At 35.3% G+C, this 57,671-nt stretch carries 58 protein-coding genes (2 of these 58 cut by a window edge); 10 read left to right on the top strand and 48 right to left on the bottom strand.

Annotation, left to right across the window (positions count from 1 at the left end; translation table 11 throughout):
- From aroC to cmk, 10 genes are all read right to left on the bottom strand, one after another.
- On the bottom strand, window positions 1-167 hold the start of the coding sequence (gene aroC / locus G8Y85_RS04895; protein WP_165805510.1) for a chorismate synthase. Its footprint begins 1,000 nt before the window's first position; the window shows 167 of its 1,167 coding nt (coding positions 1-167); it begins with the start codon at window positions 165-167; the stop codon falls past the left edge of the window.
- Window positions 168-418: 251 nt separating this feature from the next.
- Window positions 419-868 (bottom strand): nucleoside-diphosphate kinase, encoded by a 450-nt coding sequence (gene ndk / locus G8Y85_RS04900; RefSeq protein WP_060551078.1) that lies wholly within the window; start codon window positions 866-868, stop codon window positions 419-421.
- A gap of 81 nt (window positions 869-949) precedes the next feature.
- Window positions 950-1,906, bottom strand: a complete 957-nt coding sequence (locus G8Y85_RS04905) for a polyprenyl synthetase family protein (RefSeq protein ID WP_103345979.1) — start codon at window positions 1,904-1,906, stop codon at window positions 950-952.
- Window positions 1,907-1,923: 17 nt separating this feature from the next.
- Window positions 1,924-2,634: a demethylmenaquinone methyltransferase gene (locus tag G8Y85_RS04910; RefSeq protein ID WP_037564286.1), complete on the bottom strand. Its 711-nt coding sequence runs from the start codon at window positions 2,632-2,634 to the stop codon at window positions 1,924-1,926.
- Window positions 2,635-3,213 carry a hypothetical protein gene (locus tag G8Y85_RS04915; RefSeq protein WP_165805511.1) on the bottom strand — a complete coding sequence of 193 codons (579 nt, stop codon included), beginning with the start codon at window positions 3,211-3,213 and terminating at the stop codon, window positions 2,635-2,637.
- A gap of 218 nt (window positions 3,214-3,431) precedes the next feature.
- Window positions 3,432-3,704, bottom strand: coding sequence for an HU family DNA-binding protein (locus tag G8Y85_RS04920; RefSeq protein ID WP_037564282.1), 273 nt, complete (start codon window positions 3,702-3,704; stop codon window positions 3,432-3,434).
- Between the two features lie 286 nt (window positions 3,705-3,990).
- On the bottom strand, window positions 3,991-4,989 hold the full coding sequence (locus G8Y85_RS04925) for an NAD(P)H-dependent glycerol-3-phosphate dehydrogenase (protein ID WP_103345977.1): 999 nt from the start codon (window positions 4,987-4,989) through the stop codon (window positions 3,991-3,993).
- Between the two features lie 16 nt (window positions 4,990-5,005).
- A complete protein-coding gene (gene der, locus G8Y85_RS04930) occupies window positions 5,006-6,316 on the bottom strand; it encodes a ribosome biogenesis GTPase Der (RefSeq protein ID WP_060551082.1) in 1,311 nt (436 codons plus the stop codon).
- 234 nt (window positions 6,317-6,550) lie between these two features.
- On the bottom strand, window positions 6,551-7,735 hold the full coding sequence (gene rpsA, locus G8Y85_RS04935) for a 30S ribosomal protein S1 (RefSeq protein WP_103345976.1): 1,185 nt from the start codon (window positions 7,733-7,735) through the stop codon (window positions 6,551-6,553).
- 231 nt (window positions 7,736-7,966) lie between these two features.
- Window positions 7,967-8,641, bottom strand: coding sequence for a (d)CMP kinase (gene cmk / locus G8Y85_RS04940; RefSeq protein WP_060551084.1), 675 nt, complete (start codon window positions 8,639-8,641; stop codon window positions 7,967-7,969).
- Window positions 8,642-8,713: 72 nt separating this feature from the next.
- Between cmk and G8Y85_RS04945 the strand changes: the two genes are divergently transcribed.
- The gene (locus G8Y85_RS04945; RefSeq protein ID WP_107370911.1) at window positions 8,714-9,676 is read left to right on the top strand and encodes an asparaginase; all 963 of its coding nucleotides are present in this window, start codon (window positions 8,714-8,716) and stop codon (window positions 9,674-9,676) included.
- 42 nt (window positions 9,677-9,718) lie between these two features.
- On the opposite strand, the gene ypdA is transcribed toward G8Y85_RS04945, so the two are convergent.
- The 4 genes from ypdA to G8Y85_RS04965 all read right to left on the bottom strand — a co-directional run bounded on the left by ypdA (window position 9,719) and on the right by G8Y85_RS04965 (window position 15,392).
- Window positions 9,719-10,705, bottom strand: a complete 987-nt coding sequence (gene ypdA, locus G8Y85_RS04950; protein WP_060551086.1) for a bacillithiol disulfide reductase YpdA — start codon at window positions 10,703-10,705, stop codon at window positions 9,719-9,721.
- A 246-nt stretch (window positions 10,706-10,951) separates the two neighbouring features.
- Window positions 10,952-12,892 carry a LysM peptidoglycan-binding domain-containing protein gene (locus G8Y85_RS04955; RefSeq protein ID WP_165805512.1) on the bottom strand — a complete coding sequence of 647 codons (1,941 nt, stop codon included), beginning with the start codon at window positions 12,890-12,892 and terminating at the stop codon, window positions 10,952-10,954.
- Between the two features lie 180 nt (window positions 12,893-13,072).
- A complete protein-coding gene (locus tag G8Y85_RS04960; protein ID WP_165805513.1) occupies window positions 13,073-14,449 on the bottom strand; it encodes a RecQ family ATP-dependent DNA helicase in 1,377 nt (458 codons plus the stop codon).
- Window positions 14,439-15,392 (bottom strand): helix-turn-helix domain-containing protein, encoded by a 954-nt coding sequence (locus G8Y85_RS04965; protein WP_165805514.1) that lies wholly within the window; start codon window positions 15,390-15,392, stop codon window positions 14,439-14,441. The genes G8Y85_RS04960 and G8Y85_RS04965 overlap by 11 nt, the downstream gene beginning before the upstream one ends.
- 105 nt (window positions 15,393-15,497) lie before the next feature.
- Between G8Y85_RS04965 and G8Y85_RS04970 the strand changes: the two genes are divergently transcribed.
- Entirely contained in the window at window positions 15,498-15,746 is a 249-nt protein-coding gene (locus G8Y85_RS04970) for a ferredoxin (RefSeq protein WP_037564263.1), read from the top strand.
- A gap of 118 nt (window positions 15,747-15,864) precedes the next feature.
- Here the strand turns inward: G8Y85_RS04970 and G8Y85_RS04975 are convergent, their stop codons facing one another.
- The 6 genes from G8Y85_RS04975 to G8Y85_RS05000 form a co-directional block, all read right to left on the bottom strand.
- Window positions 15,865-16,413: an ECF transporter S component gene (locus G8Y85_RS04975; RefSeq protein WP_060551090.1), complete on the bottom strand. Its 549-nt coding sequence runs from the start codon at window positions 16,411-16,413 to the stop codon at window positions 15,865-15,867.
- A gap of 118 nt (window positions 16,414-16,531) precedes the next feature.
- A complete protein-coding gene (locus tag G8Y85_RS04980; protein ID WP_060552477.1) occupies window positions 16,532-18,274 on the bottom strand; it encodes an ATP-binding protein in 1,743 nt (580 codons plus the stop codon).
- Window positions 18,258-18,983, bottom strand: coding sequence for a response regulator (locus tag G8Y85_RS04985; protein WP_060551091.1), 726 nt, complete (start codon window positions 18,981-18,983; stop codon window positions 18,258-18,260). The genes G8Y85_RS04980 and G8Y85_RS04985 overlap by 17 nt, the downstream gene beginning before the upstream one ends.
- Before the next feature lie 127 nt (window positions 18,984-19,110).
- Entirely contained in the window at window positions 19,111-19,851 is a 741-nt protein-coding gene (locus tag G8Y85_RS04990) for a pseudouridine synthase (protein WP_037564259.1), read from the bottom strand.
- Window positions 19,848-20,393 carry an SMC-Scp complex subunit ScpB gene (gene scpB, locus G8Y85_RS04995; RefSeq protein ID WP_165805515.1) on the bottom strand — a complete coding sequence of 182 codons (546 nt, stop codon included), beginning with the start codon at window positions 20,391-20,393 and terminating at the stop codon, window positions 19,848-19,850. Before scpB ends, G8Y85_RS04990 begins: the two co-directional genes overlap by 4 nt.
- The gene (locus G8Y85_RS05000; protein ID WP_060551093.1) at window positions 20,377-21,111 is read right to left on the bottom strand and encodes a segregation and condensation protein A; all 735 of its coding nucleotides are present in this window, start codon (window positions 21,109-21,111) and stop codon (window positions 20,377-20,379) included. Before G8Y85_RS05000 ends, scpB begins: the two co-directional genes overlap by 17 nt.
- 87 nt (window positions 21,112-21,198) lie before the next feature.
- On the opposite strand from G8Y85_RS05000, the gene G8Y85_RS05005 reads away from it, so the two are divergent.
- The gene (locus G8Y85_RS05005) at window positions 21,199-21,711 is read left to right on the top strand and encodes a DUF309 domain-containing protein (protein WP_420915837.1); all 513 of its coding nucleotides are present in this window, start codon (window positions 21,199-21,201) and stop codon (window positions 21,709-21,711) included.
- Window positions 21,712-21,731: 20 nt separating this feature from the next.
- Here the strand turns inward: G8Y85_RS05005 and xerD are convergent, their stop codons facing one another.
- The 3 genes from xerD to G8Y85_RS05020 all read right to left on the bottom strand — a co-directional run bounded on the left by xerD (window position 21,732) and on the right by G8Y85_RS05020 (window position 23,754).
- On the bottom strand, window positions 21,732-22,619 hold the full coding sequence (gene xerD, locus G8Y85_RS05010; RefSeq protein ID WP_103346427.1) for a site-specific tyrosine recombinase XerD: 888 nt from the start codon (window positions 22,617-22,619) through the stop codon (window positions 21,732-21,734).
- A 36-nt stretch (window positions 22,620-22,655) separates the two neighbouring features.
- Window positions 22,656-23,108, bottom strand: coding sequence for a ferric iron uptake transcriptional regulator (fur, locus tag G8Y85_RS05015; protein ID WP_060551094.1), 453 nt, complete (start codon window positions 23,106-23,108; stop codon window positions 22,656-22,658).
- A gap of 103 nt (window positions 23,109-23,211) precedes the next feature.
- The gene (locus tag G8Y85_RS05020) at window positions 23,212-23,754 is read right to left on the bottom strand and encodes an NUDIX hydrolase (RefSeq protein WP_103346426.1); all 543 of its coding nucleotides are present in this window, start codon (window positions 23,752-23,754) and stop codon (window positions 23,212-23,214) included.
- Window positions 23,755-23,832: 78 nt separating this feature from the next.
- On the opposite strand from G8Y85_RS05020, the gene G8Y85_RS05025 reads away from it, so the two are divergent.
- Window positions 23,833-24,741: an aldo/keto reductase gene (locus G8Y85_RS05025; RefSeq protein WP_165805516.1), complete on the top strand. Its 909-nt coding sequence runs from the start codon at window positions 23,833-23,835 to the stop codon at window positions 24,739-24,741.
- 71 nt (window positions 24,742-24,812) lie between these two features.
- Here the strand turns inward: G8Y85_RS05025 and G8Y85_RS05030 are convergent, their stop codons facing one another.
- The gene (locus G8Y85_RS05030) at window positions 24,813-28,844 is read right to left on the bottom strand and encodes a Cna B-type domain-containing protein (RefSeq protein WP_282593883.1); all 4,032 of its coding nucleotides are present in this window, start codon (window positions 28,842-28,844) and stop codon (window positions 24,813-24,815) included.
- A gap of 366 nt (window positions 28,845-29,210) precedes the next feature.
- Between G8Y85_RS05030 and proC the strand changes: the two genes are divergently transcribed.
- On the top strand, window positions 29,211-30,029 hold the full coding sequence (gene proC, locus G8Y85_RS05035; protein ID WP_060551098.1) for a pyrroline-5-carboxylate reductase: 819 nt from the start codon (window positions 29,211-29,213) through the stop codon (window positions 30,027-30,029).
- A gap of 107 nt (window positions 30,030-30,136) precedes the next feature.
- On the opposite strand, the gene rnz is transcribed toward proC, so the two are convergent.
- Entirely contained in the window at window positions 30,137-31,054 is a 918-nt protein-coding gene (rnz, locus tag G8Y85_RS05040; RefSeq protein ID WP_165805518.1) for a ribonuclease Z, read from the bottom strand.
- A 160-nt stretch (window positions 31,055-31,214) separates the two neighbouring features.
- Here rnz and zwf point away from each other — a divergent pair, with 160 nt between their 5' ends.
- Both zwf and G8Y85_RS05050 read left to right on the top strand, forming a co-directional pair.
- A complete protein-coding gene (gene zwf / locus G8Y85_RS05045) occupies window positions 31,215-32,699 on the top strand; it encodes a glucose-6-phosphate dehydrogenase (RefSeq protein WP_103346069.1) in 1,485 nt (494 codons plus the stop codon).
- Window positions 32,700-32,801: 102 nt separating this feature from the next.
- Window positions 32,802-33,659, top strand: coding sequence for an AraC family transcriptional regulator (locus G8Y85_RS05050; RefSeq protein ID WP_103346070.1), 858 nt, complete (start codon window positions 32,802-32,804; stop codon window positions 33,657-33,659).
- Window positions 33,660-33,706: 47 nt separating this feature from the next.
- On the opposite strand, the gene gndA is transcribed toward G8Y85_RS05050, so the two are convergent.
- On the bottom strand, window positions 33,707-35,110 hold the full coding sequence (gene gndA, locus G8Y85_RS05055) for an NADP-dependent phosphogluconate dehydrogenase (RefSeq protein WP_060551102.1): 1,404 nt from the start codon (window positions 35,108-35,110) through the stop codon (window positions 33,707-33,709).
- A 76-nt stretch (window positions 35,111-35,186) separates the two neighbouring features.
- Window positions 35,187-36,299 carry a M20/M25/M40 family metallo-hydrolase gene (locus G8Y85_RS05060; protein ID WP_060551103.1) on the bottom strand — a complete coding sequence of 371 codons (1,113 nt, stop codon included), beginning with the start codon at window positions 36,297-36,299 and terminating at the stop codon, window positions 35,187-35,189.
- Window positions 36,300-36,469: 170 nt separating this feature from the next.
- On the opposite strand from G8Y85_RS05060, the gene prli42 reads away from it, so the two are divergent.
- On the top strand, window positions 36,470-36,571 hold the full coding sequence (gene prli42 / locus G8Y85_RS12445; protein ID WP_156407407.1) for a stressosome-associated protein Prli42: 102 nt from the start codon (window positions 36,470-36,472) through the stop codon (window positions 36,569-36,571).
- 49 nt (window positions 36,572-36,620) lie between these two features.
- On the opposite strand, the gene G8Y85_RS05070 is transcribed toward prli42, so the two are convergent.
- The 20 genes from G8Y85_RS05070 to G8Y85_RS05165 all read right to left on the bottom strand — a co-directional run bounded on the left by G8Y85_RS05070 (window position 36,621) and on the right by G8Y85_RS05165 (window position 56,169).
- On the bottom strand, window positions 36,621-37,598 hold the full coding sequence (locus tag G8Y85_RS05070; protein ID WP_037567733.1) for an aromatic acid exporter family protein: 978 nt from the start codon (window positions 37,596-37,598) through the stop codon (window positions 36,621-36,623).
- Window positions 37,599-37,609: 11 nt separating this feature from the next.
- The gene (gene brxB, locus G8Y85_RS05075) at window positions 37,610-38,047 is read right to left on the bottom strand and encodes a bacilliredoxin BrxB (RefSeq protein WP_037567731.1); all 438 of its coding nucleotides are present in this window, start codon (window positions 38,045-38,047) and stop codon (window positions 37,610-37,612) included.
- 76 nt (window positions 38,048-38,123) lie between these two features.
- Window positions 38,124-39,404: a dihydrolipoamide acetyltransferase family protein gene (locus G8Y85_RS05080; protein WP_165805519.1), complete on the bottom strand. Its 1,281-nt coding sequence runs from the start codon at window positions 39,402-39,404 to the stop codon at window positions 38,124-38,126.
- Window positions 39,405-39,415: 11 nt separating this feature from the next.
- Window positions 39,416-40,399 (bottom strand): alpha-ketoacid dehydrogenase subunit beta, encoded by a 984-nt coding sequence (locus G8Y85_RS05085; RefSeq protein ID WP_165805520.1) that lies wholly within the window; start codon window positions 40,397-40,399, stop codon window positions 39,416-39,418.
- Window positions 40,392-41,390 (bottom strand): thiamine pyrophosphate-dependent dehydrogenase E1 component subunit alpha, encoded by a 999-nt coding sequence (locus tag G8Y85_RS05090; protein ID WP_037567724.1) that lies wholly within the window; start codon window positions 41,388-41,390, stop codon window positions 40,392-40,394. Before G8Y85_RS05090 ends, G8Y85_RS05085 begins: the two co-directional genes overlap by 8 nt.
- 23 nt (window positions 41,391-41,413) lie before the next feature.
- Complete coding sequence (lpdA, locus tag G8Y85_RS05095) at window positions 41,414-42,832, bottom strand: dihydrolipoyl dehydrogenase (protein ID WP_165805521.1); 1,419 nt, start codon at window positions 42,830-42,832, stop codon at window positions 41,414-41,416.
- 12 nt (window positions 42,833-42,844) lie between these two features.
- Complete coding sequence (gene buk / locus G8Y85_RS05100; protein ID WP_037567720.1) at window positions 42,845-43,903, bottom strand: butyrate kinase; 1,059 nt, start codon at window positions 43,901-43,903, stop codon at window positions 42,845-42,847.
- 52 nt (window positions 43,904-43,955) lie between these two features.
- On the bottom strand, window positions 43,956-44,858 hold the full coding sequence (locus tag G8Y85_RS05105; protein WP_082624725.1) for a phosphate acyltransferase: 903 nt from the start codon (window positions 44,856-44,858) through the stop codon (window positions 43,956-43,958).
- Window positions 44,859-44,873: 15 nt separating this feature from the next.
- A complete protein-coding gene (gene recN / locus G8Y85_RS05110) occupies window positions 44,874-46,547 on the bottom strand; it encodes a DNA repair protein RecN (RefSeq protein WP_060551109.1) in 1,674 nt (557 codons plus the stop codon).
- Window positions 46,548-46,559: 12 nt separating this feature from the next.
- The gene (ahrC, locus tag G8Y85_RS05115) at window positions 46,560-47,012 is read right to left on the bottom strand and encodes a transcriptional regulator AhrC/ArgR (protein ID WP_037567715.1); all 453 of its coding nucleotides are present in this window, start codon (window positions 47,010-47,012) and stop codon (window positions 46,560-46,562) included.
- A 261-nt stretch (window positions 47,013-47,273) separates the two neighbouring features.
- Window positions 47,274-49,163 (bottom strand): 1-deoxy-D-xylulose-5-phosphate synthase, encoded by a 1,890-nt coding sequence (gene dxs / locus G8Y85_RS05120; RefSeq protein ID WP_165805522.1) that lies wholly within the window; start codon window positions 49,161-49,163, stop codon window positions 47,274-47,276.
- Between the two features lie 35 nt (window positions 49,164-49,198).
- On the bottom strand, window positions 49,199-50,080 hold the full coding sequence (locus G8Y85_RS05125) for a polyprenyl synthetase family protein (RefSeq protein ID WP_103345372.1): 882 nt from the start codon (window positions 50,078-50,080) through the stop codon (window positions 49,199-49,201).
- Complete coding sequence (locus G8Y85_RS05130; protein ID WP_103345365.1) at window positions 50,061-50,285, bottom strand: exodeoxyribonuclease VII small subunit; 225 nt, start codon at window positions 50,283-50,285, stop codon at window positions 50,061-50,063. The genes G8Y85_RS05125 and G8Y85_RS05130 overlap by 20 nt, the downstream gene beginning before the upstream one ends.
- The gene (gene xseA / locus G8Y85_RS05135; RefSeq protein WP_103345366.1) at window positions 50,269-51,615 is read right to left on the bottom strand and encodes an exodeoxyribonuclease VII large subunit; all 1,347 of its coding nucleotides are present in this window, start codon (window positions 51,613-51,615) and stop codon (window positions 50,269-50,271) included. Before xseA ends, G8Y85_RS05130 begins: the two co-directional genes overlap by 17 nt.
- An 8-nt stretch (window positions 51,616-51,623) precedes the next feature.
- Window positions 51,624-52,016 carry a transcription antitermination factor NusB gene (gene nusB, locus G8Y85_RS05140; RefSeq protein WP_060551115.1) on the bottom strand — a complete coding sequence of 131 codons (393 nt, stop codon included), beginning with the start codon at window positions 52,014-52,016 and terminating at the stop codon, window positions 51,624-51,626.
- 18 nt (window positions 52,017-52,034) lie between these two features.
- Window positions 52,035-52,412 (bottom strand): Asp23/Gls24 family envelope stress response protein, encoded by a 378-nt coding sequence (locus tag G8Y85_RS05145; protein WP_037567708.1) that lies wholly within the window; start codon window positions 52,410-52,412, stop codon window positions 52,035-52,037.
- A gap of 21 nt (window positions 52,413-52,433) precedes the next feature.
- Complete coding sequence (gene accC, locus G8Y85_RS05150; RefSeq protein ID WP_037567707.1) at window positions 52,434-53,789, bottom strand: acetyl-CoA carboxylase biotin carboxylase subunit; 1,356 nt, start codon at window positions 53,787-53,789, stop codon at window positions 52,434-52,436.
- Between the two features lies 1 nt (window position 53,790).
- On the bottom strand, window positions 53,791-54,246 hold the full coding sequence (gene accB, locus G8Y85_RS05155) for an acetyl-CoA carboxylase biotin carboxyl carrier protein (protein ID WP_103345367.1): 456 nt from the start codon (window positions 54,244-54,246) through the stop codon (window positions 53,791-53,793).
- 275 nt (window positions 54,247-54,521) lie between these two features.
- Window positions 54,522-55,079, bottom strand: coding sequence for an elongation factor P (gene efp, locus G8Y85_RS05160; RefSeq protein WP_037567705.1), 558 nt, complete (start codon window positions 55,077-55,079; stop codon window positions 54,522-54,524).
- A 28-nt stretch (window positions 55,080-55,107) separates the two neighbouring features.
- Window positions 55,108-56,169: a M24 family metallopeptidase gene (locus G8Y85_RS05165; RefSeq protein WP_103345368.1), complete on the bottom strand. Its 1,062-nt coding sequence runs from the start codon at window positions 56,167-56,169 to the stop codon at window positions 55,108-55,110.
- Between the two features lie 94 nt (window positions 56,170-56,263).
- Here G8Y85_RS05165 and G8Y85_RS05170 point away from each other — a divergent pair, with 94 nt between their 5' ends.
- On the top strand, window positions 56,264-56,866 hold the full coding sequence (locus G8Y85_RS05170) for a hypothetical protein (protein WP_165805523.1): 603 nt from the start codon (window positions 56,264-56,266) through the stop codon (window positions 56,864-56,866).
- Between the two features lie 12 nt (window positions 56,867-56,878).
- A complete protein-coding gene (locus G8Y85_RS05175) occupies window positions 56,879-57,103 on the top strand; it encodes an SA1362 family protein (RefSeq protein WP_060551119.1) in 225 nt (74 codons plus the stop codon).
- 62 nt (window positions 57,104-57,165) lie between these two features.
- Here G8Y85_RS05175 and G8Y85_RS05180 read toward each other — a convergent pair whose 3' ends face one another.
- A protein-coding gene (locus G8Y85_RS05180) for a lipoate--protein ligase family protein (protein ID WP_060551120.1) crosses the window boundary here: on the bottom strand, window positions 57,166-57,671 show its 3' portion. It continues 325 nt past the right edge of the window; the window shows 506 of its 831 coding nt (coding positions 326-831); its start codon lies beyond the right edge, outside the window; its stop codon occupies window positions 57,166-57,168.

Below are 57,671 nucleotides of genomic sequence, written 5' to 3' on the forward strand. Positions count from 1 at the left end.
ACATTGTCTTTTTCAATTTGCATTCTGCGTCCTCGCCCATAGCCACCTTGACGTTTAAACATTTCTTGATTAATTTGATCTATATCAATTTTCACATTAGCGGGTAGTCCTTCTATAATTACTGTCAGTTGAGGACCATGTGATTCGCCTGCGGTTAAAAATCTCATTTTAGGCATCTCCTTCTATATAGAATAATGATGATGTTTCAAGCTTATCATAGCTCTTAGTTTCATCGCACTGATTAAAATAAATATGTTACCTATCTTAGCATAAAACATGCGATAAATTAACAGAAAAATATGAAAAAGTTTAACGCTTTTAATAGCTAAAGTATAAGGGTGAAAAATTAGAACAGTCAAATCAAAGATTTAACCGTTCTATTGGATATCTATGCACTTATATGTCTTAAATTAATAGGTTATTCGTAAAGCCAAACTTCATCAGGAGATTGATATTGGCTAATTTCTTCGGGTTTGAACCATAAATTTATTTCACGTTCAGCAGATGCTACTGAGTCTGAACCATGAACAACATTTCTACCTACCGTTAAACCTAAGTCTCCTCGAATAGATCCTGGTGTTGCTTCTGATGGATTTGTAGCACCGATAATATGACGCGCTACTGCAACGGCATCTTCACCTTCTACAACCATTGCAAAAACAGGTGCTGACGTAATAAAAGAAATGAGTTTTGAATAAAAAGGTTTATCTTTATGTTCGCTATAATGTGTTTCTGCTAATGATTGAGGCACAGTCATTAACTTAGCACCTACTAATTTTAAACCTTTTTTCTCGAGACGTTGAACGACTTCTCCAATTAATTTTCTTTGTACAGCATCTGGTTTAATCATTACAAATGTTTTTTCCATTTTGAGGATCCCCCTGTATTTATGTATAGATTACAAGATTATCCTACCATGATAATAAAGCGCTTTCAATTGTTTTGTCATTTATTTCATGCGGTTTTGGAGTTTTAATATTAATTTATTAAATAATGGTTTAGCGTCGTTTTCTGGTATCGTATTGAGCAACTGTTTTGCGCGTTGTAAATATTTTTCACTTACACGTTTAGACTGCATAATGGCATCTGAATGACGCACTTGGTTGATGCACACTTCAAATGCTTCTTGAGATGCGTTTGCATGAAGTTGCTCAACACGTTGTTTAAATTCCGGGTCTTTTTTCATTTCAAGTAGTGTTGGTAATGTCAAATGTCCATTACGTAAGTCACTTCCTACAGGTTTACCTAACTTTTTCTCAGTACTTGTAAAGTCTAAAATATCATCAACGATTTGAAAACTCATACCGATGTTATAACCAATATCTCTCATACATTTGACGGTTGCCTGATCCGCATTTGCACTCATTGCTCCGACTTCTGTCGCTAATTGAATCAGTAAAGCGGTTTTTCTTTTAATACGACGTAAGTAATTTGTTAGAGATTGAGGCGTACGAAATTGGTCTTGAAATTGAAATAATTCGCCACGGCACACTTCTATAATCGCATGGGATAACGTACGATGAATCTCATAATTTTCAATTGCTGCTAAATGCGCAATTGCACGTGAAAGTAAAAAATTACCAGTTAAAATAGCTGTAGATTGACTCCATTCAAATTCTACTGTAGTTTTGCCACGTCTTTTGTCACTTAAATCAATCACATCATCATGAACTAAAGTTGCCATATGAATTAATTCTAAGGCTGCTGCAACGCGATATGTTGCATCTGTAGGACGTGCACCAGTTAAGTAACTGCTTAATATAACGAATAGTGGGCGTACACGTTTACCACCGGAAGATAATAAATGTTCAGAAGCCTGTTGTAGTGTTGGATCTTCACAATGCATTAATTGTGCTAATGAAGTTTCAATATGTTTTAATTCACGATTCATGTTAATTTTAGACATGGGTTCCTCACCTTTAATTATTTCGTTTTAGGTTTTTTAGCCAAATGCATTGCAGCTACCCCACCTGTGAAGCGGCGTACTTTCACATTTTCAAATGCTACAGATTCAAAAAGCTTCTTTAAAGTTTCACTGTCAGGAAAATCAAATGCGGACTGTTGCAACCATTCATACTCTTGTTTTGATTTTGCAAATATCTTACCGAATAAAGGCATAATAAACTTAAAATAAAGCTTATATCCCTGCTTAAATATTGGTGCTGTCGGTTGACTGGTTTCTAAACAAACGACCATGCCACCTGGTTTTAAAACACGGTACATTTCAGATAATGCTTTAGTATAGTCAGGAATATTACGTAAACCAAAGCCGATTGTTACATAATCAAAGCTATTATCATCAAAAGGTAATGCCATCGCATCACCTTGGACAAGACGGATATTAGACATATTGGATGTTTTTGCTTCGCCTACTTTTAACATATTTTCACTAAAGTCCAATCCCGTCACTTCTCCTGATGGTCCAACCGCCTTGCTTAAAGCAATTGTCCAATCAGCAGTGCCGCAACATACATCTAATGCAGTTGAGCCTGGTTGTACATTCATTTCCTTCATCACTTTTTTACGCCAAACTTTATGTTGTTCGAAACTGATAATGTTATTAAGTTTATCGTACTTACCTGAAATGTTTTGAAAAACTTCATGTACTTGTTCTTTATTCGCTTTATTCTTCATTTAAACCACTCCATTATAATGATATTTTGAGTGTAACGTTTGGATTACTTTTGAAATTTCCTCTTCAGTAAAGAAATTGAGGTATGTGAGTTGTTCGAGTTTGATTTGATTGATCACAGCTTGACGGATGGTTGCGCGTTCGTCATTTAGCTGGTAAATATCAATGAGTGCTTCAATTAAACATAACTCAACTTGTATGATGGTTTCTAATAATTCAGTTTGGGAAATTTGTTGATAGTTATGTTGTAAATGAGATTTTAACGCATTCATATGAATCAGTGCGTCACTGATTAATTTTTGTAATTGTGTCGATTGAATTTGAGCGATTAAATTGTAATAGTGCGCACTGTATAAGTCGCCTATTAAAATGGCATCGCGTTCATATTTATAATAACTAATGCGATCTAGATGTGTCATAGCCGTGTAAATCGAAAATACGGCATCCTTTGATAATTCTGGAATATCAAGACGATCTAAAATCTCACTTAAATCATGATTGATATAGACATTTTTAGGTTTATGTATTTGAAATAATATTTGATCAATTTGTTTTTCTAAGCGTTCAAATGTTTTGCGCATCAGTCACACCCCAATTTATAATCACTCTCTATATTAACATTAACAATATGAAAATTAAATCTGTATTGTTTCGTAAAATGGTGAAACTTACATGATTATGTTAAAACGGTTTCAAAGCTTATTTATTATGTATCACTTGGGTATGTATGACAAAAAAAGATAAGTATAAAATAAGAAAAAAGCCCTATTAAAAAGGGCTTTCTAAGTAAATAATTGAATTATTTCACTGCATCTTTTAAAGCTTTACCTGCTTTGAAAGCTGGAACTTTGCTTGCAGGAATATCAATTTCTTTACCTGTTTGAGGGTTACGTCCTTTACGTGCTGCACGCTCACGTACCTCAAAGTTACCGAAACCGATTAATTGTACTTTGTCACCTTTTGCTAGTGATTTTTGAATTGATTCGAAAACGGCATCAACAGCTTGACCAGCTTCCTTTTTAGTTAAGTCAGCTTGTTCAGCTACAGCGTTGATTAAGTCAGTTTTGTTCATGTCAATTCACCTCCTAAAGGTTTATGTAATGATAATTCAATTATCATTATGCTATGACTTTAACACAAGCAATAGCGATACTGCAACGATTTATACAAGAAAAACACTGATTTAATGCGTTTTTCTTAAAAATTGATTGTATTTAAGTTACAAGTACCTTAAATTGTGTGGAAAAGTTGTAAAATACACCAAGAATTGGCGTTACGCATATAGATACGCGCTTTTATTGTACCCTTTAGCTTAACGCCATAAACAGTCATTTTACAAAAAAATTATAAATTTGAAGTTATTCAGCTTTTTTATCTCTGCCCATTAAGATTTTCAATTCTTTTTCTACTGGTTGATCTTCAAATAAAACGCGGTACAATGCTTTAGTAATTGGCATTTCTACACCTTCTTGTTGTGCGAGGTTATAAACAGATTGTGTTGTATACACACCTTCAGCCACCATGTTCATATCTTTTAAAATGTCATCAAGCTTTTGACCTTTACCAAGTTTGTACCCCAATGAAAAGTTTCGAGAATGCGTAGATGTACAAGTAACGATGAGGTCGCCGATACCGCCTAGACCTTGAAAAGTCAGAGGGTCAGCACCTAATTTAACGCCTAAACGTGTGATTTCAGCAAGTCCGCGCGTGATTAAGGCAGCTTTTGCGTTATCTCCATAGCCCATGCCTGATACAACACCACTCGCTATGGCGATAATATTTTTGAGCGCGCCTCCAAGTTCCACACCTACTAAATCATCATTCGTATATACGCGTAAGTAATCTGTCATAAATAGGTCTTGAATTAATTGGCGTAACTTAGGATTTTCAGATGCGGCAGCAACTGTAGTCGGTTGTTTAATAACAACTTCTTCTGCATGACTTGGGCCTGATAAAATGCCAATGCCAGCATTAAAGTCAGGTGAGATGGTATCTTCGAGCATTTCGGAAACACGTTTGAATGTACCATTCTCAATACCTTTCGTCACATGGATGAATGATTTCTTAGAGTGAAGCTTTTCGTTCACTTGACCCATCACTTCTCGAATCGCTTTTGTAGGTAATGCAATAATAAAAATATCTGAATGGTCGATTGCTGCGTCCAAATGTGTTGTTGCTTTAATTGTAGTATCCAATTGTGCATCTTTTAAATAATTTACATTTGTGTGTTGTGTATTGATTTCATCGATAGTAGATTGGTTTTTCCCCCACATTAATACATGGTGTTTATTTTCAGCTAGGACGTTGGCAAGTGCACTACCAAAACTTCCTGTACCAAATACTGTTATATTGCTCATTTTGATTCCTCCGAATTTAATTTCGTTTTCTAGCAATGATATGAACCGGCGTACCTTCAAATCCGAACGCTTGTCGTATCTGATTTTCTAAATAGCGTTTATAGGAGAAGTGTAGCAATTCTACATCATTCACAAACACTACAAATGTCGGTGGTTCTATGGCAACTTGCGTAGCGTAAAAAACATTTAATCGACGGCCTTTATCCGTCGGTGTTGGATTCATTGAAATCGCGTCTGTAATCACTTCGTTTAAAGTCGAACTTTGGACACGCTTCTTATGGTTTTCGCTTGCTTCATTGATTAATGGGAATAATGTTTGCAAACGTGCACGTTCTTTAGCAGATACGAATGCAATTTGAGCATAATCTAAGAATTGGAAGTTTTGACGAATATCATCCATAAATTTTTTCATTGTTTTACTATCTTTTTCAACAGTGTCCCATTTATTAACAACGATAACAATCGCTTTTCCTTCTTCATGTGCATACCCTGCGACACGCTTATCTTGTTCGATTATACCCGTTTCAGCATCTATGACTACAAGTACAACATTAGAACGTTCTATCGCTTTTAATGCGCGCAATACGGAATATTTTTCAGTAGATTCGTATACTTTTCCTTTTTTACGCATCCCTGCTGTATCAATCAATACATATTTTTGATCATCATATGTGTATTCTGTATCGATTGCATCACGTGTAGTTCCAGCCACATTTGAAACAATCACTCGCTCCTCACCAAGTATGGCATTGACAAGGCTAGATTTTCCTACATTTGGGCGTCCGATTAATGAGAGACGAATTGTATCTTCATCATATTCATCTTCAATGTCTTCTTTAAAGTGGCGTGCAACAGCATCGAGTAAATCTCCTAAACCTAAGCCGTGAGAACCTGATAATGGATAGGGTTCACCAAAACCTAATGAATAAAAATCATAAATATCATTTCTCATTTCAGGATTATCAACTTTATTTACAGCTAGAACAACTGGTTTTTTTGATTTATAAAGCATTTGTGCAACCATTTCGTCGCTTTGTGTTAGGCCCTCGCGCACGTTAACCATAAAAATGATGACGTCTGCTTCTTCTATTGCGAGTTCTGCTTGCGCTCTAATTTGAGTTTGAAATGGTGCATCTCCGATTTCAATACCGCCTGTATCTATAATATTAAATTCATGTGTAAGCCAATCGCCACTTGAATAAATTCTGTCTCGTGTAACACCTGGTGTATCTTCAACGATTGAAACACGTTCCCCAACGATGCGATTGAAAATTGTTGATTTCCCTACATTTGGTCTTCCAACAATCGCTACAACTGGTTTCGTCATGATTGTTCTTCCTCTCTTTAAATATCCTTATTATTTTAGCATAAAGAATTGTCATTTTAAAAGGACGTATGTAAGACTGTTTTTATTTACATACTCGACACACATACATATGTTCATTCCCTTAAAAGTCTAAATATGAATGGGTTGCATCATTGTTCATTATATCATGGACAGGCCTTTTGATTAAAAATAAAAAAGCAGAGACATACGAGATGCATGTCTCTGCCAAAAAGATTATAAATTTAAGTCTTTTAATTTATCTCCGAACACATCACCGAGTGTTGGATTATTTTCATTTTCATCCTCAGAAGATTGAGTGTAAGATTTTGTTGTTTCTTCAGATGCTTCATTAGTTTCTTCTTGAGGTAATGCAGCTTTAATCGAAAGTGAAATGCGTTCTTCTTCAGGATTAATACCTAAAATTTTAACTTTAACTGCTTGTCCTGGTTCCAATACTTCATTTGGTGTACCAATATGTTTGTGACTAATTTCAGAGATGTGAACTAACCCTTGTAAGCCTTTATCAATTTCTACAAAAGCACCAAAGTTAGCGAGTCTCATCACTTTACCGTCAACAATGTCACCCTCACTGTATGTCTCTTGAATTGTTTCAAAAGGGCTCGGTAACGTATCTTTAATAGATAATGAAATGCGTTCTGAGTCTTGTTCAACAGAGCGAACTTTCACTTTTACAGTATCACCAATTGAAACAACTTCCTCAGGTGATTTAACGTGTTCATGAGATAACTCAGATACGTGTACTAAACCATCTACGCCACCAAGATCAATAAATGCACCAAAGTTTGTTAATCGTGCAACTTTTCCTTCGATTACGTCGCCAGCTTTAATAGATTTTAACAGTTCTTCTTTTTTCTTTGCGTTTTCTTCTGCTTCTACAGCTTTACGGCTTAGGATGACACGATTATTAGATGGGTCAAGTTCTTCTACTTTTAATTCAAGAACTTTACCTTCATAATCTGAGAAATCTTCAATGAAATCAGTTGAAATTAGCGATGCCGGAATGAAACCCCTTTGTCCAACGTCAACAACCAAGCCACCTTTAACAACTTCTGTTACTTTGGCTTCAATTGTTTCATTATTATCTAATTTTTCTTGTAGAAATTCATATGATTTCTCTTCTTCTAATTGTCTTTTTGAAAGAATGTAACTACCTGTGTCGTTGTCTTCATCTACTTCGATTTTAGTTACATATGCTCCAATTTCATCTCCGACTTTTACTACTTCATTTGCATTATCAATATGATGTGTTGATAACTGGCTTATTGGGATGATTCCGTTATATTTTCCGCCATTAACGTGTACAACAACATGTTTATCTTCAATTTGTTGTACCTCGCCTGTTACCTTATCGCCCTCTTTAATGTCTTTAATCATTGATTCATTGAATTCTTCAGTCATCATGAATGCCTCCTTATACTACTACATAATACTAACATCTTATAAAAGTGTAAAATTGTCAAGAAATTTAGATAAGTTAGAATTAAGCGCTTTGAGAATACAAAATGAGTAAAATTTTTATAAAAAAATAAAAATGCATCATAGAATATGACAATATACGATGGTCTCGACCAGTAAAAATTAAATTCTGTATTTTTACTGGTGTTACGCTTAAAACTAAACTAAAAAAATTTAGTTTATTTGATTTTGTGCCGATCGAGCTAATGAAATGATGCGTTCTGTAACTTGCTCAATCGTTAAGCCAGTTGTATCAATTTCAATCGCATCGTCAGCTTTTCTAAGTGGTGAGATTTCACGGTTCATGTCATAGGCATCACGCTCAGCAATGTCTTTCATAAGTTGTTCGTATGTTGCATCAATACCACGTGCTTCGTTGTCTTTTAAACGACGCATCGCACGTTCTTCGACAGATGCAATCATATAAACTTTTAATTCTGCATTTGGAAGTACTGTTGTACCAATATCACGCCCGTCCATGACAATTCCTTTTTCAATCGCAAGCTTTTGTTGCGCTTCAACTAAAAATTCACGAACTTCTTGCATTGAGGAGACATAAGAAACATTTTGTGTGACGTCATTTTCTCTTAAATAATCTGTTATATCTTCGTCTTGAAGAAGTACACGTTGCCCTTTATCAGGGTCATAAATTAATTCAAGTTGAATATTTGAGATAAGGTCTTTAAAATTTGTAAATTGTGATTTGTTTTTTAAATAATGGTAAGTGATTGCACGATACATCGCTCCTGTATCGACATAAATCATTCCTAATTGTGCAGCAACATGTTTTGCAATTGTACTTTTACCTGCTGCAGCGGGGCCATCTAAAGCAATATTTATAGCTGTCATTCTATACCTTCCTTGTTGTTTAGTTAATAATATTTTATCATAATAACGTACGTTTTATCGAGGAGGAAACATATGAAATCATTATTAGTGATTCATACGGGTGGTACAATCAGTATGTCAGAAGATGAATCTAACAGAGTTTCAACAAATGATGAAAATCCAATTGCGCAGCATCAAAATGTCATTGAAAGATATGCTGAGATAGATGAAATGATGCCTTTTAATGTCCCTTCACCCCATATGAATTTAACACATGTAAAAACGCTGAAGTCACTTATCGAACAATATGCGTCTCGCTATGACGGTTTTGTCATTACACATGGGACAGATACGCTTGAAGAAACTGCGTATTTATTAGATTTAACAGTTGCAACTTCAAAACCTGTCATTTTAACAGGTGCGATGCGTTCATCAAATGAAATCGGATCAGATGGATTATATAATTTTATTTCAGCGATTCGTGTAGCAATTCATGATGAATCCCATGATAAAGGGGTCATGGTTGTTTTTAATGATGAGATCCATACCGCACGTAATGTTACAAAAACACATACTTCTAATACAAACACTTTCCAAAGTCCTAATCATGGTCCCTTAGGGGTCATTACAAAATCTGGAATTTTATTTCACCATAAACCATATAGACAAGAAGTATTAACGACGATTGATGAAAGTTTAAATGTTGCTTTAATAAAAGCGCATATGGGGATGGGAAGTGAAATGCTCTCCTATTACGCACACAATAACGTAAATGGGATTGTGATTGAAGCATTGGGTCAAGGGAACCTCCCTCCAACTGCTATGGCTGGATTAAATGAATGTTTAGAGAAAGATATCCCAGTTGTATTAGTGTCGCGTTCTTTTAACGGTATTGTAAGTGCTGTATATGCATATGAGGGAGGCGGACACCAATTACATCAAAAAGGTGTGATATTTTCTAACGGACTCAATGGTCAAAAAGCACGACTCAAATTACTTGTGGCGCTCAGTCAACAATTGGCGAATGATGATTTGCGAATTTACTTTAATAAATAATAAAAACTGTCGATCTTTTAAATGATCGGCAGTTTTTTACTATTATGATTCAAGAGGAGCTTGTTTTTTAGATAAAATATCATTTGCAATATCGTTGGCATGATACTTACCATTTTCAATAAAAATGGTATTCGCATCGTTACCTGCAGCAATAACACCTGCAATATAACAGTTATGCACATTTGTTTCATACGTATCTTTGTTATAAACAGGTGCTGTTCCAAATTCATTTGTACGCGTTTCGATACCAATCGCATTTAAAAATTCATAATCTGGATGATATCCTATCATTGCAAAAACATAGTCATTATGGATTGTCTCAGTTACACCTTGCGTTTCAAAAGTGACGCTATCTTCAGTAATTTGAGTAACATGACTGTTAAAGTGCATTTTAATATTATTACGACGTACAAGTGAATCAAAATTAGGCAAAATCCATGGTTTGATCGAAGGTGAATAATCAGCACCACGATAAATGACAGTTACACGTGCACCAGCTTTTTCTAATTCGATTGCAGCATCTACCGCTGAGTTTTTTCCTCCAATAATTACGACGTCTTGATCAAAATAAGGATGTGCTTCTTTAAAGTAATGCATGACTTTAGGTAGGGTTGCACCATCTACCTCTAAAGTATTATGTTGCCCGTAATAGCCTGTTGCAACAGTTAGAAAACGACATTGATAGACATTTTTAGTTGTAGTAATAGTAAAATGATCGTCTATTTTACGAACCGTTAACACTTCTTCAAACGCGTTAATCGATAATTGATGATGTTTCACGACTTCACGATAATAAACAAGCGCTTGATTTCTACGTGGTTTTAAATCCTCAACGATGAATGGTACATCCCCAATACTTAACTTATCACTTGATGAGAAAAACGTTTGATGCGTTGGATAATGATAAATAGCATTAACGATATTCCCCTTCTCTATAATCAAAGTCTCAATACCCTTTTTCTTTTGTTCAATTGCAGCGCTCAATCCACAAGGTCCGCCGCCTATAATGATACTTTCAATTTTAATCATAATTCGCGATTCCTAATCACGACAGGTGCGTCAATGAAGATAGGAATCTACCTCCTTACCGTACTAAACGATGACATCGTTCTCATTTGTCCATGATATATTATAGCAATATCATGGTTAGAACAAAATGGAAATGTTTGTTGTTTATAAAGTTGACAATCTTTGCGATTTTTACAGAAATCATAAAAAGTGATGCAAAAATATATTGAATTTTTACATCACTTTGAAAATTTATTTTTTATTTGTTTATGGAATAATTAAGTGTTGTCCATTGCTGATGTTGTTTCCAGAAATACCGTTGGCTCTTCTAATTTTTTCAACATTTTCAGGTGACCCATTACCATAGTAGCGTATAGCTATACGGTATAAGTTTTCATTACCCGAAACTGTATGTGATTGTCCACCCGCTTGGTTTTGCTGGTTTTGATTTTGTGTATTTTGATTTTGCTGATTTTGTGGTGTTTGACCTTGCTGATTCATACCGTTTTGTTGATTGTTTTGTTGTGAAGGGTCATTACTTTGAGAAGTAGCGTCTTCATTTGAATTTTTATCTTTAGACTCATTATCTTTTTGAGCTTTGTCTTTATCAGCTTCTTTATCTTTAGTTTCTTTATCTTTAGCTTTATCATTTTTAGCTACTTCTGTTTGTTTGCCCTTATCGTGGTTATCATTATTACCTTGGTTAAATAAATACATTCCTCCAAATATCGCTAAAGCACCTAACAATAGTAATGCAGCAAGAAGCGGTATGATACGTTTTATACAACCGCCACGTTTTTCTTTTCCGTGATTATCATGACCATGTCCATGGTTCGCACCAGTAGCAGCGCCTGTCCCCGCCAACTCTTTATTACGGGAACGGTTATGATTTTCTTTTTTATCATGATGATGTTTAGCAGCGGCGCCGGCTACACCAGCAGCGGCAGCACCCGCAGCAACTTTTTTACCATTGTGCTTTTGACGGTCGTCATGTTTAGGATCACGATGTGCATCTTCTTGAGAACGTGAATTGACATCATTTTGATTATGACGTTGTGCCTCTTTTTTATCATGATGGTGTTTAGCAGCAGCGCCGGCAACTCCAGCAACGGCAGTACCCGTAGCAACTTTTTTACCATTGTGCTTTTGAAGGTCGTCATGTTTAGGATCACGATGTGCATCTTCTTTAGAACGTGAATTGACGTCATTTTGATTGTGACGTTGTGCCTCTTTTTTATCATGATGATGTTTAGCAGCAGCGCCGGCTACACCAGCAGCGGCAGCACCCGCAGCAACTTTTTTACCATTGTGCTTTTGAAGGTCGTCATGTTTAGGATCACGATGTGCATCTTCTTTAGAACGTGAATTGACGTCATTTTGATTGTGACGTTGTGCCTCTTTTTTATCATGATGGTGTTTAGCAGCAGCGCCGGCAACACCGGCAGTGGCAGCACCTGCAGCAACTTTTTTACCTTTAAGGTCACGTTGAGATGTATGTACATCTTCTTGGGTCGTTTCATGTCGTTTAGCATGACGATGATTGGCATCAATTTGTTTGGATTGTTTATCCAATGTTTCATTGCCGAGGTTTGTGCTACGATGTTGGTCTTCCTTAGGCGAAGCACTTATATTGCGTGATCTTTCACGAGTATCGTCATTCGACGGAGATGTTGATGAACTATATTGTGTTCCAACATGTTTTCGATCCGCATGCTCTGTTTCACTCTCAGTCTTCAATGTATCATCATATTGTATTTGTTCACGATGTCGGCCACCGTGATGTTCTGGACGTCCATCGTCACGTGTATGATGACGCGTAACCTGCGCATCGTCTTTAGCGTAATCTCTAATTTTTTCACCTCGTTGAGATGCTTGATCATGTGACTGAGTCTGTACATTACGTTGATCATCATGAGAAGATGACTTTTTGTTGACGAAGCCTCCAAGAATCCCAGGACGTTTACCTTGTCCTTCGTGTGATGTTTGTTCATCATTGTTATCGGAATGTGCCTTGACATCTGATGGTTGGCCTAAATCACGTTTACGGTGACGTCGTGATGCGTTTCTAGGTGGAAAATGCTGATGTTCATCTTTAACATCAAATGAAGTTTCATCTTGATCTGTCTCTTTATGAGTTGGTTCAGATTGATTTGGTTTAATTTCTTGACGATTACGTTCAAAATCATCCTTAAAATTATCTTTTGACAAAGTATTCACCCTTTCTATTACTGTATATATAGCTTATCTTGAAACATTTAAAACATCATTTTGCGATTTAATTACTGTTTTCAAAAAGTAGCTAAAATGAACAGTAAACCATCCCCTGGATCATCATAGTTGTGTATTAATTATAGCGATTTTAAAAATGCAAAGTAAAGTGAATTGAAGCTAATCGAGTAAACTTTTGAGCTTTTCTATATAATTTAATTGCCTTTTTACTTTTTTGCCATTTTTTTCTGTGATCTGAAATATATTGTCACATATATCGCAACAATGTTGTTCTTGTACTTCCGTCGTATTAAAGTAACGTAGTATTACGGCACGACGACATTGTTGAGTCATTATAAAATGCATCATATGTCTATATGCACGATGCTTTAATTGTGATTGATTACTAAAAATTTGTGCTAATGTGTTGATTTGAAAACGTTGCCTCAACGTTTCGATAATCTGTCGCTTTTCTTCATCGATAAGTTGTCCTTGTTCATACAGAGTGATATCTGTTTGATCAATGGCATTTAACGTCATTAAGTTTTCCATCAAATACTGGTCATCTGGTTGATACAATAATATGGCTTGGCTTAACGCCCCGTCACGCCCTGCTCTGCCAATTTCCTGGATATAACTTGATGGACTGTAAGGTGCATGAAAATGAACGACAGATCTAATATTCGGTTTATTAATGCCCATTCCAAACGCACTTGTTGCGACAATGATTTTGATTTCATTGTTTATAAATTGATGTTGAACGGTTTGACGTTCTTGATAAGATAAATCTCCATGATAAAGACCTGTCAAATGTCCTGCTTCATAAATACGCCCTGCTAAATGTAGGCCCACTTTTTTTGAAGAAACGTAAATAATGGTCGGCCCACTGTCTTCAATGAATCCTAAAAGCCAATTTAGTTTCTCTTCATATGAGTCCATAAACTTCACATTTAATGAGATATTCGAACGGTTTACGCTTGAATCATATAGTTCAAATGGTAGTTCTATGACAGTGGTGAGATCATGTAGCAATTGAGGCGTAGCCGTTGCTGTTAATGCGAGTATTGTGGTGTCTTTAAAATAACGAATGACATGACCTATGAGGGCATAATGTGGTCTGAAATCAAATCCCCATTCTGATAAGCAATGTGCCTCATCTAGAACAATTAATCCAAAGTTTAAATGTTTAAAACGGTTAAAATGATGTGGTTGCATGAGTAACTCAGGGCTTACAAAAATAAAGCGTGCAGTTGTAAGTTGTTTAAAAGCAAGCTGTCTTTCACGCTCTTCCATACCTGAATGGATCGCAACAACACGACGTTCACCATTCATTTTCATCTGCATGACCTGATCATCCATTAAAGATATAAGTGGTGAAATAATAAGCGTTGGTTCTCCTTTGATATATGTAGGGAGTTGATAACATAAACTTTTACCACTCCCTGTTGGTAATACACCTAACGTATGGTGACCGTCCATAACTTTTTTAATAATATCTTTTTGTCCAGGTTTGAATGAATCGAATCCAAAATAATGTTTTAGCGCTTTATTCAGCATGGTAGACTCCTTTGGAAATATAAATAATAATTAATTTGATTTCAAAGTAGCTAAACATATCAAATGTATTTTTATAGAATTTTAAACGTTGTTTTGGGTGTTTATGATAATAATGAATAAAATCATTAAGAGCTGCTGTATCTGATATGAAATGTGAAATGTCAGTAAGATAGCCATTTATAAATAAGTCGACGATATGATCATATACGGTATTAATAGAGATTTGATGCATTTTCGATATTTGATCAATCGAATGGCCATTATTTAAATCACAATATGTTCGATATACTGCTTTAGAGACGTTTAAGGATGCGCAACATTGTGATAAGATTGGAAAGCGATTTGAATCTTTTAAAATATCAGTAAGATAAAATAAATCTAAATAAATAGCGCGCGTGCATGTGTCGTTATCCATGCCCTCAATCAATGAAACCTGATGTGGCGTATACATAGATTCATCATAACCTGTTAAAAAATAATGAAGAATAGACGTTGTGTGACATGAATTTAATGCTTTAAATACATCGTAAATTTCAGATTTAACATCCGTTTCAAGATGATTTTTTTTAATATGAAAGAACATATGTCTAACGTGTTCGTGAATATGTACGTGAGATGTGGTTGGCATGAATTGTGGCTGTTGATGCTGCATGTTTGAAAGTGTTTGAATCAGTAATTGTACACATTCAAACGTATGTGTTAACGTTTCATACGTTACTTCATTTGATGTCGGTATATTTTGGGGCGTATACGTTTCTTCAAGAATAGTTTGATACGTATCCCATGTTAAATTTTTATTTAAACCATATAAAGAAAAAAGCTTTAGGGAAACAGCATCAAAAAAAGTTTGATGTGATTTTTTACCTATGATAATATTATATATGCTTTTTTCAGTTTTATATGGTGAGGCTTGAGTATAAGCATATTGAATTAAAGTTTTCATAGTTTGGCCCTCATTCTATAAACGGAAATATTGAAAATTAATTTACACCCATCTACAATAAAATTATAATGTGAGTGTGATACTTTGAAAAGGGAGGCGAAAAATTTGGCTAAATACACAATCGTGGATATGGATACTTGTATCGCATGTGGAGCATGTGGTGCTGCTGCGCCTGACATATATGACTATGATGACGAAGGTATCGCATATGTTATCCTAGACGATAACCAAGGGACTAAAGCTGTGCCAGAAGAATTATATGAGGATCTTGAAGATGCATTTGAGGGTTGTCCAACTGATTCTATAAAAGTGGAGGAAGAACCTTTTGACGGTGATGCACTTAAGTTTGAATAGTAATGTCATTTCAATGATATGATATAGATGAATAAAGAACACTCGAGCGCTAAGGTAAGGATGCGCTTGAGTGTTCTTTAATTTACAATTTAAGTAAAGAAAGGCTTTATCAATGATATTAACCTTTTAAAACTTTAGAAATACGAGGATATAGAAGTAAAAATATAATTGAAATTAATAAACCTTTGATTAAATTAAATGGGATAATTCCAGCGGTAATGATCACCTTCAAATTATGAACAATATCCGTTAGATTCATAATTAAGCCATACAATGGTAAAAGTACAAAATAATTCATTACGCTTAAAACCATTGTCATCACAATTGTTGCAACGACTAACCCTAGAATTAAAGCACGTTGAGTACGGGATTTTTTGTAAATCACGTAACTCGTTAATAAGAAACTACATCCTGCTAAAAAGTTAGCTACTGGTCCCACTGGGTCACTCATATTAAAGAAAAAGTTGAGTAGATTTTTAATTAATTCTACTAGAATACCTGCGACAGGACCAAATAAAAATGTTGCTATGAGTGCAGGGATATCACTAAAGTCAATCGTTAAATACGGTGGTAAAAATGGTAATGGGAATTTTAAAAACATTAATACAAATGCTATGGCGCTTAACATTCCCACGATAATCATACGTCTCGTTTGACGTTGTTTCATAATGGTCCCCCCTTTACTGATTAGAATTTCGAAGTGTTTGAAATTGATTATAAACCATTTTGAAAGCATGTGTAATGATGATACTTGGTTTAAGTCCCTGAATGACAAATGGAAAATATTATACTTGTCTTTTTGGTAACTTTATTTTAAATTGTGTTCCGATATTCACTTTACTCATAACGGAAATATGCCCGCCATGCGCTTCTACAATCATGCGTGTAATAAACAATCCTAATCCTGTCCCTTGTTTGCCACGCTTTCTTGACGCATCAACTTTATAAAAGCGTTCGAACACTTTCTCAAGGTGTTCTGGAGAAATTCCGACACCCGTATCTGACACAGTTAAAATATAATCAGTTTCAGTTTCTGATGCTGAAATAGAAATGCGGTCACCTGGCTTCGTATGTCTTGCGGCATTGTCGACTAAATTTGTTAAAACTTGTTCCATACGATCAAAATCGTAATGCCAGTTGTGTGTCATAATGCCATCCATTTGAAAGTTTAAAGTTAAACCTAAATCTAATGCTTCTTGTTTATATTTAATTGCCATCTTTTGAATTAAATCATTCATCGGTTGTTCTGTTTTGCTCACTGTTACGCCTTCTGCATCAATTCTCGCGACATCTAGTAATTCATTAACAAGTCGAGATAGACGTCTTGATTCATCTAAGACAATAAGTAGAAACTCTTTGATTTCGTCAGGCTCAGTAACGACACCATCCACAATAGACTCCGTATAACCTTGTAATAACGAGATAGGTGTACGTAACTCATGTGAAACACTTGCAATGAAATCTTTTTTAACTTGATCCATATGGTGTTCATTGGTCATATCACGCATCACGACAACTAAACCACTTTCTCCTGTTGGTTGAATGCGTTCGATATAACTCATAATGATGACAAAATAACGTTTATTAATCTCATATTCTTCGTATTCTGTACGTCTCGTTTTGAAAGTTTGATTCGCTTGAGCGTCATATTTTGCTTTGAGTTCTTTTGGCATTTCTTGTAATAAGTTTGTAGCCAGTTGATTTGATAAAATGATTTCTCGACGGTGGTTCATCCCGAGAACCCCTTCGACCATCGCATCAATTAAAGTGTCACGAATATTTTTAGACGTTGTGATCGCATCGATATGCGTTTGAATATTACGACTCATTTTATTAAACGTCATTGCTAATGCACCAATTTCATCTTTTGTTTGAACGGGTACACGTTTCGCATAATTACCTCTCGCTACTTCTCTAGCTTGGTTTTTCAATTCTCTTAATGGATTTGTAATTCTTGTAGATAAAAAGAATGCGAATACCGTTGAAATGCCCAAGAAAATGAGTGCTGTAATTAATATAATAATTGTGATGACATTGTTCGTGTCTTCAATACTTTTTAAATCTTGATAAATAAATACTGCCGATGCTTGACCTTTATAATCTTTCGATGGATATCCAAGTAATACGTAAGTACGATCGATGCCTTTAACGTTAACCGTGACATGTTGAAGCACCGATTTTTTCTCAGAGAGTACTTTGTCAAACGCTTTATTCTCTTTGATTTCCTCAAGCATTTTTTCTTTGATTGAGTTCGAATCTTTTAAATTAACAAAGTCAGGTATGATGATTAATCCTTTATTTTTTTCCAACATAATATCACTTTGTCGAATGGCACTTTGTCTATCTTTACTTTCATCTAACACTTGATTAATACTTTTCGCATTTTCAAATAGTGTATTTTCAGTTTGTTGCGTGAAATAATACTGCATAAAGGTAATGAGTGCTGCACTCAATAAAATTAAAACTGTCGTTACTATTAATAAAATAGTTAACCACAGTTTTATGACCACATTATTCAGGCGCTTCATTATTTTCATTGACTTCAAATTTATAGCCAACGCCCCAAACTGTTTGAATCATTTGCGCAGCATCACTTGATACACGATTGAGCTTTTCACGCAAACGCTTCACATGTGTATCTACAGTTCTTAAGTCACCATAAAATTCATAATGCCAAACTTCTTTTAATAATTGTTCACGATCAAACACTTTATTCGGTGTTTTGGCTAAGTATATTAACAATTCATATTCTTTCGGAGTTAAATTAACAGGTGTTTCATCCGCTAAAACTTTATGCGCATCGTTATCGATTGTCAAGTGTTTAAATGAAATCACGTCACGCGCATGTGGCTCATTATGATCAGTGAGTTGAGATTGCGTGCGACGTAATAATGCCTTAACACGTAATACCACTTCTCTAGGTGAAAATGGCTTGACGATATAATCGTCTGCACCAGATTCAAAGCCTTCAACACGGTTATTTTCTTCACCTTTAGCTGTCAACATGATAATAGGTGTTTCTTTCGTTTCGCGTAACATTGTAGCGACTTCTATACCATCTCGCTTAGGTAACATTAAATCTAGTAAGATACACGCGTAATCATGCGCTTGCGCGAGCTGGAGTGCTTCTTCACCATCTGTAGCTTCAACGACTTGATAGCCTTCTCTTTCAAGATATATTTTTAATAATTTTCTGATACGTTCTTCATCATCCACGACTAAAATTTCGTTAGTCATTATGACATACCTCCCACGCCTACTTACAATTCATTCCTATGCCTAGTATAGCATATGGAATGTTTAAATAGATAATCAAACAATAATACTAAGATTATAATAAGCTAGATTTCAAATTTTGTGCAATTTATTTGGTGGAGCCTTGATTAGCGAGTTGGCGCAACGTTTTAACCTCATGAGGGGATAATACGCGCCCTTCACCAGCACCTAAGCCTTTTAAATCAAGAGGACCAAATGAAACGCGAGAAAGTTTGGTCACTTTAAAACCAAAGTGTTCAAACATACGGCGCACTTGTCGATTGCGTCCCTCAGTAATTGTAATTTCAATGAGTGACGTGTTTTTTGTTTTGTCCTGTTTTTTCACTTTAACTTTAGCGGGTTGTGTCATACCATCTTCGAGTTGAATACCACTTTCTAAAGCTTTTACTTGTTCACGTAAAATATAACCCTCAATTTTAGCAATATACGTTTTAGGAATTTTATATCTCGGATGGGTCATTAAATTCGTAAATTCCCCATCGTTTGTTAATAATAGAACGCCTGACGTATCATAATCTAAACGTCCAACTGGGTAAATCCGCGTATCAAGGTCGTCAAAGTAATCTGTAACAACTTTTCTTCCTCTGTCATCTGATACACTCGTAATCACTTGAGTCGGTTTGTAAAACAAAATGTATAACTTATCCTCAAGTTCTAATGGAATACCTTCGACACTTACGCGGTCTGAAGGGCTTACTTTCGTCCCAAGTTCTGTGACGACTTTGCCATTGACCTCTACTTTGCCTTCAAGAATTAATGTTTCAGCTTTACGTCTAGATGTATAACCGCTGTTCGCGATACGTTTTTGTAATCGTTCAAATTGTGTCATTCTGTTGCTCCTTTCTGATTTACGAGCTCACTAAAAAAGTTTTCTATTTCTTCTTCATCTTCATCTGTTGTAGGTAGCGCATCTAAAGATTTCAAACCAAAGACATTTAAAAATAAATCTGTTGTATATAAATGTTGACCACGTGTTTCCGGGTGCTGTTTGGGTTCAATTAATCCTTTAGCTATTAATGCTTTCACAGGCCCATCTGAATTAATACCACGAATCATTTCAATATCGCTTCGAGTCATAGGTTGATTGTAAGCGATAATTGCGAGGACCTCCATAGCAGCTTGTGAGAGCTTAGCTTTTCCTTTATTGACAATCAGCGCTTCTATGTATGGTTCCGCTTCTTCAACAGTCGTTAAAACCAATGTTTCTCCGAATTGTTGTAAAGTTAACCCATCAATATGAAAGTGATCTATATATGTCGTTAATTGCGTATCATTAACTTCTAAAATATCAGCCAATTGTTTACGTTCAATGCCATCTTCCCCTACAGTATACAAGATGGCTGTCATGATTTCGTTATGATTTAAAGTCATAATTGACTCCTTTAGTAATATTAAAATTGTGGAAAGCTTCTGTTTGTTGGATTTGTATCATGCCTGTTTTAGCCATTTCGAGTAATGCTAAAAAATGTGTCACAACATGTTCTATCGTTTCATTAAATGTAAATAAGTCAAAAAATGTAATGGATTGCTGTTGTTGTAATTTTGAATGAATATGTGCTGTAGATTGTTGAATGGTATACGTTTCTTTTCTAATTTGAACTTGAGTTGGTTTTTTTAACGCAACACGTGTTTTCATTTTCTGATAGGCCACAATTAATTCGGTTAAGTCGATGGTTGTGTCCTCTGACAAACGTTCTGATTTTTCATAATGAGATAAATCAGACGGCGTTTTCGTATATAAATGCGCACGTGCTTCTTTCTTTGAATCTAATAACGATGCATATGCTTTAAAATTTTGATACTCAATCAATTTCTCTACAAGTTCTTCTCGTGGATCCTCTTCATCTGCATCACTTTGTTCTATGTCAGGCAATAACATGCGACTTTTAATCATTAAAAGTTCGCTCGCTACAACTAAATACTCACTTGCAACGTTAATTTCAAGCTGATTCATCGCATGAATATATTGCATATATTGTTCTGTTAATGCTTTCATCGGAATATCATAAATATCGATTTCAAATTCTTTAATTAAATGGAGTAATAAATCTAAAGGACCATTAAAGGCGTCTAATTTCACCTCATACATGCGCGTTTGCCTCATTTCTTATTGCAAGTTGGATGCATTGTATCCGAAAGTATTATAGCATGTTTATGAGTAACAATAAATTTTGGAGTGATACATTTGCATCAACAACTTATGGAATTTTATGTACAATTTCATCAAAAACAACATTATTTCTTATGTCACGATATATTAGAAGAAGCATGGAAAGCACAACCCACATTTTCAAAAGATGATCCTGTAGTGGCGCTGATTCTTTTAGCAACCGCATGTTATCATCATCGTAGAGGCAATTTTAAAGGTGCGCATCGTTCATATAAAAAAGCGTTAACTGTTTGTCGTCATCATGATAAATTAACGTATCAAGCTTTAGGTGTAGATTATCATCAATTTGAAAATGAATTGCGGCAATTGATTGAAAGCACTGAACAAAAAGAACGCTACACCCCTATTGTTATCCCATTAACAGCAGAGATGACGCAAAATATTTTACATCACTATCCTAATTATTATCTGTTAAAGACAGTCATATCGTCACCTTATATTTTACATCATCATAAATTACGTAATCGCGATGATGTGATCGAAGCGCGCGCGCGTGCATTGCAAAATAAAAAACGTTAGCTTAAAAAATAAGTTAACGTTTAAGCACGTGGATGAAATGCTTGATACATTTTTCTAATTTGGGTTTTCGAGACATGCGTATATAATTGTGTCGTAGAAATATCAGAATGACCGAGCATTTCTTGCACAGCTCGTAAATCTGCCCCATTTTCAAGTAAATGTGTTGCAAATGAATGTCTTAACGTATGAGGAGTGAGCCGTTTTTGAATGCCAGCTTTTTGGCCTGTTTGTTTAATCATTTTCCATATCCCTTGACGTGTTAATGGCTTGCCATGCATATTTAGAAACAATGTATGCGTAACATGTTTTTTTAACAATTGAGGGCGTACGGTTTCTATATATTTTTGAAGAAAATCAATTACCGTTTCACCTAACGGGACAATGCGCTCTTTATTCCCTTTACCAAAAACTCTAACAAAGCCCATCATCAAATTAATATCCTCAACTTCAATACTTATCAATTCCGACACACGCATACCCGTCGCATATAAAAGTTCTAACATTGTACGGTCTCGATAGCCATTGTTTTTAGAAATGTCGGGCGTACAAAGCAATAAATCAATTTCTTCTATAGATAATACATCAGGTAATTTACGTTCGTATTTCGGTGTTTCAATTAGAACGGTTGGATCATTCGATGCGTATTTTTCACGTAAGGCAAATTGATGAAAGCTTCTAATTGTAGAGGTGAATCGTGCAATTGATTTAGTAGATCGCCCTTCATCATGTAAGACGCCGAACCATTGTTGTAACGTCTGACGGTCTACGAAATCTAAATGCGTGATTTTACGCTCTTGTAAATAATTTAAATAATGATTTAAATCTCGTCGATATGCTGCGATTGTATTTTCAGACAATCCTTTTTCAAGTTGTATAAATTTTAAATATTCATCGACAACGTCTTGCATTCAATCACCTTCATTTCATTATCAAAGTTGAGTGATTTATTTCGATTTATTTTTGTTTTGACATGTGTTACAGATGCCATGAAATGTTAGGCGATGGTCTAAAATTTTAAAATTAAATTCTCGTTCCACACGTTCTTCTACTTGTGGTAATAAATCTTCATCGATTTCATCTACACGACCACACTCCATACAAACTAAATGATGATGGAAATGTTCAGACCCTTCTTTACGTAAGTCAAAGCGTGCCACACCGTCACCAAAACTCACTTTATCGACAACTTTTAAGTCAGCTAAAAGTTCTAATGTACGGTAAACGGTAGCCAACCCTATTTCTGGTGCTTTTTCTTTAACTTTTAAGTAAACGTCCTCCGCACTTAAATGGTCTGCCTCGTTTTCAATTAATACTCTTACAGTCGCTTCCCTTTGCGGTGTAAGTTTATATGAAGATTGTTGTAATTGTTGCTTCACGCGATTTAATCGTTCTTCCACGGAAGCTTCACCCCTCTACTGAAATTTAAAATCATTATAATGTGTATGAATTACTTGTATTAAATTAACAGTAATTGAGAAAAAAAGCAACCCTTTAGAACAGTTATTTAGAATGATTATAATTTGATAATAGATATTGAAATGCGATTAATGTTTTGGCATCCTTGATTTGACGATGTTTAACTGCTTTTTCAACCTCGTCTAAGGTATAATAGATTTTCTCAACAAATTCATCTTCATCTAATTGCATTTGACCTTTTTCTAAATGGCTCGCAAAATAAATTGAAATGAGTTCATTGGTAAAACCAGGCGCTCCATACACTTCACCTATGAGTTTAAGTTCGTCTGCAATGTAGCCTGTTTCTTCTTCAAGTTCTCTTTTAGCAGCGTTGATGCGACTTTCATTAGGTTCTAATTTACCAGCGGGAATTTCTAATAACGTATCTTCTAATGCTTTACGATACTGTTTAACCAAAATTACTTTCTGATCAGGCGTTAAAGCGCATATCGCAACTGCACCGTTATGTTTTACAACTTCTCGGTAGGATGTTTCTTGATTAGGAAGTTCTACTAAATGTTTTTCAACTGTAATGATTTTACCTTCATACAGCGTTTCTTTAGAAAGCGTTTTTTCCTCAAATGACATGATAGGTCTCTCCTTTTCATTTATCCCGTAGGTTTGCTATGATGAATATGATTAAATTTTAACGGAAGGTGTGTACCTATGCAAAAGAATACTTTAAAAGGTGGTCTTCAATTGTCAGAATTAGGACTCGGTTGTATGAGTCTTGGAACAGATTTCGAACAAGCGCAAGCGATTATTGAGACAGCTTTGGAATCAGGCATCACCTATTTTGATACAGCGGATATTTATGACAAAGGGGTCAACGAGGATATTGTAGGTAAAGCCTTGAAACCTTATCAACATCGTGATGAGATTGTGATTGGTACTAAAGTAGGCAATCATTTAAAAGAAAATGGAGAAACGTACTGGGACCCTTCTAAACAATATATAAAAGAAAACGTCAAACAATCTTTAAGACGATTACAATTGGATTATCTTGATTTATATATGCTTCATGGAGGAACAATTGATGATCCGTTAGATGAAACCATTAGTGCCTTTGATGAATTGAAACAAGAAGGTCTCATTAAAGCATACGGTATTTCCTCTATTCGTCCTAACGTTATTCATTATTATTTACAACATAGTAATATAGAAACGATTATGTCTCAATTTAGTTTAATTGATAACAGACCAGAAGCCCTCTTAAAAGATATCGAGGCTAAAGGTGTGAAAGTGCTAGCAAGAGGACCTGTATTTAAAGGTTTACTAACAGATAACTATGAAAAAGCTTTAAATGAAAAGTTTGAAGATGGCATTTTTGATTATACGAATGAGGAACTTAAAGAAACAATTGAATCATTACATCACGTTGAACCTCATCTTTCAGCATTGACCTTTAATTACTTAAAATCATTTGATGCTTTAGGCTCTATCATTACCGGTGCAAGCACTCCAGAACAAATTAGAGATAATGTGAAACACTATGAGATGAATATTTCAACAGATAAAATCCAGCGTGCGCGCGAATTAGTAAAAAATTTAGAGTATGAACAACATTTAAATTAAAAAAAGAACCCCCGTTATACCACTTAGTATGTCGGGGGTTCAAATGTGTTAGCTGAGCTCAATTGTTGATATTATTTTCTTCTTTTAAAGATAAAGAAAATACCAAGTCCAATACATGCTATAACAACCCAAGTGATCCAAGATTGCATTAAAGCCTTACCTGTATTAGGTAATTCACTAATAAATTTAGGAATACCAGGCTTCGGTTGCTCGGATGTTTTCGGAGATTCTGACGGTGTATCTGGTTGTTTAGGTTTATTCGGTTTTTCTTCATTCGGTTTGTCAGGATTAACTGGTGTTGAAGGATCTTTGAATTGATTTGTAATCACTAAGTTACCCATGTCATCGTTATTGACACTTACGTTATAATGCTCAAGTTGTGTGCGCTCTTGAACAGTATAAACAATCTCTTTACCTTTAACTTTTTCATCGAGATCTTGCCACGTATATGTCCAATCATTTTTATCATTTAATGTAATAGTTTTACCTGTTGTTTTACCGTTAGCTAATAATTCTACCTCAATAGATGCCGGACGTTGTTTGTTTTTATCTTGTTGGTCGTCCCAGCGTTTAGTCACAGTTGCTGATGTTTTACCTGGCGTATACGTATTCGTAATCGTTGTGCCATCGATAGTTGTCGTATAATCATCTACATGGTCTTCTGTGACGCTGTAATGGATAGCTTTACCATCTTCGTATTTTGGTAAATCATGAAATGCATATGTCCAATTTGAAGTGGCATCTACAGTTTTCGTATCAACTTCTTCGCCATTCTTTAATAAGTTGACTTTAATGTGTTCAGGACGTTTACCGTCTTGATTATGATGATCTTTCCAAACTTTTTCACCTTCAACTTTTGTCGTTTCAGGCGTATAAGCGTTTGTTATGATTAAGTTACCTATATTGTCATTATTAATAGTAGTATCGTAATCTTTAAGCTTTGTTGTTTCTTTTACTGTGTATTGAATGTCTTTGCCTTTTGCTTTTTCATCAAGATCTTGCCACGTGTGTGTCCAATCATTGTCAATATCTAACGTTGCTGTTTTGCCAGTTGGTTCACCGTTAGCTAAAAGTTCTACTTCAATAGACTTCGAACGTTTGCCATCTTGGTTGTTATTGTCTTCCCAATTTTTAGTCACAGTCGCCGAAGTTTTACCTGGTGTATATTTATTTGTGATTGTCGTGCCGTCAATCGTTGTAGAGTAATCTTCCACATGATCTTCAGTGACTGTGTATTGAATTTCCTCACCGTTGTCATATTTTGGTAAATCATTAAATGCGTAAGACCAATCTGAAGATGCGTCTGCTGTTTTAGCATCAATTTTTTCACCATTTTTAAGTAGATTGATTGTGACAGTATCAGGACGTTTATGATCTTGATTGTCTTTATCATCCCAAACCTTTTTACCTTCGACTTTAGTTGTTTCAGGTTTGTGAGTGTTCGTTAAAATCACATTACCAATGTTGGTGTCATCAATAGTTGATGTATAGCCATTGACATTAGAAAGTTCTTTAACAGTGTACGAGATGGCTTTACCTTGGCTTTTCTCATCTAAATCTTGCCACGTATGTGTCCAGTCATTACTTTCTGATAAAGTCGCTTTTTCACCTGTCGCTTTACCATTGGCATATAATTCAACTTGAATTGAACCAGGACGTTGTCCATCTTGGTTATTTTTATCTTCCCAGTTTTTAGTAACGGTAGCTGTTGTTTTACCTGGTGTATATTTATTCGTGATAGTCGTACCATTAATCGTTGTAGAGTAATCTTCAACATGGTCTTCTGTTACCGTATAATCAATAAGTTGTCCATTTTCATACTTAGGTAAATTTGAAAATGCATAACGCCAATTAGAAGCGGCATTTACTGTTTGTGAATCAACTTTTTCACCATTTTTTAATATGTTTACAGTAACTGACTCAGGACGTTTACCGTCTTGATTGTCTTTATCATCCCAAACTTTCGTGCCGCTGACTTCAGTTGTTTCAGGTGTATATTCATTTGTGATGATTAAATTTCCTATGTTGCTGTTATCAATGGATGTTGCATAACCATTTACTTTAGAAAGTTCTTTGACGGTATATGTAATGGCTTTACCTTGAGACTTTTCATCCAAATCTTTCCAAGTGTATGACCATTCATTATCCGCATTTAATGTAGCAGTTTTGTTCGTTGACACACCATCTGCAAGAAGTTCAACTTGAATTGAGCCAGGACGTTTACCATCTTGGTTATTCTTGTCTTCCCAGTTTTTAGTGACAGTAGCAGTTGTTTTGCCAGGTGTGTATTTATTTGTAATCGTTGTGTCATTAATCGTTGTAGAATAATCATTAACATGATCTTCTGTTACAGTATATTCAATCACTTTGCCGTTGTCATATTTTGGTAAATTAGTAAATTCATACTGCCAATTTGTATCTTTAGTGACAGTTTCAGATTTTATCTTTTCACCATTAGCGAGTAAATTGACAGTTACAGAATTCGGACGTTTACCGTCTTGATCATTATTGTCATCCCAAACTTTTTTGCCTGATACAGAAGTTGTTTCGATAGGTTTTTCAGTATTCGTTACCGTTAAGCCCTCTTCTTTTTTAGTATAGCCTTCTGGTGTGGCATCGTTCCCTTGAGCATCAACTTCCTTTACATAATACACTATCGCTTTACCATCTTTATCTAATTCAGGTAGGGCATTCCATGTTACCTCAGTTGTTCCGTTTTCTAATTTTTTAATATCTGCATTAGGTACGGCAACTTCATTATTGTTCGCATCTTTTTGAAATAATTTAAAATATACAGTCGGATGAGAAGTCTTAGTGCCATCCCATACTTTCTTAGCTGTTACATCTTTCGTTCTCTCTTCTGCTTTAGAGTTGTCTATTTTAATGAAGTAACCTTGCGTATCAGTATCTTTAAGTTCGAACGGATATTCCTTGTTTTTATCAAATACATAAGGTGATGGCGCTTCAATCTCTTTAATAATATATTTTCCGCTTGGCAAGTCTTTAATATTAGCAAGACCTTGCGCATCCGTAACTAATTCTCTAGGATTACTTCCATCCTCGTTAGTTAAAGTGAATTTAACATTTTGGATAGGTTGTTGTGTATCTTTATCCAACTTTTGGATTTTCAATTCCCCTTTAACAGTTCCTTGAATCCCAGCATTAGCGCTAATGTTTTTTACTGTGTGATTAGAAGACTCACCATTTACTTCTGGTTGGTTATTTTCTTGATACCAGATTTGAGAATTGTTCACAAATTCAGGTTGTGTTTCATTTGTAATTTTAGTTTTGTAATGAATTGAGTAACTATTTAATGAAGCATAACCTCGAGGTATATTAACCTCAATAGTGTTATTCGATTCGTTGACAGTAATTTTTGCACCAGGTATGGCATTTTGAAATTTTTGAATGGCGTCTGAACCATCATAAATACCTTGTTGAGGGCCTTGTACTTGTATAGAAAAGCTGCTCAAATCAATTTGTTGTCCGCCTTGTATTTGGTCCTTTACAACAATATCTTTGTCAACGTACTTTCTTTCGTTGTTAATGTTTAAAAACCATCGTATATGGTTTGTATCATCTGTTTGCATATCTCCCGTTTTATAATAGAAGACACTGTTAGTACCAGCTTCCCCTTTAGTAACTGAAATATTCGCAGATTTATTTCCTGAAGTGATAGTACCTGTTTTAGTATCTGAATTTGTAGTGTTTGTTAAATTTCTTCCTTGTACTTCAAACTCTGCAAATCCAGAAACATCACTAAGTTTATCAACATTTTGGTTAAAAGTGATAGTAGCGCCCGCTTCGGTAATAACAGCTTGTCCAACAACTTCACCTCTTACAGTTAAATCAATTGTTTTACTATAGCCATCAATTTTTAATTCACCGGCATTTGGCCAATTTACTTTAATCGTATCGCCGTTCTGAATTTTTTGATTAATATCATTAAATTCAACGCGGACTTTAGCATTTCCACCATCATTAATTTGTGATGGAGATACAGTCAAACTAGTAACGTTTGTGGATGAGATGTCACTGGCTGCGGTAACGTTACTAGTATGAAATATTGGTGCTAAAACATTTAATAATAATACAAAGACCATAAAAACCAATATTTTTCTGTTCATCATATTCCCCCATTTTTCAAAATATTTAGTAATACAAATATTACTAACCAAATTATATACTATACTACTAAATAAAGGAATGTAATTTTTGTTAATATTGTGTTTGTTTATGTATACAAAGTTTGAGTTGCACAAAATTTTCGATATTTATAGCAACAAAAATTTCAATGAACTGTAAAAATTTTTTGTTTTAATACGCTAATTATGTTTAATGTCTTTTTATAGGGAATGTATAACTATATGAGTGTTATATCGGTGTAGATTTTCAATATTTCGCCGTGTGCACAACTTATTTTATGTTAAGATAAACGTAGACTAATAATTTAGGATGTGACAATCTTTATGAAAATCGTATTTTATGGTGCTGGTAATATGGCAAATGCGATATTTAAAGGAATTATAAATTCAGAATTGATACCCCCTGAAAATATTTATCTTACAAATCGGTCTAATCAACAGATGTTAGAAGAATATCATCGTGAATTAGGCGTGCATTATAGTTATGATGATGCAGCCTTATTAAAAGATGCGGATTATGTATTTTTAGGAACAAAACCGCATGACTTTGATCAATTGGCTGAGCGTATACGTGACCATATTGATGACAAAAATAAATTTATCTCTATTATGGCTGGTTTACCCATCAGTTATTTACGTGAAAAATTAAATCCGAATAATCCAATTGCACGTATTATGCCGAATACTAATGCCCAAGTTGGTCATTCAGTTACAGGTGTCAGCTTTTCACGTAATTTTGGTCCTCGCTCAAAAGATGAAGTGTTATCATTGATTAATGCTTTTGGCTCTGCGATTGAGGTAAAAGAGGATCATTTACATCAAGTCACTGCAATTACTGGCAGTGGTCCTGCTTTTCTTTATCATGTGTTTGAAAAATACGTGAATGCTGGGACTAAGTTAGGATTAGAAAAATCAGAAGTTGAAGAATCGATTCGTGAATTAATCATTGGAACTGGAAAAATGATTGAACGTTCAGATTTAAGTCTTGAACAATTAAGAAAGAACATCACATCTAAAGGCGGAACAACACAAGCTGGCTTAAATAAATTATCAGATTATGATATTGAAGGTATTTTTGAAGATTGTTTAAATGCAGCAGTAAATCGCAGTGTTGAACTTTCAATGCAAGATGATAATGATTAATCAGTACCATTATACAATTTTGTTAAATATTAAAATCCGACTCATGATTCTAACGCTTGAGTCGGGTTTTTTGTATTCATATAGGTTTCGTAGTGATACCGGTCGTATTAAAAAGAATAAGAGTCATAATCTTTCACAAATTGAAAAGAGACAGAGTGTAGTTCTTGAAGTTGTTTTTCTATGACCATGATATCATCTAATGTGTAACGATTACTTAAATGTGTAAGCAATCCATGTTTGACGTTCGCTTCACTTAAAAGATTTAACACATCTTCAATATGACTGTGATGATAGTTGTTTGCGCGTGTTTTATCGCCTTCGATATATGTAGATTCATGGACAATTACATCCGCATCTTGCGCAATTTTAATCTGATTTGCGCAAGGCTTCGTATCTCCATAAATACCTATCACTGGTCCTTGTTTATCTGGACCTTTAAATGGCGCCGTCTCATAAATGTTGCCTTCATATTCAAATGTGTCTTGTGTTTTAATGTGTTGATATATAGGTCCGGGTTGAATCCCTAATGCTTTAAGTTTATTTACATCTAATTTGCCAGGCGTACTTGGTGCTTCAATACGGAATCCGTAGCATGGTACACCGTGATTTAATGGATATGCTTTAACTTGAAATTGATTGAAAGTGAGATCGATTTCTTGATTGAGTTCAATAATATGTATGGGATAATTTAAATGTGAATGTGTTAATGCCATATTATTTTCGATGAAATCTTTAATACCAGATGGCCCCACTACAGTTAAAGGTTTCGCTTCTCCACCTTGGAAAGAACGACTCGTTAACACTCCAGGAAGACCAAATACGTGATCCCCATGCATGTGTGTAATAAAAATATGGCTCACTTTTCCTAATTTAATTGAATGATGTAAGATTTGATGTTGTGTGGCTTCCCCTACGTCAAATAGCCAAATATCAGTATCATAAGGTTCCAGTGATAAAGCAATGGATTGTGTATGACGCTCTTTCGTGGGCAACCCAGCACTCGTTCCAAAAAACGTAATTTCCATGGCGTGTGCCTCCTTAGCGTTATAGTATCATAAAAATGTGTTGAAGCGGGACATAAAATATTAGAATATGTATATAAATAATGCAGATTGTATGACCTAAATGTGTTGAATGTTTTATAATAACAAATATGATATAAATTAAGAATTGAGGTTTTGAATCTTGAATAAGTCAAAAAAGCAAATTCCAGCATTGATCACTATCTTCGGGGCGACGGGTGATTTAAGTCACCGTAAATTATTCCCATCCCTATTTCATTTATTTCAACAAGACAACTTAGACGACCGTATTGCGGTTATTGGGATTGGTCGACGTCAATTGACTAATGATGATTTTAGAGCACAAGTAAAAGCTTCGATTCAAGCCCATGTCCAAGATACGAAACATTTAGATAAATTTATGCAACATATCTTCTATCAACCTCACGATGTAAATGATGAAGCAAGCTATGCAGATTTATTACAATTAAGTGAGACGCTTGATCAAAAATTTTCTCTTGAAGGCAATCGCCTGTTTTATTTAGCAATGGCACCTCAATTTTTTGGTACAGTTACAGATTATTTAAAATCTTCTGGTCTGACGCGTACAAAAGGCTTTAAACGTTTAGTTATTGAAAAACCGTTTGGCAGTGATTTAACATCAGCAGAAGAATTAAATCAACAAATTCGTCGTTCTTTTAAAGAAGAAGAAATTTTCCGTATTGACCATTATTTAGGTAAAGATATGGTTCAAAATATTGAAGTGTTACGTTTTAGTAATGCGATGTTTGAGCCATTATGGAATAATAAATACATTTCAAATATACAAGTCACGTCTTCTGAAATTTTAGGTGTTGAAGACCGTGGCGGTTATTATGAATCGAGTGGTGCACTTAAAGATATGGTACAAAACCATATGTTACAAATGGTTGCCTTACTTGCGATGGAGCCACCGATTAGCTTACATAGTGATGATATACGCGCCGAGAAAGTAAAGGTATTGAAATCTTTACGTGTACTTCCAACTGAAGACGTGAGACATCACTTTGTTCGTGGTCAATATGACGCTGGTCAAATTAATGGCCAAGAAGTGAAAGCATATCGAGATGAAGATAAAGTTGCTTCAGATTCATCTACACCAACATTCGTCTCAGGTAAAGTGCTTATAGATAATTTTAGATGGGCAGGCGTTCCATTTTATATTCGTACAGGAAAGCGAATGAAGCGTAAATCGATACAAGTCGTCGTTGAATTTAAAGAAGTACCAATGAATTTATATTATCAAAGAGATAAACATTTAGATTCAAATCTTCTTGTTATTAATATTCAACCAAATGAAGGCGTTTCTATTCATTTAAATGGTAAGAAATATGTCCAAGGTATTGAAACTGAGCCTGTACAATTATCTTACGCAATGAGTGCACAAGATAAAATGAATACCGTAGATGCTTATGAAAACCTATTGTATGATGCGTTAAATGGTGATGCGACGAACTTTACACATTGGGAAGAATTGAAATCAACATGGAAGTTTGTCGATTCAATTTCTGATGCATGGTCTAAATTTGAACCTGAATTCCCTAATTATAAAGCAGGTACAAATGGCCCACTTGAAAGTGACCTCCTCTTGAGTAGAGATGGTTTAAAATGGTGGGATGACATTCAATAACTATAAGAGCTAAGTATGTTTTTAATGCTACTTAGCTCTTTTTGATTTATAATATAACATTAAGTAATGCTTTACGTTAAAGTAATTTAGGAGTGACCCCTCTTGGACGTTATCAAACACATTCAACAAGCGATTATTTATATTGAAGATCATCTTTATGAATCGTATGATTTACAACATTTAAGTGATTACGTTGAACTGTCACCTTATCACTTATCGCAATCTTTTCTAATGATTACTGGTCAAACACCAGAAGATTATTATAAAGCTAGACGTTTAACATTAGCGGCAAAGGAATTAAAACAAAGTAATGCACGATTAATTGACATCGCAAAAAAATATCACTATTCAGATGTCAATGCTTTTGCACATGATTTTAGTGATTATCATGGTGTTTCACCGCTTCAAGTTAAAACTAAATCTGATCAGCTCAATATGCAACCTCAAATTTATTTAAAGCTAACAACAACAACGAAACCCGCACCACCTTTTCGTTACGAACATATTGGCGATTTTGGTATGGTTGGCTATTCTCGGTTCATCCCTAGCCAAGACATTGAAAGTCCTTTTAACGTACCTGATTTTTTAGAAGATTTAAAAGCTGATGGGCGTATTGACGATTTAATTAAATATAATGATTGCGGGCCACATGATTTATTTGTTGTGAGATGTCCTTTAGAGCATGGACTCGAATTGTTTGTTGGTGTGCCTAGTGAACGGATGCCATCACATTTAGAATATCGCTATTTGGATCGACGTCAATATGCGATGTTTAATTTGCAAGGTGAAATGGATTATGCAGTGACAGATGCTTGGCATTATATTGAGACGACATTGCAGTTTTCAATGCCTTATGAAAAAGACACGCTTTATTTAGAAGTCTATCCATTTGATTTTTCATTCGACCATGCATTAACTAAAATACAACTGGGTATACCGCTTCTAAATGATGACATATAAAAACACAAGGTCGTATGATTTTGACCTTGTGTTTTTTATTTCTGATATTATTCAGTCCATTGTGTATGGAAAACGCCTGCTTTGTCTTTACGTTCATAAGTGTGCGCACCAAAGTAATCGCGTTGTGCTTGAATTAAGTTAGCAGGTAAATCTGCTGTACGATAACTGTCAAAGTAGTTAATACTAGATGCAAAACCTGGGATGGCAATGCCATTTTTAACGCCAGTAGCAACAACTTCACGTAATGCATCTTGATAATCATTAACGATAGATTTGAAATAATCATCTAACAATAGATTTTGTAATTCACTATCTTTATCATAGGCATCTTTAATTTTTTGAAGGAACTGTGCTCTAATAATACAACCTTCTCTCCAAATCATCGCGAGTTCACCTAATTGTAAATGCCATTCATTTTCTTCACTTGCTGCTTTCATTTGATCAAAACCTTGTGCATAGCAACAAATTTTACTCATATACAGCGCACGACGAATTTGTTCTAAAAACGCATCTTTATCACCATCAAATGAAGCTTTAGGACCATTTAAAAATTGAGCAGCATGGACGCGTTGTGTTTTTAAAGATGAGATAAAACGCGCAAAAACAGATTCAGTAATAATGGTTAACGGCGCACCAAGTTCTAAAGCGTTAATTGATGTCCATTTACCAGTTCCTTTTTGACCTGCTTTATCCATTATTTTTTCAACTAATGGTTCTCCAGCTTCATCAAGTTTTGTGAAGATATCACCCGTAATTTCAATTAAATAACTTTCTAATTCACCCGTATTCCATGATTTGAAAGTTTCAGAAATTTCTTCGTGAGACATGCCTAAAAGCTCTTTCATCATAAAGTAACTTTCAGCAATTAATTGCATATCGGCATATTCAATCCCATTATGAACCATTTTTACATAATGACCAGCACCGTTCGGCCCAATGTATGTGACACATGGCGTACCATCTTGTGCTTTTGCAGCAATGGCTTCAAAAATATCTGCAACTTTATCGTACGCATCGCGTTGACCACCCGGCATCATAGAAGGACCTGTTAATGCACCTACTTCACCGCCAGATACGCCCGTACCGATAAAGTTAACACCACTTTGAGCGAGTGCTTGATTACGACGCATTGTATCTAAATAATTTGTATTACCACCATCAATTAAAATATCGTCGTTATCTAATAAAGGTAAAAGACTTTCAATTGTTTTATCCGTAGCCGCTCCGGCTTTTACCATAAGTAAAATTTTACGTGGTTTTTCTAAAGAGTTCACAAATTCTTCTAATGAATATGTCGGAACAATGTTTTTACCTTCAGATTCTGCGACCATGATGTCTGTTTTTTCAGATGAACGGTTATAAACAGATACTGTATAGCCTCTAGATTCAATATTCCATGCTAGGTTTTTACCCATTACCGCTAATCCTACTACACCTATTTGTTGTGTCATTATTATTACCTCTCTTAATATAAATTACGCACTCATTGTACCATATTATTAACGTATAAACACGCAACCGCTTTTATTAAGCGTTTTCAATAATTTTCATTACGTAACGTGCTAAATCGTATAATGATTGTTTAGAAATTCGCTCTTCAGTCGTATGAATAAATTCATACCCTACGCCTAAAATTACAGTTGGAATCCCAAATTGGTTAATGATACTACCATCTGAGCCACCACCACCGATGGATGTATGTGCTTCAAATCCTAAAGCTAATGATGCTTCTTTAGCAATTTGATACACTTTTTCCGTTTCTTCAATTTTAAATCCTGGATAAGATATTTCAGATTCTACTTGAGCTTGCGCATGATAGTGTTTAGCCACGTTGATAAAAGTTTCTTTCATGTGCGCTGTCTGAGCATTAATTTTTGCTTCATCATGTGAACGTGCTTCAGCCCAAATGTGTACTAAATCCGTGACAACATTCGTTGGACCGCCACCATTAAAAGAGCCAATGTTAGCTGTCGTCTCTTCGTCAATTTGTCCAAGTTTCATTTGACTAATCGCTTTAGCTGCAATGTTGATTGCACTAATTCCTTTTTTTGGCGTACTAGCGTGTGCTTTTTTACCATGAATTTCAGCATGCATTTTCATTTGATATGGTGCACCTATCGTGATATCTCCAACAGGTACGGCGGCGTCTAACGCAAAGCCGTACTCTGAATCTAACAGTGAGGCATCTAAAGCTTTAGCGCCGACTAAACCAGATTCCTCACCTACTGTAATGACAAATTGAATTTGACCATGTGGCAGTTGGTGTGTACGGATGACCTCTAATACTTCTAAAATAACTGCCAATCCAGCTTTATCATCTGCACCTAGAACTGTTGTACCATCAGAATAAATATAGCCGTCTTCTTTGATGATAGGTTTCACATTTTGTCCAGGTTCAACCGTGTCCATATGTGCAGTAAAATAAATTTTATCGCGGTTGTTTTCAGTAGCTTTTAGTGTACAAATTAAATTGTTTGCACCGAAATTTGTCAGAGCTTTGGCATTATCTTCTTTAACTTCAAGTCCTAATGCTTCGAATTTTTTCTTTAAAATTGGTTGGATTCGACCTTCATGGCCCGTTTCAGAATCAATCTGAACAAGTTCTAAAAAAGTTTGTATTAAGCGTTGTTGATTAATCAAAAAATCCCCTCCTTAGTGCACTTTACTTCATTTTATAGTATTTGAAATACATTGCAAATTGATTGTTTGACGATAATTTGTAATAAAAATAATGTTGAGATGTTCAAAATGACAATGGTATAATTTTCAATACGAATATTAAACTACGAATTAATTTGGAGGCGTCAATTGTGTTAAATGAAAAAGTAAGAAAAGTATTGCTTATGGTAATGCTGATCGCAATCGTGATTTCTTTAATTTTGACGGGTGTAGCACCTATTTTAAATATGTAATGAACAAAAGACCTTTACGTAATCAATGTAGCGTAAAGGTCTTTTGAATTTATACTTCGTGATGCATTTTTAAATTGCCAAATTTAGATTTAATTGTTAAATATTCTTCTGTATCATACAACATTTGTATCATACTTGCACGTGTGTGTAATGCTTCATGCGATGTCGGTAGAGGCTCTTGATCAATCTCTAGCCTCACTTGATAAACCATATGCAAGCGTTGGGCTGTATAATTATTTTCATTAACATTTTCAGCCATTTCTTTAAAAACTTCAGCAACGCGTTGAGAAATAGGATCATCCGCATCGATATGATGGATATGATGATACATGCGTTTTAAAATCTCAACTTGATTTTCTCTCATATCAAAATAATGATAGTAACTATTTTCATTACGCACAAAATGATTTTTAACATCTCTAAAGGCAATTGATTTCGCTTTTTGAATAGAAAGATTGAGCGGTTGAAATGTGATTTTAAGCTGGTTATTATGTGTTGCGCAGGCATTGCTAAACTGATAAAAGATATCTCTAATTTGAGTCTCTATATCATGCTTATACTTCTTTAAATCTTTATCCAAGCTTGGCATAATGGCATTCATTAAAAATGCAATAGTCAAGCCAATTATAATCAGCAAGATTTCATTGATGACTAAATCTAGATTTATGTGTTTTGCATTAAAAAAATGTAATAAGATGACGATACTTGTTACGACACCTTCTTGCATGTTAATAACAACTGTGAGTGGTATAAATAATAAGACGATAAGACCTAGTACAAGTGCATGTTGACCAAGTAATGGGAAAATAAGTGCCCCAAACCCAATTGCGATTAAACATGATACAAAACGTGATACGATGGCATGTACGGAGTGTATTTTAGTATCTTTAATACATAACACAACTAAAATAGCACTAGATGCATAATTATCTAAACCTAATAGCTTAGCAATAATAACGCCTAGTGCCATTCCCACCGCTGTTTTAATCGTTCTAAATCCAATTCGATAGGGATTTAAACGTATCATTAAACGGCTCCTTACTTTTCTTCGCAATATTTATCAAATAATCTTTGTAATTGCGTAATAACATCCATAACGTCATGACCTTCAATTTGATGGCGTTCAATCATCTCAGTGATTTTCCCATCTTTCATTAATGCGAAGGATGGACTTGATGGTGCATAGCCTTCAAAATAATCTCTAGCACGTTGTGTCGCTTCTTTGTCTTGACCTGCAAATACAGTAACAAGACGATCGGGTAATGCATCATAATGTAATGCGTGTGATGCGGCTGGACGCGCAATGCCTCCTGCACAACCACAGACTGAGTTAATCATAACTAATGTTGTACCTTCTTTTTTAAATACACTGTCTACTTCTTCTTCAGTAGTCAATTGTTCATACCCTGCATTATCCATATCTTTACGCGCTTGATTCACTACATCGTTCATATATAAATCAAAATTTAAATCCATATGACCATACCTCCTAAGATACCTTCATTGTACTAAAGGCCAAACGTCAATTCAATCAATCCATTTACATTACACATTAATAAATTTGTGTATGTTCAAGTGTATAACGTTCTATACGAGATTTTACTTCATTTAAAAATTGACCAGCTTGCAATCCGTCGAGTATGCGGTGATCAATTGATAAACATAAGTTGACCATATCGCGGATGGCAATCATATCATTGATAACTACTGGACGTTTAACGATTGACTCAACTTGTAAAATGGCAGCTTGAGGATGGTTAATGATTCCCATTGAACTCACTGAACCGAAGCTTCCCGTATTATTAACCGTAAACGTGCCCCCTTGCATATCTTCATTCGTCAATTGATTTTGACGCGCTTTTTTAGCAAGTGTAGCAATTTCTTTCGCGATACCTTTTATCGACTTTTCATCAGCATTTTTGATAACTGGAACAAATAATTTATCTTCCACCGCAACAGCTATGGATAAGTTGATATCTTTATGCACGTGAATCTCATCGTTTTGCCAAGAACTATTTAACATAGGATATTCATGTAAAGCCTCAGCCACAGCTTTGACGAAAAAGGCGAAGAACGTCAAATTATAACCTTCTTTTGCTTTGAATGAAGCTTTGTAATGATTACGTGTTTTTGTTAATTCAGTCGCATCAACTTCCATTTTCATCCAAGCGTGAGGGATTTCTTGAACACTTTGCACCATCTTATTCGCAATTTGTTTGCGCACACCTTTAACAGGAATTACAGATGCGTGAACAACTGATGATGTTTGAGATTTTGCTGAACTTTGACTCACAGATGTTGCTTGAGAGTTTGATTCAGTGATTGTTGCTTTTTGTGATGACGTTGTTTGACTTTCACCTGAAGCTATATATGCTTCAATATCTTTTTTTGTAACGCGCCCTTCAAACCCTGTCCCCGGAACATCTTCTAAATTAACTTGATGCTGGGATGCGATTTTAAATACTACAGGTGAGTAGCGACCATTATTTTTAGGTTGGTTTTCGGATACAGAATGACCTTGGTTAGTTGATGGCGATGGTTCAGTTTGAGTTGGCTGTTGCTCTTTAGAATGAGCTGTATCTTCTTGAGCTGTATCATTACCCTCAACCGCCATTTCACAAATAACAGTTCCTATTGAAATTGTTTCGCCTGCTTCCACATTAATTTTAGTGATTTTACCCGCATATGAAGAAGGCACTTCTGCTGTAACTTTATCAGTGATCACTTCACATAACGGATCATATTCTTCAACCGTATCCCCTACTTGTACTAACCACTGTTCAATCGTTCCTTCATGGACACTTTCACCTAATTTAGGCATTTTAATTTCCATAATGGCCCTCCTTAAAATGTTGCGAGTTCACGCATTTTATTTTTAATTTTTTCAGGATTAATTATAAATTCATCTTCTAATGGTGGTGCAAATGGCATCGCAGGGACATCAGGACCAGCGAGGCGCATAATCGGTGCATCTAAGTCAAATAGGCAATTTTCAGCAATAATGGCTGAAACTTCTGACATGACACTTCCCTCTTTATTGTCTTCTGTAATGAGTAAACATTTGCCTGTCTTTTTCGCACGCTCAATAATCGTCTCTTGATCTAGTGGATATACTGTTCTTAAGTCCACAACTTCTACGTCAATGCCTTCTTCAGCTAAAAGGTCAGCCGCTTGAAGTGAATAATTGACTGCTAAACCATACGTAAATACAGTAATATCACTACCTTCACGTTTCACATCAGCTTTATATAATGGCACTGTATAGTAATCTTCAGGTACTTCTTCTTTTAATAAACGATATGCTTTTTTATGTTCGAAAAATAATACAGGGTCATTAGATTGAATCGCTGATAATAATAAGCCTTTAGCATCATAAGGTGACGATGGAATAACCACCGTTAATCCTGGTGTTGAAGCAAAGACACTTTCAATACTTTGTGAGTGATACAACGCACCGTGAATGCCTCCACCAAATGGTGCACGAATTGTTAGTGGCACATGCCAATCATTGTTGGAACGATAACGCATTTTAGCAGCTTCACTCATAATTTGGTTGGTTGCCGGGAGAATGTATTCTGCAAATTGAATTTCAGCAATTGGTCTTTTACCCACCATTGCGGCCCCAATAGCAGAACCTACGATATTAGATTCAGCTAAAGGTGTATCTAATACACGGTACAAACCATATTTATCTTGAAGACCTGCAGTAACGCCAAAAACGCCACCTTTTTTTCCAACATCTTCACCTAAAATAAATGTTTGATCATCTTTTTCCAACGCTAAATCTAAAGCGTTTTTAATCGCTTCTAAATAAGTTAATTTAGGCATTTTTTTCACCCTCCTGGTCATAAACATGTGTATATGTCTCTGAAGGATCAGGGTAAGGTGATGCTTCAGCTTCTTTCGTTGCTTCGTGTACACGTTGTTTATTCTCTTTTTCTATTTCTTCAAACCAAGTCGCATCTATGTGAACTTCATCGATTAAATATTTTTTAAACTGAACATTACAATCATGTTCTTTATTATAAGATTTTTCATCATCTGTACGGTAACGATCATCATCATCAGATGAATGTGCAGTGAGGCGTGTACACATTGCCTCGATTAATGTACTGCCTTCACCGTTAACACCACGGTCACGCGCTGTTTTAATGGCATGATAGACTGCAATAGGATCGTTACCATCTACAGTTTCACCGAACATGCCATATCCTTTAGCACGATCGGATAACTTTTCAGCACCATATTGTAAATCTTTTGATACGGAAATAGCATACTTATTATTTTCAATCAGACAGATAAAAGGGAGTTTATGCACTCCAGCAAAATTTAAGCCTTCGTGAAAATCGCCCTGATTCGAACTACCTTCACCTAAAGATGTTAATGCAATATTTGGTTTGCCATCCATTTTAAGTGATAACGCGGCACCTACAGCATGTAATACTTGTGTGGCTACAGAAGAACCTTGAGACATGATGCCGACTTCTTTTTTACTAAAGTGTGAAGGCATTTGTTTACCACCGGAACTGATGTCATCACGTTTACCAAAAGCTGAATTCATCGTTTCAAGCGGTGTCATTCCTAGATGCGTTACAAATGCAAGGTCGCGATAATATGGTGCACTAAAATCACCTTTTTGTAAGGCATAGGCAGCACCAATTTGTGTTGCTTCTTGTCCTTGACAGCTAATGACAAAAGGAATTTTACCTGCACGATTCAACAACCACATGCGTTCATCTAATTTTCGTCCTAAATCCATAGCGCTATACATATTTTTTAAATCTTCTATTGTGAGATTGGCTTCTCTATAATCTTTCATTGCCTTCTCCTCCTCAAAGGTTACTAGATGTGAATTGATTGATTTTCAGCTTCTAAACCGAGTTCCATTAATAATTCTGATATCGATGGATGTGCATGTGTCGCACTACCAAGTTCTAACGCGGATCCATCCATAAAACTTAACAGCGAAAGCTCATTAATAAGTTCTGTAACATTAGGTCCTATCAGTGCAGCACCTAGAAATGTTTGTGTTTCTTTCTCAAACACGAGTTCTGCAAAACCATCAGGATCTTGTTGAGATGCGATCAATGCTTTACCATTCGCTTTAAACGGTGCTTTCACAACATGCGTAGTATATCCTTGCTTTTTAGCTACGTCTACGGTCATTCCTAATGAAGCGACCTCTGGGCGTGTGTATACACAACGTGGCATCAAGTTATAATCTATAGCAAGAGGATTTTCATTGAACATGTGTTCAACTGCAATTACCCCTTCTTTAGCACCTACATGTGCAAGTTGAAGTTGACCGATAACATCGCCAGCTGCATAAATATGTTGATCAGCTGTTTGCATAAATGCATCAGTTTGTATTGTCTTTTTGTCAGATAAAGCGACTTTCGTATTATTAAGTCCTAAATCATCAGTTAGTGCTTGACGACCAACAGCTACAAGTACCTTATCTACTGTTAAAGTATCGTCTAGCTCAAACGTTACATCATGTTCAGTAATTGTCACAGCTTCTTCTGTTACAGCGGTATTTTCTAAAATGTGAATGCCTTCTTTAGAGAGATGTTGCTTCAATTGGCGACTGACTGACGCTGGTTCATTGATTAAAATACGTTCACCAGCTTCAATAATTGTTACCTCGACACCAAATGAATTCAACAGGCTTGCAAATTCTAAGCCAATCACACCACCACCGACAATCGCCATACGTTTTGGTAATGTTGATAATTGCATCATATCATCACTACTTAAAATGACACGGTGGTCAAATGGAAGCATTGGTAATTCAATGGGTTTAGAACCTGTTGCAATTAACACGTAGTCATTGGGTAAAAGTTCAGATTCGCCGTCGTCATACTCCACAGATACAGTTCCACTTTGTGGTGTAAATATAGAAGCACCTAATAAACGACCCGTGCCTTGAAATAAATCAATTTTATTTTGTTTTACAAGATGTTGGACACCATTGTACATCGTTTCTACGATTCTTGATTTGCGTTCTAAAACACTTTGAAAGTTGACAGATGCGCCTTCAACAGAGAGCCCATACTGATCAGCATGTTGTATGTATTGGTATACTTCAGCTGACTTTAAAAATGATTTTGTAGGGATACATCCACGATGTAAACATGTCCCTCCAACTTTGTCTTTTTCTACTAAAGCAACGGATTTACCGAGCTGACTCGCACGAATTGCTGCTGAATAACCAGCAATACCTCCACCTAATACAACTAAATCGTATTTTTCTTTTGTCATTGTATGATTCTCCTAACTGTAAGTCTTCACGGGTATGTGTTCACCTAATGCTTGATACGCATTTTCAGCTAAAGCTTGCATTTCGAATTCACCTGGATAGACAGATACTGGTGCTATCCATTCGATATAAGGTTTGAGTAAATCGATGAATAAAGTACTGTGACTCATTCCACCTGTAAACACGATTTGGTCCACATTCCCTTTTAATAGTGCAGCACGTTCGCCAATAGCTTTAGCAATTTGAACGCTAAAGGCATCGACGACGCCATGAATATGTGTATCGTGATGATAACGTTCCATAATCCATTTAAAATCACTTGAACCGACATGAGCTTGTAAGCCAGTTTGAGCTGAGAATAAACGTTTCATTTGTTGAATATCATATTGATGTGCATGCTGATATTCGATGAGTGCATCATTTGGGATGGAACCAGAACGATTTAAAGCCATTGGTCCTTCACCATAAAGTGCTTCATTGACATCTATCACTAACCCTTTTTCATGCGCAGCAACACTGACGCCTCCCCCCATATGTATGACAATCAAATTTAAATCTTCGTAACGTTGTTGAACGTCCTTAGCAAATTGACGCGCAGTAGCTTTATGATTTAACGCATGAAAAATACTTTTTCTTTGAATACCTGGTATACCAGTCATTCGAACTTCATCAATAAATTCATCGACTACGACGGGATCAGAAGTAAATACTGGAATGTTTAAGTGTGTAGCCATCTCATAACCTATAATGCCACTTAAATTTGAGGCATGTATGCCATATTGAAAGGATTTTAAATCATCATATAATGCGCGGTTCACAGTATATGTGCCACCTACAATTGGTTTTAATAAACCACCCCTACAAGCAATGGCATCCAATGTTGACGATGGGACATTGATTTTTGAAAGCCATTGTTTTATAGCCATTTGACGAGGGGCTTTTTGTTTTAATAAATCCAAACGTGTCAGTGCATCATCATGGACAACAGTTGTGCTGTACGACATTTTTGTATCGTCGTAAATGGCTAATTTACTTGATGTACTCCCTAAATTAAGAACTAATATGCGGACCATAGTATCCTTCCTCTCTTGATTGCTAACTTATATGTGACTTGAAAGATCCAGGTCACGCTAATGTTTTTAAAGCAAGTAATACAGATAGTGTTTTATTGGTCACTGAATCCGCTCTAGACGTTAAAACGATAGGATATGGCGTACCAATCATTAAACTTGCAACTTTTGCGTGTCCAAAATAGGTTAAAGATTTATATAATGCATTTCCCACGTCTAGTTGAGGAACTATAATAACATCCGCATCACCTGCAACAGGAGAAGTGATCCCTTTTAGCAAGGCGCTTTGTTTATCAATTGCATTATCTAATGCAAAAGGACCATCAACAACTACACCTTCTATTTCATTCGTATTTGCATAATATTGTTTCAATTGATCAGCGTGTACAGATGAAGGGATTTTCTCTGATGGTTTTTCAACTGATGATAATAATGCCACTTTTAAATCGGTATATCCCAGTTTGTGAGTGAATTGTTTAATATTGTGAATGATTTTTTGATGTTCTTCTAGTGATGGGTGAATATTTAAAGCGACATCTGAAATGAACAACAATTTATGGTATGCCGGTATATCACAGCATGCGATATGATTTAAAAAATAATTTTCACCCTGGGTATGACGCAAATGTTTGAGTACCGCAGATAAAATTTGACTCGTCGGTATGAGCCCTTTCATCAGAATATCAACACGCTGTGCATCTAAGTCAGTTAAACATGCGGAAAGTGCGCTATGTTCATCGTCAAATGTATGAATATGGATGCGTTTTAACATTGGTGCTGGTAGCTCAAATGAACGTATTAATTCCGAAACATCTTGGTCATTATAAAGTGTGAATGTAGCATTGGTTTGTGTGAGCACATCATGAATCACTTGAATGGATGACTCATTCACTGCATTAACAAGTGCTATATTTCCTTCTAGAGCGTGTGTATTTTGAAATAATGTTGAAAATGACAATGTCATACACCCCTTTTAGCGTTGATTTTGTTCAATCATTTCTTTAGCGTTTTTCAATGTGAGTTCAGTCACGGTTGCGCCAGAAATCATTCTTGCCACTTCTTCGATACGTTCATCATCTTGTAGTTCTTTAACGTGTGTAGTAGTTCTGTCATCTTTTTCGTGTTTAGATATGTACAAGTGATGATCACTCATAGAAGCGACTTGGGGTAAATGTGAAATACAAATGACCTGAATCACCGATGCGATTTGTTTCATTTTTTCAGCCATTTTTTGAGCTGCTTGACCCGATACACCGGAATCAACTTCATCAAATAGAATGGCTGTTTGCCCTCTTGCATTTACAAAAATACTTTTAAGTGCGAGCATGATGCGTGAGAGCTCACCACCACTCGCTATCTTGTTTAAGCTTTTTAGGGGTTCCCCTTTATTAGGGCTAATCAGAAATTCTACACGTTCTAGGCCATCTTGTTGTGGTGTCTCATAACGTGTGAAGGCAATTTCCAAATTGGCATCTTTCATTTGTAAGTTTTGTATTTCGTCAACAATATGATCACGGAGTGTACGTGCTACTTTACGTCGTTCTTTTGATAAAACTTGCCCATCAACTTGGAGTTGTTCGGCGAGTTCCGCAATTTCACTTCTTAACTGTGAAGTACTTTCTTCATAATTTTCTATTTTGTTGATTTCATCCTCAATTTTGCTTTGATAAGAAATGAGTTCAGGTATATCTTTACCATATTTGCGTTTCAAATTATTTAAAAGATTCATACGTGACTCTAATTCGTTTAAATAATGCTCATCAAAGTCTGTTTGATTAATTTCATCATATAGTTGGTGTTTAGCGTCTTCTAACGTGTAATAAAATTGATCGACATCTTCTTTCAATTTAAGATACGTATTAGGTAAAATTTGATCGATTGTTTGGAGTTGCGTACTCAGTTCATACAAACGATCCGTAATAGCATATTCATCCGTTAACGTTGTGTATGCAGCATTTAGAGCGTGATTTAAGTTTTCAGAGTTTTGAATGCGCTTAATATCTGCTTCGAGTTGTTCCATCTCATCTTCTTGTAAATTGGCGTCCTTAAGTTCTTCGTATTGGAATTTCATGAGATCCAAACGTTGTAATAAAGCCTGATCTGCTGTTTCCAAAGCTTCAAGCTCTTTTGTTTTCTCCTTATGATGCGTGTAGGTTGTTTCATATTGACGTAAAGCATCGTCATAAGAGCCTTCAGCATAGCGGTCTAAAAGTTCAATATGATATTTTTGTTTTAAAAGTGACTGTGTTTCATGTTGGCCATGAATGTCTAATAATTGCTGCATGACTTTTCTTAAATCTTGTAGCGTTACGGTCGTATTATTAATTCGGCACATACTCTTGCCAGAATTAAATATTTCACGCTTAACAATTAAAAAGTCCTCGGATAAATCAATACCAATCTCTTCTAGGACATGATGTGCCTCTTTCGCGTTGTCAACGTCAAAGATACCTTCGATAATAGCTTTTTTCTCACCATGACGTACAAAATCTGAAGACGCACGCATACCAATTAATTGTCCAATCGCATCAATAATGATTGATTTTCCCGCGCCTGTTTCTCCACTTAAAACCGTTAAACCATCACCAAATTGAATTTCGAGCGCATCGATAATAGCGAATTGTTTAATTGAAAGACTTTGTAACATATCATCTCTTCCTTATAACATATTAAAAATACGTGATTTAATTTCTTCAGCATCTGCATGCGTACGGCAAATAATGAGACAAGTATCATCACCACATATCGTACCTAATACTTCTTCCCAATCGATTTGATCTAAAATAGCGCCTATAGATTGTGCATTGCCTGGTAGCGTTTTAAGTACTAACAAATTGTCAGTACCATCAATTTTTACAAATGAATCCATAAGATAGCGTCCCAATTTTTCGAGCGGATGATATCTTCTGTCATTAGGAAGGCTATATACATATTGACCTGTAGGTGCAGGTACTTTAATCAATTGCAATTCTTTAATATCTCGAGATACAGTTGCTTGAGTCACATTCATCTCATAATCATTTAAACGTTTTACTAACTCATCTTGTGTTTCGATTTGTTCATTTGAAATAATTTCTCTGATTTTAATATGTCTAACAGATTTTTTAGGCATAATGGACACCTCGTAACGAATATTTATACATCGATTTTACCATACAATCATGTATTAACCTAGTTATGACCTATTTCATAAGTGAAGCTTTAACGTCATTAATTGTATATAAAATGGTGATATTTTCTTTTAGTTTCTAAAATTACAATAAAAAAAGCCTTTAAAATTCACAAAAAAGATGAATTTTAAGGCTGTAATAAATTTGGAATTACATTCAAGTATGAAAATGTCAGTATGTCTCCTAGATGCTCGTTAATATATTTATAAGCTTTTAGAATGCTTTACCTCTAGCATGTCCTCAGCAATTTTAGCTATAGATTCTGAAGATAAATGTAAATCTTCTAGGATTCGATCAACATTTCCATGTTCGATATATTCATCATCTATACCAATACGTTTGATTGGATTATGATATCCATGTTCTATAAGAAATGTTGCAATTTGGCTACCTAAGCCGCCGTTTAACATACCTTCTTCTGCGACAATCACCGGCTTTTGCGTTGCGCCAATGTCATGTAGCATGTCTAAATCCATGGGTTTAATAAATCGTGCATTAATAACTCGTGCAGATATTCCTTTGTCTTTAAGCATTTGAGCGGCTTCAATTAAAGTGTGTACCGTTGGGCCGTAACTTATTAGCGTAATCTCATCACCTGGTTGCAAAGACTCCCATGAGCCAATTTTAAGTAATTGTTTGTCATCAGATAAGCTTACGCCATAGCCATTTCCTCTTGGATACCTTATAGCAAACGGGCCAGATTGATGTTGCATAGCGGTATGAACGATATGACGTGCTTCATTCTCATCTTTAGGCATGCTGATCGTCATGTTAGGAAACTGTGATAAAAATCCAACATCAAAAACGCCTTGGTGCGTTTCTCCATCTGCACCCACTAATCCAGAGCGGTCAATACCAAAAATGACATTTAAATTTTGACGATCTACATCGTGCAATACTTGATCGTATGCACGTTGTAAAAACGTTGAATAGATTGCAACATAAGGTTTAAAGCCTTCAATAGCCAGTCCAGCAGCCATTGTAACCGCATGTTGTTCAGCAATACCTACATCGAAAAATTGTTCAGGTAATTCGGATTGAAAGCGCGTGAGCTTTGACCCTACAGGCATAGCTGGTGTGATTGCAACGACGCGCTTATCTTTTTTAGCATATGATAGAATTTCATCGCTTATAAACTGACTCCAAGATGGTCCGAGTGGTTGCCCTTTAATTTGTTCACCAGTTTCAAGTTTGTAAGGCCCCAATCCATGCCACGTACCAATTTTATCATTTTCCGCAGGGTGATAGCCTTTTCCTTTTTTCGTTACAACATGGACAAGAACAGGCTTATTTATAGAGTCTGCTGTTTGTAACGCATTCTCAAGTTCATCAAAGTTGTGACCATCAACAGGACCAATATAACGAATACCTAACTCTTCAAAAAACGCACCATCGACAACAAGATATTTGATGCTATCTTTAATGCGATCAGCAGATTCACGAATTTTACTACCACCAGGTAAACGGCTGAGTACCGCTTCAGCGTCAAGTTTAAGTTTATTGTACCCTTGGTTCATGCGAATGCGTCCAAGCATGTTATGCATCGCACCCACGTTTGGCGCAATACTCATTTCATTATCATTTAAAATGATCGTCATATTGGTGCGATCATGACCTATGTTATTTAAGGCTTCTAACGCCATACCACCCGTCAATGCACCATCGCCGATAATTGGAATTACATGATGATTTTGTTTTAAAATGTCACGTGCTTTCGCCATTCCCATTGCAGCAGATAAAGAAGTAGAGCTATGACCTGCTTCCCATACGTCATGTGCTGATTCTCTTAATTTAGGAAAACCACAAAGTCCTTTGTACTGACGAAGGGTATCAAATTGATGCCCTCTGCCTGTTAATATTTTATGTATATAACTTTGATGTCCAACATCCCATAAGATTTTATCTTCTGGGCTGTTATAATGCTTGTGAAGCGCAATTGTTAACTCAACAACACCTAAATTGGCACCGATATGACCGCCAGTTTTGGCACAAGTTTGAATTAAAAATTGACGAACGTCTTCACTTAGTGCTTCTAATTCTTTAACACTCATATTTTTTAAAAATGAGGGATCTTTAATTTCACGTACTTCCATTTATATCACCCTAGATTAATGTATGACCAACACCTTTAATTTTGACGTTGGTAAAATAGTTTTAATAGTTCGTTTAAATGACTCACATCATATTCAGAGGCTAATGTATTGAGAATGTCTTCGGCTTGTTGAATATGGGAGTTGAGTTGGTGTTCAGCTTCTGTTTTACCTAGAAGCGTTACATAGGTACTTTTATCATTAAGTATATCACTTCCGACAGGTTTACCTAACTTTTCTTGATCGCCATACACATCAAGCAAATCGTCTTTGATTTGAAAGATAACCCCTAATTGCTTAGCAAAATCAGATAATAATTGTGTAATACGAGGTGGTGCTTCAGCGATGATTGCCGCTGCTACGATAGCAAAATGAATGAGCGCTCCTGTTTTATGTTCATGAATAGTTTGAATTTGAGACAACGTCAACTGCTGACTTTCACTTTGCATATCAAGTGTTTGGCCCCCCACCATACCTAAGTGACCACTTGCTTGTGCTAAAGATTGAATGAGTTGAATTTGAATGTTTGGTTTAAGGTCGTTTTGAGTCGCTATTAATTCAAATGCTTTTGTTAATAATGCATCACCTGCCAAGATAGCCATCCATTCACCGTACACTTTATGATTCGTAGGTTTGCCACGTCGATAATCATCGTTGTCCATTGCAGGTAAGTCATCATGGATTAAAGAATACGTATGAATCATTTCTAACGCAAGCGCAGAAGACATGCCTTTTTGATAGCCTTCTTCACTTAACATATCTAATGTAGCAAGCAACAATAATGGCCGAATACGTTTGCCACCCGCTTCTAATGAATAGCGCATACTTTCTTCTAAGGAGGTTTCCATTTTTGATTTTGGAATACTTGTATTTAAATATGTGTTAAACGTTTCTAGAATGTTATTCAGTATCGGATTCATCATTAGAATCTGCCTCATTTTCCATCATTTTTGAAACTTTTGTTTCTGCATCTTTTAATGTTTCTTCACAGGACTTAGACAGAGCCATACCTTTTTGGTATAAATCCATACTTTCTTCTAAAGAAATCTGATCGTTATCCAATTTATTGACAATAGATTCAAGTTCTTTCATCATTTCTTCAAAATTTTTATTTTTTGTCGTCATTTTGACACCTTACCTTTTCTATTATTGCCTCGACGCTACCGTCTTTCATCAAAATTTCAATAGACTCACCTTTACTCAGTTGCCTGTGACTCGTAATAATGTCGTTATCCTTTTTTACGATTGAGTACCCACGTAACATCGTTTGTGTCGGACTTAATGTATTTAGTCTCTCAACACGTTGTATCAATTGTTGTTCTTTATTTTTTAAAGTTGCTGTCATGAGTTTAGAAAGTTGCAATTGTATTTGCTTCGTGGCATTTTGTTGGGCGATAACGTATTGATGAAAATGTTTAAGATGAAACCGTTGTTGCATCATCGTTAAATTTTGGCGTTCAACCATAAAGCGGTGTTTGATAGCATCATGTAAATGACGTTCTAATTCATCTCGCTTTTGAATGTGCTGTTCATATAAAAGTGTCGGTTGTTTGAATTTATAATACGAAGCATATTGTGTTAAATATTGCTTTGCATGTTTCAAGTACTGTTTCATAAATCGCGTCATAAAAATGCGACTTTGTAAAATAGTTTGAAGTAACTCATGTTGATCTGGTGAAGCAATCATAGCTGCTTGTGTTGGTGTTGCTGCTCGGACATCTGCAACAAAATCACTTAATGTGGTATCTGTTTCATGGCCAACAGCCGAAATAATTGGTGTTTGACAATGATAGATGGCTTTAACGACCTCTTCTTCATTAAAGTTCCACAAATCCTCAATAGAGCCACCGCCACGACCGATAATAATGGTGTCGACATTAAGTGAATCTGCATACTTTAGTTTTTCAATAATGTCATCTTTCGCTGCTGAACCTTGAACAAGCGTACTTATTTTAACTTGTTCAGCTAATGGATATCGATTCGTGAGCGTATTTTGAATATCGCGTATTGCAGCACCCGTTTGTGCAGTTAAAATGGCAATACGAGAAGGGTATTTGGGGATTGGTTTTTTGTGTTCTTCATTAAAATACCCTTCTTTTGCCAATTTAATTTTTAATTGCTCGAACTTTTGATAAAGATTGCCGATGCCGTCTAATTGCATTTTGTTGACATATATTTGGTAACTCCCACGTTGTTCATATACAGACACGCGCGCTTCTACAAGAACTTGGTCGCCTTCTTTAGGCGAAAAATCAAGTTTGGCTGCTTGTGCTTTGAACATCATTGCATTAATTAAGCTATTTTCATCTTTAATTGCAAAGTATAAATGACCACTACTATGTCTTTTAAAGTTTGAAACTTCGCCTTTAATCAATACAGACTGTAAATGTGGGTCTTTATCAAATTTATATTTAATATATTTAGTCAATGCAGAGACGGTTAAGTATGTTGTCATAGTATCACTCAATCTTTATTTATATTACTTAAAACACCGTTAATAAAACGGTAGTGATCATCATCACTATATTGTTTAGCAAGTTCAATTGCTTCATTCATGATGACTTTCTTAGGTGTGTCGCTATGGATGATTTCAAAAGTAGCCATTCTTAAAATGATACGGTCTGTTTTTAATAATCTAGGAATCGTCCAACCTTTGAGGTGAGGAGATATTGTTTCGTCTAGAACTGATTCATGATCTTTTACACCTGAAACGAGCCAATGGATAAAGTCGAAATCTAGGTCAGGATCATCTTCTTTAATAAAACGAATGGCCTCATCAATCGTAAGTTCTGAATTTTTTGTTTCTAATTGGAATAATGTTTGAAAAGCTTGACTTCTTGCTAGCTTTCTACTCATTTCATCTTCTCCATTTCATCATTTGTGCGGTCCATTATCGCTCATTTCAAGATGAGTGATATGGACATTGATTTGTTTAGGGGTTAAGGCAGTCATGTTTTTGATTGCACTATGGATAGCTTCTTGAATTTTTAAAGCAGTTTGTGAAATTTTAGTACCATATTTGAGTGAGCAATACACATTAAGATAAATTTCATTATCTATAATTTCTACTTTTACACCTTTACTTAAGTTTTTACGTCCTAATCTTTCCAATGTTTGGTTTCGAACATCAGTAAACATGCCTCGAACGCCATCAACTTCAGATACTGCAATACTGGCAATGACTGAAATAACTTCGGGTACTATTTCTACAGTTCCAAGATTTGGGTTAAAGTTTTCAACTGATTTAGCCATACGCTATCGCCTCCATAATGATTATGCTTCGTCGTTCATAATATCGTAAATCTCTAAAAACTTAGTGCTGAAAAATCCTTCTCTGAATACAGGATGGCTTAGTAGTCGAATATGGAATGGAATGGTTGTATCGATACCCATTACTACAAATTCATTGAGAGCGCGTAACCCTGACATAATTGCTTCGTCGCGTGTCGGTTGATGTACAATTAATTTCGCTACCATTGAATCATAATAAGGTGGAATCATATAATTCGTGTAACATGCAGATTCAATACGTACGCCGTAGCCACCAGGTGTTAAATATTGAGATATTTTACCAGGAGATGGCATGAAATTTTTATAAGGATTTTCTGCATTAATTCGAAATTCAATTGCGTGCCCATTAATGTTTATATCTTCTTGTTTATAAGGTAACGTTTCACCCATGGCAACTTTAATTTGTAATTTTACTAAGTCTACTCCAGTGACCATTTCTGTTACAGGGTGCTCAACTTGAATGCGTGTGTTCATCTCCATAAAATAGAATTTATCTTCATCTAAATCATAAATGAATTCTATTGTCCCTGCATTGTAATACTCTACTGCCTTAGCGGCTCTAACGGCTGCGTCTCCCATTTCTTTACGCATTGCTTCTGACAAGATAGGAGAAGGTGCCTCTTCAACTAATTTTTGCATTCGACGTTGAATCGTACAATCTCGTTCACCTAAATGTATCACATTACCATGTTCATCACCCATGATTTGAATTTCAATATGTCGGAAGTTTTCAATGAATTTTTCTAAGTATAAACCGCCATTACCAAATGCTGTTTCCGCTTCTTGTTGCGTCATTTTATAGCCATTAATAAGTTCTTCCTCATTACGAGCTATACGAATTCCTTTACCGCCACCACCAGCTGTTGCTTTAATGATGACAGGGTAACCAATGGATTTAGCAGTAGCAACTGCACTATCAATACTTTCTACTAATCCATCACTACCAGGTACTACAGGTACATTTGCACGCTTCATTTCTTCCTTAGCGATGTCTTTAATACCCATTTTTTGGATAGACTTATAGCTAGGTCCAATGAATTTTAATTGTACTGCTTCACATAATTCTGCAAAGTCCCCGTTTTCAGCTAGAAATCCATAACCAGGGTGAATGGCATCACATCCTGTAGACGTTGCTATTGATAAGATGTTAGGAATATTTAAATAAGAGTCTTTAGATTGTTTAGGACCAACACAATAGGCTTCATCGGCTAATTGAGTATGTAATGCATCTTTATCGCCTTCTGAATAAATCGCTACTGTTTGAATCCCCAGTTCGTGGCATGCACGAATAATTCGTACAGCAATCTCACCACGGTTCGCAATTAAAATTTTCTTCATATTATTTCACCTTAAATAATGCTTGGCCATACTCAACCATTTGTCCATCTTCAACAAGAATTTCTACGATTTCCCCTGTAACTTCTGCTTGAATTTCATTAAATAATTTCATTGCTTCTAAAATACATACTGTTGTATTTGCTGAAACTTGGTCCCCTACTTGTACATATGGATTTTCTTCTGGAGAAGGTGATTTATAAAATGTACCTACCATCGGTGCTGTAATTGTTTGTAGGTTATCTGTTTGAGGCGCTTCGTTATTTGTTGGTGCAGATGGTGCTGACGCTTCTTGAGCCGGTGCAGCTACTGGTGTTTGAGAAACATGTGCAACCTGTTGTGTTACCACTTCTTTCTCTTTCTTTAAATTAACGATTGTACCTTTATCTTCAATATTAATTTCAGTTAAATTAGAGCCATCTAAGATTTCAATTAACTCTTTAATCTCTTTAAAATTCATAATGTTTCTCCCTTATGATTGAATTATTTCTATCTTACTATTTTACTTGAGGATATTGACCAATTCAAGCAAATACCCAATGTGATCTACAGATAAAAAGGCTGGGACATCTTGTGTCCTAGCCCCTGTATGTCTTATTTGGACAAGAAATAAAATGAAAATTTTTAAATCACATCTTGTCTTATTCATTTTATTATTATTATTGATTCATGTATTTCATACGCGCTTTTAGCCTTGAAAAAGGTGAGTCAACGTATACACATGCACAAGAATAATTACGCTCTAGATACATAACTTCCATCAGTTGTATTAATAACTAATGTATCACCCTCATTAACAAATAGAGGAACGTTTAATGTATAGCCTGTTTCTACAGTAGCGGATTTAGTCGCACCCGTAGCTGTATCACCTTTGATACCTGGTTCTGTTTCAGTTACTTCAAGCTCAACTGTTTTAGGTAGTTCTACACCAATTGTTTCACCTTCATAAGTTTGGATGTGAACGTCCATGTTTGCTTTTAGGAATTTTAATTCGTATTCTAAGTAATCTGTTGTTAATTCAGTTTGTTCAAAAGATTCATTGTCCATGAATACGTGATTGTCACCATCAGCATATAAATATTGCATACGACGGTTTTCGATCATAGCAGGTTCAACTTTTTCACCTGCGCGGAATGTTTTTTCTTGAATCGCACCTGTTCGTAAGTTTCGTAATTTTGATCTTACAAATGCTGAACCTTTACCTGGTTTAACGTGTTGAAATTCAATGACTTTCCAAATGCCATTATCAACTGAAATTGTTAAACCTGTTTTGAAATCATTTACTGAAATCATGAAATTTCCTCCTCAAGTATCACTCTTCTTATAAAATAATAAGGTCTTTTGTACAATTAGTAAAGCGTCTGCTTCCATTTTCTGTAATTAATATATCATCTTCTATTCTTACGCCACCCAATCCTTCTACATAAATACCGGGTTCAATTGTGACGACATGGTTTGGTTCTAACACTGTGTCAGATTTTGGCGATACATTTGGATACTCATGTACGTTAAGGCCGACACCATGACCTAATGAGTGTCCAAAATGTTTGCCGTAACCCGCTGCCTCTATTATATTTCGAGCGATTGAATCCACTTCTTTTCCAGTTAATCCAGGTCTAATTTGATTGACAGCTGTCATTTGGCTCTCAAGCACAATTTCATAAATTTCTTTCATTTGGGCACTTGGTTCACCTACCGCAAACGTACGTGTAATATCTGAAGCGTAGCCGTCATAATAAGCCCCAAAGTCTAATGTAACCATATCACCTCGTTCAATGACTTTATTGGAAGCAAGTCCATGAGGTAATGCACCTCGATAACCTGAAGCAACAATGGTATCAAATGACGTTTTTTCAGAACCTAAATGTAACATTTTACTTTCTAAATGAGCTTTGACGTCGATTTCAGTCATACCTGGTTCTACAATTTTTAATATGTATTGATAGGCTTCATCTACTATTTGAGCCGCTTTATCAATTGCTTTAATTTCGGATTCATCTTTAACCATTCGAATCAACTCAATTTCATCATCCAATGAAATCAGATCATGCTTACCTTTATCTAATGTTAAAAAAGTGTCATATGATACAAGGTGACTTTCAAAACCAACATGAGATAAATTTGCTTTGTCAATTTGGTAAAGCAGGTCTTCGTATAATGGTTTTGTATGCTGAATGATTTTAAATTGAGGTGCTTGTTTTGTGGCTTGTTCGATATATCTAAAGTCAGTGATGAGTAAATTCTGATCATGAGTGATAAGAAGTGCGCCACTAGTACCTTTAAAACCAGAAAGATAACGTCTGTTTAAATCAGATAGTACGATAATACCATCAAGCTGTTTCTTTTTCATAACTGCTTTTATTTTAGAAATTCTATTCTCCATACTGGAAATCCCCCTTATTTATTTGTGATTACTTCTATGATACCTTAAAATAAATAATTGTATAAAGAAAAACATTGAATTATAGGAGTCGCGTATGAAAAAGATAGCATTCGTTTGTATGACATCCTCTCTCTTTTTAGCGAGTTGTGGAAGTCAAAATTTATTGCCATTAGAACAAAAAAGTACAAAATTAAGTGATGATAACCATGAACTAAAACTTGAAAACCAAGAACTTAAAAGTGAAATTTCTAAAAAACAACAAAAATTAAAAGCGTTGAATAAGGATAATGAAAATAAAGGTCAAGCGCAAAAAAATCAAACGATGACTAACTATTTAACATTGTCTTCAGATTATTATAAAGAGCTGACAAATCTTATCAATAATTATAATAAGATAGATAATGACATTTTGAAAAATAAGAAGAACAATGACATAAGTGATCAACTGGATGCCATCATAAGTGACCATGACGATGCAGTAAAAACTTATGAGGATGGATTAGATGAAAAGGCTTTAAAAAAAGACAAAGAAATGAAAAAGCAAGACGAGGATATAAAAAAATTGCAAAAACAAATCAAATCTGCTTTTAATAAAATTAAATCAGGTTATGATCATAAAGATGAACAAAAAATTAGAGAAGGACGACAATCATTAACTCAATTAGAGGTAAATGTGAAGTCTACAGAAAATCATTAAAGGAGCATCAAGATGAGATTATTACAGACGATTTTGATTGGCTTTGTTGTTATAGTCGCTTTTATCGGTCTTATTTTTAATATCGATGCGTTTATATTTAGCATTGTGAATACACTCTTAATGTTATTACTCATAGTTGGTATTATCTATGCGATATACTACTTTTATTTTTTAACACCAGATCAACGTAAATATAAAAAAGCAGTTTGGAAAAATAAATGGAAACGAAGACGTTAAATTAAAAGATAACACGAGTAAAGCCATACAACAATGATGCTATCGGCCTTACTCGTGTTAATCTATTTACGGTATAAAAATTCATGTGATTTATATTTTTCACATAGTGCTTCAATTTCTTGATGTTGGGCCTCTGTTAATTCTAAAGGTTTAAATGTAATATCTAATCCCTTCTTAAAACCCTCAGCAAAGGCTTCTTCCATCTCCGACAAAGTAACGTTTTTATTTGAGAGGTCGTTAATGGCAATCGCTTTTTCAACAAAAGCTTCTTTCATTTTATTCTTTAAGCGATCATTTTTAAAAATGAACATATCAAACAAGTCATCTATATCAACATCTTGTAATATAGAACCATGTTGTAAAATGACGCCTTTTTGACGTGTTTGGGCGCTCCCGGCAATTTTTTTGCCTTCAACTACAAGTTCATACCAACTTGGCGCATCAAAACAAACCGAGCTTCTAGGTTGTTTTAATTTTTCACGTTCTTCTTTTGATTTAGGAACTGAAAAATATGCATCAAACCCTAGGCGTTTAAACCCTTCTAATAAACCTGTTGATATAATGCGAT

The sequence above is a fragment of the Staphylococcus sp. 11007852 genome, from assembly GCF_011394325.1.
Classification (GTDB): Bacteria; Bacillota; Bacilli; order Staphylococcales; family Staphylococcaceae; genus Staphylococcus; species Staphylococcus agnetis.

Excerpts from the sequence above, each read along its gene's own strand:
- ndk (WP_060551078.1), bottom strand. The coding sequence starts at position 868 with ATGGAAAAAACATTTGTAATGATTAAACCAGATGCTGTACAAAGAAAA.
- G8Y85_RS04905 (WP_103345979.1), bottom strand. The coding sequence starts at position 1,906 with ATGTCTAAAATTAACATGAATCGTGAATTAAAACATATTGAAACTTCA.
- G8Y85_RS04910 (WP_037564286.1), bottom strand. The coding sequence starts at position 2,634 with ATGAAGAATAAAGCGAATAAAGAACAAGTACATGAAGTTTTTCAAAAC.
- G8Y85_RS04915 (WP_165805511.1), bottom strand. The coding sequence starts at position 3,213 with ATGCGCAAAACATTTGAACGCTTAGAAAAACAAATTGATCAAATATTA.
- G8Y85_RS04920 (WP_037564282.1), bottom strand. The coding sequence starts at position 3,704 with ATGAACAAAACTGACTTAATCAACGCTGTAGCTGAACAAGCTGACTTA.
- G8Y85_RS04925 (WP_103345977.1), bottom strand. The coding sequence starts at position 4,989 with ATGAGCAATATAACAGTATTTGGTACAGGAAGTTTTGGTAGTGCACTT.
- der (WP_060551082.1), bottom strand. The coding sequence starts at position 6,316 with ATGACGAAACCAGTTGTAGCGATTGTTGGAAGACCAAATGTAGGGAAA.
- rpsA (WP_103345976.1), bottom strand. The coding sequence starts at position 7,735 with ATGACTGAAGAATTCAATGAATCAATGATTAAAGACATTAAAGAGGGC.
- cmk (WP_060551084.1), bottom strand. The coding sequence starts at position 8,641 with ATGACAGCTATAAATATTGCTTTAGATGGCCCCGCTGCAGCAGGTAAA.
- G8Y85_RS04945 (WP_107370911.1), top strand. The coding sequence starts at position 8,714 with ATGAAATCATTATTAGTGATTCATACGGGTGGTACAATCAGTATGTCA.
- ypdA (WP_060551086.1), bottom strand. The coding sequence starts at position 10,705 with ATGATTAAAATTGAAAGTATCATTATAGGCGGCGGACCTTGTGGATTG.
- G8Y85_RS04960 (WP_165805513.1), bottom strand. The coding sequence starts at position 14,449 with ATGCTGAATAAAGCGCTAAAACATTATTTTGGATTCGATTCATTCAAA.
- G8Y85_RS04965 (WP_165805514.1), bottom strand. The coding sequence starts at position 15,392 with ATGAAAACTTTAATTCAATATGCTTATACTCAAGCCTCACCATATAAA.
- G8Y85_RS04975 (WP_060551090.1), bottom strand. The coding sequence starts at position 16,413 with ATGAAACAACGTCAAACGAGACGTATGATTATCGTGGGAATGTTAAGC.
- G8Y85_RS04980 (WP_060552477.1), bottom strand. The coding sequence starts at position 18,274 with ATGAAGCGCCTGAATAATGTGGTCATAAAACTGTGGTTAACTATTTTA.
- G8Y85_RS04985 (WP_060551091.1), bottom strand. The coding sequence starts at position 18,983 with ATGACTAACGAAATTTTAGTCGTGGATGATGAAGAACGTATCAGAAAA.
- G8Y85_RS04990 (WP_037564259.1), bottom strand. The coding sequence starts at position 19,851 with ATGACACAATTTGAACGATTACAAAAACGTATCGCGAACAGCGGTTAT.
- scpB (WP_165805515.1), bottom strand. The coding sequence starts at position 20,393 with ATGACTTTAAATCATAACGAAATCATGACAGCCATCTTGTATACTGTA.
- G8Y85_RS05000 (WP_060551093.1), bottom strand. The coding sequence starts at position 21,111 with ATGTATGAGGTGAAATTAGACGCCTTTAATGGTCCTTTAGATTTATTA.
- xerD (WP_103346427.1), bottom strand. The coding sequence starts at position 22,619 with ATGCAAGACGTTGTCGATGAATATTTAAAATTTATACAACTTGAAAAA.
- G8Y85_RS05020 (WP_103346426.1), bottom strand. The coding sequence starts at position 23,754 with ATGTCATTTGAGGAAAAAACGCTTTCTAAAGAAACGCTGTATGAAGGT.
- G8Y85_RS05025 (WP_165805516.1), top strand. The coding sequence starts at position 23,833 with ATGCAAAAGAATACTTTAAAAGGTGGTCTTCAATTGTCAGAATTAGGA.
- G8Y85_RS05030 (WP_282593883.1), bottom strand. The coding sequence starts at position 28,844 with ATGGTCTTTGTATTATTATTAAATGTTTTAGCACCAATATTTCATACT.
- proC (WP_060551098.1), top strand. The coding sequence starts at position 29,211 with ATGAAAATCGTATTTTATGGTGCTGGTAATATGGCAAATGCGATATTT.
- rnz (WP_165805518.1), bottom strand. The coding sequence starts at position 31,054 with ATGGAAATTACGTTTTTTGGAACGAGTGCTGGGTTGCCCACGAAAGAG.
- gndA (WP_060551102.1), bottom strand. The coding sequence starts at position 35,110 with ATGACACAACAAATAGGTGTAGTAGGATTAGCGGTAATGGGTAAAAAC.
- G8Y85_RS05070 (WP_037567733.1), bottom strand. The coding sequence starts at position 37,598 with ATGATACGTTTAAATCCCTATCGAATTGGATTTAGAACGATTAAAACA.
- brxB (WP_037567731.1), bottom strand. The coding sequence starts at position 38,047 with ATGGATTTAAATTTTGATTTATATATGAACGATGTAGTGAATCAAGCG.
- G8Y85_RS05080 (WP_165805519.1), bottom strand. The coding sequence starts at position 39,404 with ATGGAAATTAAAATGCCTAAATTAGGTGAAAGTGTCCATGAAGGAACG.
- G8Y85_RS05085 (WP_165805520.1), bottom strand. The coding sequence starts at position 40,399 with ATGCCTAAATTAACTTATTTAGAAGCGATTAAAAACGCTTTAGATTTA.
- G8Y85_RS05090 (WP_037567724.1), bottom strand. The coding sequence starts at position 41,390 with ATGAAAGATTATAGAGAAGCCAATCTCACAATAGAAGATTTAAAAAAT.
- lpdA (WP_165805521.1), bottom strand. The coding sequence starts at position 42,832 with ATGACAAAAGAAAAATACGATTTAGTTGTATTAGGTGGAGGTATTGCT.
- buk (WP_037567720.1), bottom strand. The coding sequence starts at position 43,903 with ATGGTCCGCATATTAGTTCTTAATTTAGGGAGTACATCAAGTAAATTA.
- recN (WP_060551109.1), bottom strand. The coding sequence starts at position 46,547 with ATGTTACAAAGTCTTTCAATTAAACAATTCGCTATTATCGATGCGCTC.
- ahrC (WP_037567715.1), bottom strand. The coding sequence starts at position 47,012 with ATGCCTAAAAAATCTGTTAGACATATTAAAATCAGAGAAATTATTTCA.
- dxs (WP_165805522.1), bottom strand. The coding sequence starts at position 49,163 with ATGGAAGTACGTGAAATTAAAGATCCCTCATTTTTAAAAAATATGAGT.
- G8Y85_RS05125 (WP_103345372.1), bottom strand. The coding sequence starts at position 50,080 with ATGAATCCGATACTGAATAACATTCTAGAAACGTTTAACACATATTTA.
- G8Y85_RS05130 (WP_103345365.1), bottom strand. The coding sequence starts at position 50,285 with ATGACGACAAAAAATAAAAATTTTGAAGAAATGATGAAAGAACTTGAA.
- xseA (WP_103345366.1), bottom strand. The coding sequence starts at position 51,615 with ATGACAACATACTTAACCGTCTCTGCATTGACTAAATATATTAAATAT.
- nusB (WP_060551115.1), bottom strand. The coding sequence starts at position 52,016 with ATGAGTAGAAAGCTAGCAAGAAGTCAAGCTTTTCAAACATTATTCCAA.
- G8Y85_RS05145 (WP_037567708.1), bottom strand. The coding sequence starts at position 52,412 with ATGGCTAAATCAGTTGAAAACTTTAACCCAAATCTTGGAACTGTAGAA.
- accC (WP_037567707.1), bottom strand. The coding sequence starts at position 53,789 with ATGAAGAAAATTTTAATTGCGAACCGTGGTGAGATTGCTGTACGAATT.
- accB (WP_103345367.1), bottom strand. The coding sequence starts at position 54,246 with ATGAATTTTAAAGAGATTAAAGAGTTAATTGAAATCTTAGATGGCTCT.
- efp (WP_037567705.1), bottom strand. The coding sequence starts at position 55,079 with ATGATTTCAGTAAATGATTTCAAAACAGGTTTAACAATTTCAGTTGAT.
- G8Y85_RS05165 (WP_103345368.1), bottom strand. The coding sequence starts at position 56,169 with ATGGAGAATAGAATTTCTAAAATAAAAGCAGTTATGAAAAAGAAACAG.
- G8Y85_RS05170 (WP_165805523.1), top strand. The coding sequence starts at position 56,264 with ATGAAAAAGATAGCATTCGTTTGTATGACATCCTCTCTCTTTTTAGCG.
- G8Y85_RS05175 (WP_060551119.1), top strand. The coding sequence starts at position 56,879 with ATGAGATTATTACAGACGATTTTGATTGGCTTTGTTGTTATAGTCGCT.